A 55,752-nucleotide genomic window follows, 5' to 3' on the forward strand; every position below is an offset into this window, starting at 1 on the left:
TTACGCCAGAGAAACTGGAGAAGGTGCGGGCGCTGAATGCGCTGGCAGAACGACGCGGGCAAAAGCTTTCCCAGATGGCGCTGGCATGGGTGTTACGGGATGACAAAGTTACGTCAGTGCTGATTGGCGCGAGTAAAACGGCGCAGATTGAAGACGCTGTCGGCATGCTGGCAAACCGTCACTTTACGTCTGAAGAGTGCGCGGAGATTGATGCTATCCTGAGTTGATTGAAATAAAGACACATTTATTAACAAAAAGTGCTCTCACTTGCGATTTAAGAGTTAAGGCGATGAAACGGGGCTTTACTGCCCCGTAATATTGTATTAACAGGCCGGCTACGGCTCGATCGTGAAGGAGAGAAAACATGTTCAGGTCACTGATTCTGGCGGCAGTCTTATTGGCTTTTACACCGCTGGCCGCGAACGCCGGCGAAATCACCCTGCTGCCATCAATAAAATTGCAAATTGGCGATCGCGATAACTACGGTAACTACTGGGATGGCGGCCGCTGGCGCGACCGGGATTACTGGCACCATAACTATGAGTGGCGCAAAAATCGCTGGTGGCGTCATGACAATGGCTATCATCGCGGTTGGGATAAACGCAAAGCTTATGAGCGCGGCTACCGTGAAGGCTGGAATGACCGTGACGACCACCGCGGTCGCGGAAAGGGCCGAGGTCATGGCCACCATCATTAATGTAACAAAAGGGCCCGCAGGCCCTTTTGTTTTTACAAACCGAGCGCGGTTCCTACCAACAGCCAGATATTGAGCGTCACCACCAGCACAACAATCACCCAGCCTACCTGTTTTACCCATCGGGTATTCACCAAATCGCCCATCAGCTGACTGTTGCTGGTGAAAATCAACAACGGCACCAGCGCCAGTGCAATACCAAAACTGAGCAACACCTGGCTCATCACCAGAATACGCGTTGGATCTAATCCCATCAGAATCACAATAAAGGATGGCATCATGGTGACCGTACGGCGAACCCAAAGCGGAATGTGAAAACGGATAAACCCTTGCATCACCACCTGCCCCGCCAGCGTACCGACCACAGTAGAAGAAAGTCCCGCAGCCACCAGGCTTAAACCGAACACTGTCGCCGCAGCGTGACTTAACAGCGGTTCAAGGGTCAGATAGGCTTGATCGAGATCGGCAATACCGGTATGCCCGCTAAAATGAAATGCAGCGGCAGCCGTCGCCATCATCGCCAGATTGACAAATCCGGCAATCGTCATGGCGATAGCCACATCCCATTTCGTGGCCGCATAGCGCTGTTGACGTGTTCCGCCGTGCAGATGCTGGGTTAAGGAAGAGTGCAGATAAATGACGTGCGGCATGATAGTCGCGCCGAGCACGCCAGCGGCGAGGAACACCGCTTCGGAATTAGGTAGGCTCGGGATAACCATCCCCTTGCTAAGTTGCGCGAAGTTCGGCTGGGAAAAGATCAATTCCACAATGTAAGCCGCAGCTACAAACAGCAGCAAGCCGCCAATCACTTTTTCCAGCGGTTTTTGCCCGCGGCGCTGCAACATCAGAATCAAAAAAGTCGCGATACCGGTGAGCACGGCCCCCTGCAATAACGACACGCCGAGGATCAACTTAAAGCCAATCGCGGCACCAATGAATTCAGCAAGGTCTGTCGCCATGGCGATAATTTCGGCCTGCACCCAGTAGAACCACACCACCGGACGAGGATAGTGATCGCGAATTTGCTCCGCCAGATTTTTACCCGTGGCAATGCCAAGCTTTGCCGATAGCACCTGGATCAGCATCGCCATCAGGTTTGCCCAGACCACCACCCACAACAGTTTATAGCCAAAGCTGGCCCCTGCCTGGATGTTGGTGGCGAAGTTGCCCGGATCGATATAGCCGATCGCCGCGATGAACGCAGGTCCCATTAATGCGAGCTTCAACTTGCGCGCTGCCCGTCCACTGCTACTCTCAACGCGATCGTTAGTCATTTTAGTGCCTCAGAAACATAGCCTTTGCTATGTTTCAAGCTACGCCTATTGAGAATGATTATCAACTTCATTTTGATGGGTGAAGTTGATTTCTCTGATAGTGTTTGTCTATGGATCGATAAGGATTCTGGGAAAAACGGTAAGATGTTTAATTATTGTTATAGATTAGCACAATGACATAACTTTTCACTTCGATACAAAGCATAACGGAAGTGTATCACCGATCACTAATTTTGAATCTCGTCACAGGTCCTTATTATAGTGTGTGTTTGATCTCGTTTTCTTTATGGTTGTTACATAGAATGTGCACGAAAACTAAACCTGCCTCATATTTGGAGCAAATATGGACCGCGTCCTTCATTTTGTATTGGCATTGGCCGTTGTTGCGATCCTTGCGCTGCTGGTAAGCAGTGACCGTAAAAAGATTCGCATTCGTTATGTTATTCAACTGCTTGTTATTGAAGTGTTACTGGCGTGGTTCTTCCTGAACTCCAACGTCGGCCTGGGCTTCGTAAAAGGCTTCTCCGAAATGTTCGAAAAACTGCTCGGTTTTGCCAACGAGGGGACGAACTTCGTCTTCGGCAGCATGAATGATCAAGGCCTGGCATTTTTCTTCCTGAAAGTGCTGTGCCCTATCGTCTTTATCTCCGCCCTGATCGGTATCCTTCAGCATATCCGTGTGCTGCCGGTTATTATCCGCGCAATTGGTTACCTGCTTTCCAAAGTGAACGGTATGGGCAAGCTGGAATCCTTCAACGCCGTCAGCTCTCTGATCCTGGGTCAGTCCGAGAACTTTATCGCCTATAAAGATATTCTCGGCAAAATGTCTCGCAACCGTATGTACACCATGGCTGCAACGGCGATGTCTACCGTTTCCATGTCTATCGTCGGCGCGTACATGACCATGCTGGAGCCGAAGTACGTTGTTGCGGCGCTGGTACTGAACATGTTCAGCACCTTTATCGTGCTGTCGCTGATCAACCCTTACCGCGTTGATGCCAGCGAAGAAAATATCCAGATGTCTAACCTGCATGAAGGTCAGAGCTTCTTCGAAATGCTGGGTGAATACATCCTGGCAGGTTTCAAAGTGGCAATTATCGTTGCGGCGATGCTGATTGGTTTCATCGCGCTGATTGCTGCCCTGAACGCACTGTTTGCCACCGTGACCGGCTGGTTTGGCTACAGCATCTCCTTCCAGGGCATCCTGGGTTACATCTTCTATCCGGTTGCATGGGTAATGGGTGTTCCGTCCAGCGAAGCGCTGCAGGTGGGCAGTATCATGGCGACAAAACTTGTTTCCAACGAATTCGTTGCGATGATGGACCTGCAGAAAATCGCCTCTACGCTCTCTCCGCGCGCTGAAGGCATCATCTCTGTGTTCCTGGTCTCCTTCGCTAACTTCTCTTCTATCGGTATTATCGCCGGTGCGATTAAAGGCCTGAACGAAGAGCAAGGTAACGTAGTTTCCCGCTTTGGTCTGAAGCTGGTGTATGGCTCTACGCTGGTGAGCGTACTGTCTGCATCTATCGCAGCACTAGTGCTGTAAGCGTAAGACAACGTCGTAGTGATAAGGCCGGGGAATTTCCCCGGCTTTTTTTATGCCTGCTATTCAGCAGAGCAGAGAGATACCGGTAAGAATCGACAGGATGCAGAAACAAAAAACCCCCGCTTTTCAGCGAGGGTTTAAATTTTGGTGGAGCTAAGCGGGATCGAACCGCTGACCTCTTGCATGCCATGCAAGCGCTCTCCCAGCTGAGCTATAGCCCCACGATGCTTTTACGTATATACCAAATTCGTTGGGATAAAATTTGGTGGAGCTAAGCGGGATCGAACCGCTGACCTCTTGCATGCCATGCAAGCGCTCTCCCAGCTGAGCTATAGCCCCATTACGTAAAGCTTGTCGAGTTGACGGGCGGCATCATATGAATTCCCTTCGCGTGTGTCAACGGCAAAATTAACTCATAGAATTCAATCGCTGAAAAAGCAGTCAAATGAAGAACATTGCGTAACAACTCGCATTCAGTAGTTAAACGCGTCACGGTTTCTACTAAAATGGTGCTATAAAATGAGCCACTAATTAACCCCACGACTATTCAGGGAATCGTTATGTTCAAGGAACGGATGACGCCAGAAGAACTTGCTAATCTGACCGGATACAGCCGACAGACCATCAATAAATGGGTGCGCAAGGAGGGTTGGGCTACATCACCAAAACCAGGCGTACAGGGCGGTAAAGCGCGTCTGGTTCACGTCACCGAACAAGTTCGTGAATACATTCGCAGCGCTGAGCGTTCAGCCGAAGGTTTATCAGATAATTTATCGTTATCAGGCGATACCTCTATCGAAGCTCTACTGATTAGGCTCGCCAAAGAGATGACTCCGTCAGAACAGAAAATGTTTACGTCACTGATCCTGCGTGAAGGCATTACGGGTTTATTACAACGCTTAGGGATCCGCGACAACAAATAATATGAAAAAATTACGCAGCAAAATGACGACCGAAGAACTGGCGGACTGTCTCGGGGTTGCCAAACAAACCGTCAATCGTTGGATCAGAGAACAAAACTGGACCACCGAAAAGTTTCCCGGCGTTAAAGGGGGTCGTGCAAGGCTGATTCATATCGACTCCAGCGTCCGCACGTTTCTGCTCAATATTCCGGCTTTTCGCAAAGTACCTGAAATTTATCAGGCAGAGGAACCGTTGGCAGAATACAACCACGTGGTGCGTAGCCACGCCTGTCGCCAGATAATTAGCGCACTGGACAACATGTCCCCAACGGAACAAGAAAAGCTGGCAATGTATATTTCTCGCGAAGGTATTCGCACTTTCCTTACCCGTCTGGGTATTGATGAGTCTGAATAACAGGCAAAAAAAACGGCAGGATGCGCTCCTGCCGTTGTTTCATCGCTCAACCGAGCTTACTGCTGGCTTTCACGCTCAGCAATAAACGCCAGCGCTTTATTAATACGCTCAATGCTGCGGGATTTACCAATCGCATGCACTGTGACGTCTAACGCCGGAGACTGACCCGCACCGGTTACGGCTACGCGCAGCGGCATTCCAACTTTACCCATACCCACTTCCAGCTCATCAGCGGTCGCCTGAATCGCGTGGTGCACGTTTTCTGCCGTCCACTCGCTGATAGCAGCCAGTTTATCGCGAACCACTTCCAGCGGCTGACGTGCTACCGGACGCAGGTGTTTCTTCGCGGCGTCCGCGTCGAACTCAGCAAAATCTTCGTAGAAGTAACGGCAGCTCTGCGCCATCTCTTTCAGCGTTTTGCAGCGCTCACCCAGCAGTTTAACCAGCTCAGACAGCTGCGGGCCGACGCGAGTGTCGATATTTTCCTGCTCAATGTGCCATTGCAGATGCGTTGCCACATATTCCGGTGCCAGCGCATTAATGTAGTGATGGTTCAGCCACTGCAGTTTTTCGGTGTTGAACGCACTGGCAGACTTACTCACCGCACCAAGGGAAAACAGTTTGATCATCTCTTCACGGGTGAAGATTTCCTGATCGCCGCTGGACCAGCCCAGACGCACCAGATAGTTCAGCAGCGCTTCCGGAAGGTAACCGTCGTCGCGATACTGCATAACGCTGACCGCACCGTGACGTTTAGAAAGTTTTTTACCATCGTCGCCGTTGATCATCGACACGTGTGCATAAACCGGCACCGGCGCATTCAGCGCTTTCAGGATGTTTATCTGACGCGGAGTGTTGTTGATATGGTCTTCACCACGAATAACGTGAGTGATTTCCATATCCCAGTCGTCGACCACCACACAGAAGTTGTAGGTCGGGGAACCGTCGGTACGGCGGATGATCAGATCGTCCAGTTCCTGGTTGCTGAATTCGATCGGCCCACGGATCTGATCATCAAAAATAACGGATCCATCCTGCGGGTTGGCAAAACGCACCACGCATGGTTCATCAGCAGCATGATGTTCATGACCGTGGCGGCAGCGACCGTCGTAACGAGGCTTCTCACCGTTTGCCATCTGCTCTTCACGCAGCGCGTCCAGACGCTCTTTGGAGCAGTAGCATTTATACGCGGTACCGGCTTCCAGCATCTCATCGATCACGGCGTTGTAGCGATCAAAACGTTTGGTCTGGAAGTACGGGCCTTCATCCCATTCCAGATTCAGCCAGTTCATGCCATCCATAATGGCTTCAATAGCTTCCGGAGTGGAGCGTTCGAGATCGGTGTCTTCAATACGCAGCACAAACTCACCGTCATGGTTACGTGCAAAAAGCCAGGAATATAGAGCAGTACGCGCACCACCGACGTGCAGGTAACCTGTCGGGCTTGGCGCGAAGCGAGTTTTGATTTTCATGAAATGGCCTTACGTTTATAAAGATGCCGACAACCGGCAAATCCTGGGAAGATTATCAGGCTAGTATTCTATCACTGTGGTCTGATTCCTCAATGTTGTTCAGGTTGGAACATCACGCTTTGCCATTTTCGTATACAAATCATGCTGCATGGATTGATTTGCGATCGTTTTGTTTAAATTTACGACGAACGAACAAATTCTTTAGAAAATGCGTTGACTCATTTTCAACTCTCCCTATAATGCGACTCCACACAGCGGGGGTGATTAGCTCAGCTGGGAGAGCACCTCCCTTACAAGGAGGGGGTCGGCGGTTCGAACCCGTCATCACCCACCAACTACTTTATGTAGTCTCCGCCGTGTAGAGTAAGAAATTGAGAAGTGGGTGATTAGCTCAGCTGGGAGAGCACCTCCCTTACAAGGAGGGGGTCGGCGGTTCGATCCCGTCATCACCCACCACTTTCTCGCCAGCTGGATTTCTTACAATAAAATTGAAGTACCGAAGTGGGTGATTAGCTCAGCTGGGAGAGCACCTCCCTTACAAGGAGGGGGTCGGCGGTTCGATCCCGTCATCACCCACCACTTCGGGTCGTTAGCTCAGTTGGTAGAGCAGTTGACTTTTAATCAATTGGTCGCAGGTTCGAATCCTGCACGACCCACCAATGTAAAAAAGCGCCCTAAAGGCGCTTTTTTGCTATCTGCGATTTATACAACTGCCTGATGCGCTACGCTTATCAGGCCTACCGACAATACTCCCTTCGTAGGCCGGATAAGACGTTAGTCGCCATCCGGCACAGATATCACATCGTCAATGCCGCTACCAGTTTCTCCAGCGCGGGTGTCGCCTGCTGTTGGTCATACACAATATATAAATCCGCCGGAATACGTTCCTCTAACGGTCGGAATACCACGCCTGGCCAACTCATCTGCGCATAACTGTCAGCAATTAACGTAATACCAATCCCCATGCTGATCATCGCCAGCACCGTTTGCGGCTCCCTCACCTCACGGATAATCATCGGGGAAAATCCAGCGCTCAGGCAAACTCGCTGCAAAAATGCCCAGTCGGTATGAATGGAGGGCATCGTGACAAAATATTCATTTCTCAACGCTTCCAGCGGTACGGATTCACAGGCGGTAAGAGCATGTTCTTCCGGTATGGCCACCAAAAATGAGGATTCATGTAAGCGCAGGCTGGTAAATCCGGGAGAGGGTTCAGTAGCCATGCGCCAAATCCCCGCATCCAGTTCACGTCTTTCCAGCATCGTCATCTGCATTGCGGGCATGTTCTCGCGAAACTGCACCTCAACGTTGGGATTTTCCTTCAGAAAACGCCGCATCACCGGACGCATTTTTCCCCACATTGCGGTACCAATGACGCCTAGCTCAATTCGCCCTGCCTCACCGCGACCAATCTGTTCCACTCGTGCCAGCGCCTGATTAGCACTGGATAACAGTCTGCGCGATTCTTCCATCAAAATTTTTCCGGCGTGGGTTAACGCCACGCTGCGGGAATGACGGATAAATAGCAACGTGCCGAGCTGTTGTTCCAGCTCTTTAATATGCGTACTGAGGGGCGGTTGCGACATATTCAGGCGAGCAGCAGCGCGTCCAAAATGCAGTTCTTCTGCGACGGCAAGAAAATAACGCAGTAACTTCAGATCGATGCGGTGCGTGCGTTCCATGGATAATGCGCTCCTGAGTGAATATTAATGCGCAAAGTTACCACATTGCATCGCAGAAAATGAAACGGCGGGTATCAGAACCCGCCGCTAAAGGAGCATTAATGTGCCAGTGATTTCTGCGCCAGTCGTTCAGGCTCATGCTTATATTTAAAGAACAATGCAAAGATAACCGCCAGGACCAGCGCGTAAGCGGCAAACACCAGCCAGATAGTTTGCCAATCCTTGACGCCATCGACAGAAAAATAGTCCACCGCCATCCCGCTCAGGATTGAACCAACCCACGCGCCAATGCCATTTACCATCGTCATAAACAACCCTTGGGCGCTGGCGCGAATGCTTGAGTCAACTTCCTGCTCGACAAATACCGATCCGGAGATGTTGAAGAAATCAAACGCGCAGCCGTAAACGATCATCGACATCAGCAGCAGCACAAAGCCAAACGGAGACGGATCGCCAAAGGCAAAAAAGCCAAAGCGCAGCGTCCACGCCAGCATACTCATCAGCATCACTGTTTTAATGCCAAAGCGTTTAAGGAAGAATGGAATAGTGAGGATAAAACCCACTTCCGCCATCTGCGAAACTGACAGCAAAATGGAGGGATATTTCACCACAAAGCTGTTGGCAAACTCAGGGTTACGGGCAAAATCATGCAGAAACGGATTGCCAAAGACGTTGGTGATTTGCAGCACCGCCCCCAGCATCATGGCAAACAAAAAGAAAATTGCCATGCGCGGATTTTTAAACAAAACAAACGCATCCAGCCCCAGTTTACTGGCCAGCGTGGCGGACTCTTTTTTCTCCGCAACCGGTATTTTTGGTAACGTCAGCGCATACAGAGCCAGCAGCAGCGATGCGCCTGAAGCGATATAAAGCTGTGCGCTGCTCAGTTCCAGTCCCATTAAGCTGACCGTCCACATCGCCACAATAAAACCTATAGTGCCAAATACACGAATTGGCGGGAACGCGGTGGCCGGATCCTGACCCGATTGTGCAAGGCATGAATATGAGACGCTGTTCGATAACGCAATCGTCGGCATATACGCCATCGCGTTAACCAACATTACCCAGAACATGGTCTGTGGATCGGTAACGGTTGTGGCGTACAGCAACACGCCAGCACACACCAGATGGCACAGCATATAAGCGCGCTCGGCACGCAGCCACTTATCGGCGATGATCCCCATAATGCCCGGCATAATAATCGCTGCCAGCCCTTTCGAGCTGTAGACCATCCCCACATTCGCGCCGGTAAAATCCAGGGTGTTAATCATGTAAGAACCCAGGGTTACCAGCCAGCTTCCCCAGATGAAATATTGCAAAAACGACATGAGCTTTAAGCGAGATGCGATACCCATTTTTCCGTTCCTTGCCATAAAGTAAGACCCCGCAAGCGGGGTCATGTTTTAATTATTCAGGCCAGTTTGCGCAAGAAGCCACAGATAAGATTGATGAAGTTCTGCCGGGAGAGTTCCGCTGCAGCCAACGTCTGTGCGTGAGATAACTTCACATCTCCCAAACCTTCAGCCAGGTTGGTGATGGCAGCCACCGCAACCACTTTCAGACCGCAGTGGCGCGCAGAGATAACTTCAGGCACCACCGACATCCCCACCACGTCGCCGCCAATAATTTGCATCATGCGGATTTCTGCCGCCGTTTCAAAGTTCGGTCCCGGATAAGAAACAAACACCCCTTCGCTCAGCGGAAACCCTTCTTCTGCGGCGACGGTTTGCAGGATCGCACGATAGTCAGCATCATAGGCATTCGCCAGCGAAAAGAATCGCTCACCAAAACGCTCATCGTTTAGTCCGACCATTGGTGTACCTGGCATCGTATTAATGTGATCGCTAAGCGCAACGAGACTACCTGGTCCGACTTCGGGGCGCAAAGAACCTGCGGCATTAGTACAAAATAACAGTTCGCAGCCCAGCAGCTTCAGGGTGCGAATGGCGTCGGTCATCACCGTCATGCCGCGACCTTCATAAAAATGCCCACGCCCTTTCATACAAGCCACCGGAATACCCGCCAGATTTCCCAGCACCAGCTCACCGGCATGACCATGTACAGTACTGACAGGGAATCCCGGCAATTTTTCGTAAGAGATGGCCACTGCATCCTCGATTTGATCCGCCAGAGCACCGAGGCCAGAGCCAAGAATAAAGGCTACGCGCGGGGTGAAATCGGGTTTGTAACTACGAATGATGTCGGCGCTATACCAGGGATTTTGCGAGAAAAGAGAGTGACTCATGAGATATCCTTAATACTGAGTAGTCGAAAATAATGTCGCGTACCGCACTGTTATAGCGAGACTACGCAATCGATTACCAATACCGTTTATCCCGACAACCGATAGTAAATCGGTATCGATGAGTCGCCCTAAACCAGCCTGAAATCACATTTTTTTCGGGCCAGAAATGGCACAGGAATAGAGATACATGAAGATTTGGAACTTTTATTATTAAACTCCGCTCCGCCATATTGTAACTGAAGTTCTGTTCACTAATGCCGATACTCATGTTTTATGGCGTGAGGAATCCGTATGACAACGATTAACGTTTCCACCCCAACTGTTCAAAGCAGTAGTGGTGGTGGAAAAGCCCCAGCCGGGAATGACATCTCCGCTCAGATTGCACAAGTCACCCAAAAGATAACCAAGCTAACTCAGCAGCTCAAAGATATTCCCAATAGTAGTGGCAGTGTTGAGCAGAAGCGCGAACAGCAGGAGCTTATTCAGACACAAATCAAGATGTTACAAGCACAGCTGGCTCAACTGTTGCGACGGCAGGCCGAGGAGTCACAGCAAAAGCAAAGCGCCGATCAGAGAAAAGCTGAGGGCATCAACACGGCTTCCGACCAACATCAGGTCGATATTTATATCTGATACAACGGATCGCGGGCACGACCAGCGGTTAATTCACTGGCCTGCATACGCACCACGTCCCACAGCGCCTGAGCCGCGGTTGATAAAGAGCGGTTTTTACGTCGAGCCAGCATCAGTTGCCGTTCAACTACCGGCGTCAGGCGCTTAACCTGCAAGTGACTGCCCTGCGGTAAGGGGAGCGCCAGCGCGGGCAGCACACTGATGCCAATCCCCGCCTCCACCATCGGGAACAGCGTGGCGGGATGACCAATCTCCTGAACGATGTTGGCATCAATGGAAAAATGGGCCAACGCCGCATCGATCAGCGGTCGACTACCGGAAGCGTAATCCTGTAACACCAAACGTTCGTGATACAAATCCTGCCAGTTCACCCACTCACGTTGGGCTAACGGATGATCCTCGCGACACAGCAGCAGGAACGGTTCGGACAGTACGGCTTCACATTGCAGGTCGGTCACCGCTCCGGGATCAATCACAATGCCAAAATCGACTTCTCCCTGGCGAATACTTTCCAGCACCCACTGCTGGGGCCTGTCGTGCAGCACAAAATCGATCGCAGGGTAAAGCTCATTACTCTGGGCAATACACTGTGGAATAAGGTGAGCAGAGATTGTCTGGCTGGCGGCAACACGCACCGTTCCAGTTAACTGTGTCCCCACCTGGCCTGCTTCACGCAGCGTGCTGTGCAGTTCATCCAGAATACGTTCCAGCCGCGTCGCCAACTGGTACCCCGCTTCCGTCAGCACTACTTCCCGCGTTGTTCTATCTAACAACCGCACCCCCGTCTGAGCTTCAAGCTCTTTAACGCTGTGGCTGACCGCAGACTGGCTTAAGCCAATAATATCCCCCGCCCGGCTAAAGCTTTTGGCCTGAGCGACGGTAACAAAGATACGCAACTGACGCAGAGAGTAATTCATCTATTCGATTCATATATGGATGCAATAAATCAATTTTATTTCTCAAATGGAAAAACGCAAAATGTTGCTACTGAATTTCAGGAGCTTTTATGAAACTTTTTCGTATCCTTGATCCGTTCACGATTACGTTGATTACGGTCGTATTACTGGCGTCCTTTTTCCCAGCCGAAGGTGGCTTTGTGCCTTTCTTTGAAGGCTTAACCACCGCCGCCATTGCCCTGCTGTTTTTTATGCACGGGGCCAAGCTCTCTCGTGAGGCAATTATTGCCGGCGGTAGTCACTGGCGTTTGCATCTGTGGGTGATGTGCAGCACGTTTGTTGTTTTCCCGGTGCTGGGCGTTCTGTTCGCCTGGTGGGCGCCGGTTAATGTTGACCCGATGCTGTACACCGGTTTCCTGTACCTGTGTATTTTGCCGGCCACGGTGCAGTCGGCAATCGCCTTTACGTCGCTGGCGGGGGGGAACGTTGCCGCCGCCGTGTGTTCCGCTTCGGCCTCCAGCCTGCTGGGTATTTTTCTCTCGCCGTTGCTGGTTGGCCTGGTCATGAATATGCATGGCGCAGAAGGCAGCCTGGAGCAGGTGGGGAAAATCATGCTGCAGCTGCTGCTGCCGTTCGTACTGGGACATCTTTCGCGTCCGTGGATTGGTAACTGGGTGTCCCGACATAAAAAATGGATTGCAAAAACGGATCAATCATCCATTTTACTGGTGGTTTACTCCGCCTTCAGTGAAGCCGTGGTTAACGGGATCTGGCACAAAGTGGGGATTGGCTCACTGCTGTTTATCGTGGTGGTCAGCATCGTATTGCTGGCAATCGTGATTGGCATCAACGTCTTTGTTGCGCGTAAATGCGGCTTCAACAAGGCCGATGAGATCACCATTGTCTTTTGCGGATCGAAAAAGAGCCTGGCGAATGGGATCCCAATGGCAAATATTCTGTTCCCGACGTCAGTGATAGGAATGATGGTGCTGCCGCTGATGATCTTCCATCAAATTCAGTTGATGGTTTGTGCGGTGCTGGCACGTCGCTACAAGCAACAGACGGACGCATTGCAGGCGCAGCAGAAAAGCCGCGCCGCAAAGGCTTAAAGCGGGCGTTTCAGGGGCTGCACCAGTTGCGTCAGCCCTTCAGTTTTAATCAGCAGCGTGATTTGCATCAGTTCGCCGAGCTTGCCCGGCGGGAATTCATCCTTACGGGCAAACCACAGCAGATACTCTTCCGGTACATCAATCAGCCGACGCCCTTTATATTTGCCAAAGGGCATCACGGTATTGGCGATTTCAACCAGCTGCTCTTTTTCCATCTCAGGCACCCAGTAAGCGAATCATTTCAGCTTCGTCGATCACTTCAATGCCCAGCTCCTGCGCTTTTGCCAGTTTAGAGCCCGCCGCTTCCCCCGCAATCACTAGATCGGTTTTCTTCGACACGCTACCGGCCACTTTTGCCCCCAGCTCGGTCAGTCGTGCTTTGGCATCATCACGCGACATCAGGCTCAGGCTCCCGGTCAGCACCACCGTCTTACCCGCGAAGGGGCTGTCGATTTCTTCAGCGTTGATAACCACCGGCGCTGGCCAGTGAATCCCCTGCTCCAAAAGCTGGACGATCACCTCGCGGTTACTCTCTTCGGCAAAGAAATTAAACACGTGGGTCGCCACCACGATGCCGACATCCGGCACTTTTTGCAGCTCTTCAACAGAGGCGGCTTCCAGCGCGTCGAGCGTGCCGAAATATGCAGCCAGACCTGCAGCCGTCGCTTCGCCGACTTCACGAATACCCAGCGCATAGAGGAAACGGGCAAACGTGGTCTCTTTCGCTTTTTCCAGCGCATTCACTACGTTTTGCGCCGACTTCGGCCCCATGCGATCAAGACCGGTCAGCTTACCTGCGGTCAGCGTGAAGAGATCCGCTGGCGTGTGGACATACTCTTTCTCGACCAGTTGATCGATAATTTTGTCGCCCATGCCGTCGACGTCCAGCGCACGGCGGGAAACGAAGTGTTTCAATGATTCCTTCCGCTGTGCCCCGCAGATTAAACCTCCGGTACAGCGAGCAACCGCTTCGCCTTCCACACGCTCAACGTCAGAGTTGCATACCGGACAGTGGGTGGGAAACTCGATTTCGCGGGTATCGTCCGGACGCTCGGAAATCACGACGTTCACTACCTGCGGGATGACATCGCCCGCACGGCGAATGACGACTTTATCTCCAATACGCAAACCAAGACGCTCAATTTCATCCGCATTGTGCAAGGTGGCGTTACTGACCAACACCCCGGCAACCTGAACTGGCTCAAGGCGGGCGACAGGCGTAATCGCCCCTGTACGTCCTACCTGAAACTCAACATCGCGGACAAAGGTCATCTGCTCCTGTGCCGGGAACTTAAAGGCCACCGCCCAGCGCGGCGCGCGAGCAACAAAGCCCAGTTGCTCCTGCAACGCCATGGAGTTGACTTTAATCACCACGCCGTCGATATCGAAGCCCAGCGTCGGTCGGTCTTCTTCAACCTTATGATAGTAAGCAAGTACTTCCTCCGGAGAGTCGCAAAGCGCCACTCTGTCGCTCACCGGCAATCCCCACTCTTTAAATTGCAGCAGACGGCCCAGATGGGTATCGGGCAACACACCACCTTCCAGCACACCAACGCCATAGCAGAAGAAAGTAAGCGGTCGCTTCGCTGTGATACGCGGATCGAGCTGGCGTAATGACCCAGCCGCCGCATTTCGCGGGTTAGCAAACACTTTGTTGCCAGTACGGCGGGCCTCTTCGTTGATTTTTTCAAACCCAGCCTGCGGCAGGAACACCTCGCCGCGCACTTCCAGACGCGTCGGAATGTTATCGCCGCGCAGTTTTAACGGGATCGCACGAATGGTGCGCACGTTCGAGGTAATGTCTTCCCCGGTGGTGCCATCGCCGCGCGTTGCGGCGCTAACCAGCACGCCGTTTTCATAGAGAATACTCACCGCCAGCCCGTCAAGCTTCAGCTCACAGCACCAGGTTAGTTTGTCCGTACTCTTCAGTCGGTCCTGTACGCGCTTGTTAAAGGCGAGAAAACTCTCTTCATCAAACACGTTATCCAGCGACAGCATCGGCACTTCATGGCGAATCTGACTGAACGCCGTTAACGGGGCGGCGCCAACGCGTTGGGTTGGCGAGTCAGGGGTAATAAGGTCCGGATGCTGCGCTTCCAGCTCGCGGAGTTCGCGCAGCAGACGATCGTATTCCGCATCGGGAATTTCCGGCGCGTCCATCACATGGTAGAGATACTCATGATGGCGAAGCGTGGTTCGCAGTTCTGTCAGTTGTTGTTCGATTGATTCCATATCGCACCATCAATGATAAAAAACCCCCGACAGGCGGGGGTTTAGCAAGGAGATGTCACGCCAAAGGAGAATCAGGCGCGAGATTCTTTAACTTCGCGGATGCGGTCCTGATACTCGCGCAGTTTCTGCGGCGTCATCATGCGACGTTGATCGTCAAGCACCACACCACCCACTTCATCGGCGATGTGCTGTGCGGACTGCAGCATCAGCTTAAAGTTTTGCAGCTCGTCCCCATAGGACGGAACCTGCATAAAAATAGTTACGCCAGGGGTGCTGAAATCACCCGTCATTTCGGGGTCAAACGTTCCTGGGTTAACCATATTGGCAAGGCTGAACAGCGACGGACCGCTGCCATCCGGGCTCAAATGACGATGGAAAATATTCATATCGCCAAATTTAAAACCGGCTTGCTGAATGCTATTGAGCAGCACTTCACCGTTGAGCTCGCTACCGTGATGCGCCGCAACGTTCATAATAATGACCGCTTCTTTACGCTGAGGTTTTTCAGCAACAGGCGCTTCTTCAACTACCGGCTCAGGCTGCGGTTGATGTTCAACGGCAGGCTCTGCGGGCTGGAAAGTCTGCGGCGCAGGTTGCGGTGCTTGCTGCACGGGCTGCTGAACCTGCGGAGCAACGGGCTGATGCTGCATCGGCTGCTGTACAGGTTGTTGCTGAACAGGCTGATGTTGCACCGGCTGCTGCGGTTGTACAGGCTGCGGCTGAGCATGCGGCGGCGGTACCGGCGCTTGTGCAGGCTGCTGCGCGGGTTGACGCGGCTGAGCCGACGCATAAGGCGGCTGGTACTGGTGTTGCGGCGACTGAGGAGGAACACCATGTTCCTGCGCGTTACCGGGAGCATGATTCACACGATGAACGCGAACTTCGCCCACGCCTTCGTCTTCCTCGACGTTGTCGTCGAACGAATCCTCGTCTTCACGTTTAGACTTCATGCGTTTCAGTGGGCGATCGCGGAATATAGAAGACCGCTCTTTACGGCTAGTCCAAAAACCATGTACCAGTAAAGCGATTATGGCGATCGCGCCAACAATGATTAATATCAGACGCAAATCCTGCATCATTATATTCTCTGTTGTTCTAACACCTTGCCACCACGGCAAACATTTACTCACTAAGAGTATTTGTCGATTACGCCAAGTGCAAGTGCACTCTTGGCTTTCACGGCATAAAGATGAACAAAATTGTGCTTTTTGCTGTTTTTTCGAACATTTCTGAACAGCTTAACGCTCAACAACCCGGTAAGATACGCAAAGTTTACCAGAGCTTATATAACAAGGAGTATGTCCTGACCATGGTTTCATCATCTGCAGTCGTACCTCGCAGCGGCCTTTATTACTTTTCACAGGGATGGAAGCTCATCACCCAACCGGGCATTCGTCGCTTTGTCATCCTGCCTTTGCTGGTGAATATCCTGCTGATGGGCGGCGCATTCTGGTGGCTATTCACACAACTCGATAGCTGGATCCCCGCGCTGATGAGTCACGTCCCTGACTGGCTTCAGTGGCTCAGCTACTTGCTGTGGCCGATTGTCACTATCTCCGTACTACTGGTGTTCGGCTACCTCTTTTCCACCATAGCCAACTGGATTGCCGCGCCGTTTAACGGTCTGCTGGCTGAACAACTGGAAGCGCGCTTAACGGGCGCAACACCGCCTGACACCGGTGTTCTCGGCATCATGAAAGATGTTCCCCGTATTATGAAACGTGAATGGCAAAAGCTGGCGTGGTATCTCCCGCGCGCCATCGTATTGCTGATCCTCTATTTCATTCCGGGTATTGGGCAGACCGTCGCCCCGGTGCTGTGGTTCCTGTTCAGCGCATGGATGCTGGCCATTCAGTACTGCGATTATCCGTTTGATAACCATAAGGTGCCTTTTAAGGAGATGCGCGTCGCGCTGCGCACACGCAAGGTGACCAATATGCAGTTCGGCGCGCTAACCAGCCTGTTCACCATGATTCCAGTGCTCAATCTGTTCATCATGCCGGTCGCGGTTTGTGGTGCTACGGCGATGTGGGTAGACTGCTATCGTGCTAAGCACGCGTTATGGAAGTAATGCAAAAATGTGTAAAAGCGGGCTGGCTTATGCCCGCTCTTATTCCATACTGCAAGGCATTATTTCCCATCAGCATATAGATATGCGATTTCCTTACTTCCCCATACTTTCTCAACAGGTATGCTGAAGCGGTATCCCAATTTCATACAGTTAAGGACAGGCCATGAGTAAGATTTTTGAAGACAACTCGCTGACTATCGGTCATACGCCGCTGGTTCGACTGAACCGTATCGGTAACGGACGCATTCTGGCGAAGGTGGAATCTCGTAACCCGAGCTTTAGCGTCAAATGCCGTATCGGTGCCAATATGATTTGGGATGCCGAAAAACGTGGTGTACTGAAACCTGGTGTTGAGCTGGTAGAACCGACCAGCGGCAACACGGGGATTGCGCTAGCCTACGTTGCCGCAGCCCGCGGTTACAAACTGACTCTGACCATGCCGGAAACGATGAGCATTGAGCGCCGCAAGCTGTTGAAAGCTCTGGGTGCGAACCTGGTGCTGACCGAAGGCGCAAAAGGGATGAAGGGTGCAATCCAGAAAGCGGAAGAAATTGTCGCCAGCGATCCGGAGAAGTTCCTGCTGCTGCAGCAGTTCAGCAACCCGGCGAACCCGGAAATTCACGAAAAAACCACCGGCCCGGAAATCTGGGAAGATACCGATGGCCAGGTTGATGTCTTTATTTCCGGCGTAGGTACCGGCGGTACATTGACTGGTGTGACCCGTTATATCAAAGGCACTAAAGGCAAAACCGATCTGATCACCGTCGCGGTTGAACCTACCGACTCCCCGGTTATCGCCCAGGCGCTGGCGGGTGAAGAACTTAAACCGGGCCCACATAAAATTCAGGGGATTGGCGCGGGTTTCATTCCAGGCAACCTTGATCTGAAACTTATCGATAAAGTCGTCGCCATCACCAATGATGAAGCAATCTCTACTGCGCGTCGCCTGATGGAAGAAGAAGGTATTCTGGCGGGCATTTCTTCCGGCGCTGCTGTTGCTGCCGCGCTTAAGCTGCAGGAAGATGAAACCTTTACCAATAAGAATATAGTGGTTATTCTACCGTCATCGGGTGAGCGTTATCTGAGCACTGCACTGTTTGCCGATCTCTTCACAGAGAAAGAACTGCAACAGTAATGCCAGCATGTTAAAAACGCGTAAAAAAGCACCCTTTTGGGTGCTTTTTTGTGGCCTGCTTCAAAGTTTCAACTCGCCTGGCATTGATTCAACCCACCAGAACTGGTATTTAACCAAGCTAATTATTTTGATGCGCGAAATTAATCGTTACAGGAAAAGCGTTAGCTGAATCGATTTTATGATTTGGTTCAACTCTTCCTTTCGCGGCATAATGTTTAATGACGAACGAAACGTCAGCGGCAAGAAGTTGCCAGCAACGGATTGCACCGAACTCCTTTTGTGTCGCGTCCAGTTTACGCCGATGCTAACAATACAGGCTAAAGTTGAACCGCCAGGCTAGACTTTAGTTCCACAACACTAAACCTATAAGTTGGGGAAATATAATGTTCCAGCAAGAAGTTACCATTACCGCTCCGAACGGTCTGCATACTCGCCCTGCTGCTCAGTTTGTTAAAGAAGCAAAAGGCTTTACTTCTGATATTACTGTGACTTCCAACGGCAAAAGCGCTAGCGCCAAAAGCCTGTTTAAACTGCAGACTCTGGGCCTGACTCAGGGTACCGTTGTTACCCTGTCCGCAGAAGGTGAAGACGAGCAGAAAGCAGTTGAGCATCTGGTTAAACTGATGGCTGAACTCGAGTAAGTTCAACGAGTTCTTTTAAATATCAGTCACAAGTAAGGTAGGGTTATGATTTCAGGCATTTTAGCATCCCCGGGTATCGCTTTCGGTAAAGCATTGCTACTGAAAGAAGACGAAATCGTCATTGACCGGAAAAAAATTTCTGCCGACAAGGTTGATCAGGAAGTTGAACGTTTTCTGAGCGGTCGTGCCAAGGCATCTGCGCAACTGGAAGCGATCAAAACCAAAGCTGGTGAAACGTTCGGTGAAGAAAAAGAAGCCATCTTTGAAGGGCATATCATGCTGCTCGAAGATGAGGAGCTGGAGCAGGAAATCATAGCCCTGATTAAAGATAAGCACATGACGGCTGATGCAGCCGCGCATGAAGTTATCGAAGGTCAGGCCACAGCCCTGGAAGAGCTGGATGATGAATACCTGAAAGAACGTGCGGCTGACGTACGTGACATCGGTAAACGCCTGCTGCGTAACATCCTGGGTCTGGCAATTATCGACCTGAGCGCTATTCAGGAAGAAGTTATCCTGGTAGCCGCAGACCTGACCCCGTCAGAAACCGCACAGCTGAACCTGAACAAGGTGCTGGGTTTCATTACTGACGCGGGCGGACGTACTTCCCATACCTCTATCATGGCGCGTTCTCTGGAACTGCCTGCCATCGTCGGTACGGGTAGCGTCACCTCTCAGGTTAAAAACGACGACTATCTGATTCTGGATGCCGTAAACAATCAGGTTTACGTCAATCCGACCAACGACGTTATCGAGCAACTGCGTGCCGTTCAGGAGCAGGTTGCAACCGAGAAAGCGGAACTCGCTAAGCTGAAAGATCTGCCGGCTATCACGCTGGACGGACATCAGGTTGAAGTTTGCGCTAATATCGGTACCGTTCGTGACGTTGAAGGCGCTGAACGTAACGGCGCTGAAGGTGTGGGTCTGTACCGCACCGAATTCCTGTTCATGGACCGTGAATCGCTGCCAACTGAAGAAGAACAGTTTGCTGCGTATAAAGCCGTTGCTGAAGCCTGTGGCTCTCAGGCGGTCATCGTTCGCACCATGGACATCGGCGGCGATAAAGAACTGCCGTACATGAATTTCCCGAAAGAAGAGAACCCGTTCCTGGGCTGGCGTGCCGTGCGTATCGCCATGGATCGTAAAGAGATCCTGCGTGACCAGGTTCGCGCGATTCTGCGCGCCTCTGCTTTCGGTAAACTGCGCATTATGTTCCCAATGATCATCTCTGTTGAAGAAGTGCGTGCACTGCGCAAAGAGATTGAAATCTACAAACAGGAACTGCGCGACGAAGGTAAAGCATTTGACGAGAGCATTGAGATTGGCGTGATGGTGGAAACACCGGCTGCGGCAACAATTGCGCGTCATTTAGCCAAAGAAGTTGATTTCTTTAGTATCGGCACCAATGATTTAACGCAGTACACCCTGGCAGTTGACCGTGGTAATGATATGATTTCACACCTTTACCAACCGATGTCGCCATCTGTGCTGACGCTGATCAAGCAAGTTATTGATGCTTCTCATGCTGAAGGCAAATGGACTGGCATGTGTGGTGAGCTTGCAGGCGACGAACGTGCTACACTTCTGTTGCTGGGGATGGGTCTGGACGAATTCTCTATGAGCGCCATTTCTATCCCGCGCATTAAGAAGATTATCCGTAACACGAACTTCGAAGATGCGAAGGTGTTAGCAGAGCAGGCTCTTGCTCAACCGACAACGGACGAGTTAATGACGCTGGTTAACAAGTTCATTGAAGAAAAAACAATCTGCTAATCCACGAGATGCGGCCCAATTTACTGCTTAGGAGAAGATCATGGGTTTGTTCGATAAACTGAAATCTCTGGTTTCTGATGATAAGAAAGACACCGGAACTATTGAGATTGTTGCTCCGCTCTCTGGCGAGATCGTCAACATCGAAGACGTGCCGGATGTAGTTTTTGCTGAAAAAATCGTTGGTGATGGCATCGCTATCAAACCAACCGGTAACAAAATGGTTGCTCCTGTTGACGGCACCATCGGCAAAATCTTTGAAACCAACCACGCTTTCTCTATCGAATCCGACAGCGGCATTGAGCTGTTTGTTCACTTCGGTATTGATACCGTTGAACTGAAAGGCGAAGGCTTCAAACGCATCGCTGAAGAAGGTCAGCGCGTGAAAGTGGGCGACCCGGTTATTGAATTCGATCTGCCGCTGCTGGAAGAAAAAGCCAAGTCTACCCTGACTCCGGTTGTTATCTCCAACATGGACGAAATCAAAGAACTGATCAAACTGTCCGGTAGCGTGACCGTGGGTGAAACCCCGGTTATCCGCATCAAGAAGTAATTCTTGCGTAGGCCGGATAAGGCGTTTACGCCGCCATCCGGCAATCAGGCAGTACCTTGCCGGATGGCGCTACGCTTATCCGGCCTACAAAGAATCTCGTATCGTAGGCCGGATAAGCGTAGCGCCATCCGCAATTAAATGTGTGCAGTCACCGGGCGATAACACGCCTCGCGCATCAGGATCTTCATCCCTTCCGGCCCGCTCTCCAGCATCCGTCGTTCCGAATCCGCCACTAACAACTCACAGTCGTAACCACCCGCAATGCCGAACATAGCCCGCGCCACGCAGATATCTTCCAGTGCCGCTGTCCCGCAGGTATCAAAGTGTCCAACCATACGCCCATTCTGGCGAACTACCAGCCGGTAACTCTTCATCGCGCCTCCCCTGCCGGTGGCAGAATTAATTCATCACAACCGCACTGGTGCGTCCACGTCATCACGTCCAGCACCCGCTGTGCAGCATCGTGCGTCGCGGTCGTCAGCGCTTTCCCCATCACAAGGCCGCTCACCAGCTCGGCACAGAACAGATCGCCAGTCCCCTTCAGATCCGTTTTCACTCGCGGATGAGCTAACACCTCAACCGTTTCAGCCGTCACCACCGCAACATGAATAATCTCTTCCGTATCCCCCGGCGCACTGGTGATCACCACCCATTTCAGGGTGTCGGTGAGCAGTGATTGTGCCGCCGTAATGGCTTCATCAAGCGTACGACACGGCTTTCCGCTCAGCATTTGCAGCTCGAACACATTTGGAGTCAGCCCCTGAGCCAGCGGTAGCAGGTGCTGACGATAAGCCTCCGGAATTTCGGCTTTAACATACATACCGCTATCCGTATCGCCAATCACGGGGTCGACCAAAATGCACAGGTCCGGATGCGTGGTCAGAACAGTTTTCAGCCACTGTGCCAGCAAGGCGATTTGTTCCGCGCTGCCCATGTACCCTGTCGTCACCGCCTTTAGCTCGCGCAAGGCATCACGCTCGTTTAAGGCGCGGAGATAACCGCTAAACCAGTCTGCTGGAATAACGCCGCCGTAGAAGGTTTCATAATGCGGGGTATTACTGAACAGCACCGTAGGTACTGCCGTCACGCGTAACCCCTGCGCTTTAATGGCCGGGACGGCGATGCTGTTACCTACGCTGCCATAAACCACCTGTGACTGAACGGCGACGATATCGGTCTGTAACGCCCGATGCGTGTCGTCGAAGAGCACTGACTGGATATCACTCTCCTGCTCCATAAATTTCTCCTCTCGCTGGACAGCGGGTCTACGCCTCACTATTATCGTCATATGCTAAAATTCATTTTGTCATAGGTCAATAATGATCGACGGAAAAACCGCTAACGAAATTTTTGACAGTATCCGTCAACATGTCACTACAGGCACGCTGGCAGTGGGAGAAACGTTACCGCCAGTGCGGGAACTGGCAACGGAATTAAACGTCAACCGCAATACTGTCGCGGCGGCTTACAAACGCCTGGTCACCTCCGGGTTGGCACAGAGCCTGGGACGCAACGGTACGGTGATTAAGGGGATTACTGCCCCCGTAGCACTGGAAGGTGGTAATCCGGATACTCCGCTTATCGATCTTTCCGGCGGTAATCCAGCGCCCTCGCGACTTCCTGACCTGAGTAATTATTTTGCGAAGATAAATAAGAGTCCGCGCTTGTACGGCGATGTCGCTGTGTCACCTGGACTTAAGGTGTGGGCATCACAATGGATGCAAAATGCAATCCCCGGCAAAGGGGAAATTGATATCACCAGCGGTGCCATTGATGCTATCGAACGGCTACTGTGCGCCCATTTGCTGCCTGGTGATAGCGTTGTCGTAGAAGATCCATGCTTTTTAAGCAGCATCAACATGCTGCGCTATGCCGGATTCTCAGCAAACCCGGCCAGCGTTGACCGCGAAGGCATGCTGCCGGACCAGCTGGAACTCGCGCTACAGAAAGGCGCGCGGGCAGTAATTCTGACACCGCGCGCGCATAACCCGACAGGATGCAGCCTGAGCGCCTCACGCGCGGCGCAATTGCAGGAAATTCTGGCCCGCTATCCGCAGACGCTGGTGATTGTCGACGACCACTTTGCGCTGCTATCTGCTTGCCACTGGTATCCGGTGATTGCGAAGGAAACCACGCACTGGGCGGTTGTCCGCTCGATGTCAAAAACGTTAGGACCAGATTTACGCCTGGCCATTGTGGCCAGCGATCCGCTCACTTCAGGGAAGCTACGTTTAAGGCTTAACTCCGGCAGTCAGTGGGTCAGCCATCTGCTGCAGGATTTGGCCTGCGCCTGCCTGAATGACGAGACTTACCAACACACGCTGGCGCAAACTCAGCAATTTTACGCCGCCCAGCAGCAAAAGTTGACGGCAGCTCTGCGGCGACATGGCATTGAGTTGCCCGTTGGTGACGGTCTGAATATGTGGCTACCGCTGGAAGATAACAGCCAGGCGATCGCTTTTGCGCTGGCAAAGTCCGGCTGGCTGGTACGCGAAGGCGAAGTGTTTGGCGTCAATACGCCTGCGCACGGCCTGCGCATTACGCTGTCAACATTATCAGACAGCGGCATTGATAAGCTGGCGACTGATATCCATCAGGCGCTAAAGCGCTAACAGGAGAGAAAAAGTGCGAGTTCATTTTGTTATTCATGAGTCTTTTGAATCTGCTGGCGCGTATCTGCCGTGGGCTGAATCACGCGGCTATACCATCACCTGGTCGCACGTTTACGCCGGGGAAGCGGTCCCTGCGAACGCGGATGGCTTCGATATGTTGGTGGTGTTTGGCGGTCCGCAGTCCCCCCGGACCACGCTGGCAGAGTGCCCGTACTTTGATTCTCAGGCTGAGCAGCATCTGATCAATCAGGCGATTGCGGCACGTAAAATTGTGGTGGGGATCTGCCTGGGTTCACAGTTAATCGGCGAAGCGCTGGGTGCGAAGGTGTGCCAGAGTCCGGAAAAAGAGATTGGTCACTACCCGATCACCCTGACCGAAGCAGGTCAACAGCATCCGTTGTTCAGCCATTTTGGTTCACCGCTTACCGTCGGTCACTGGCACAACGATATGCCTGGATTAACCGACCAGGCGACAATTCTCGCCACAAGCGAGGGCTGCCCGCGACAAATCGTACAATACGGTAATTTCGTCTATGGTTTTCAGTGCCATATGGAATTTACGGCTGATGCTATAGAAGGGCTTATTCAACACTCCGAACAAGAACTGGCGGAAGCTAAAGGCAAGCGCTTCATCCGCTCCGTTGAAGAGATGCGCGCATGGGATTATCAGCAGATGAATGAGAAGCTGTGGCAATTCCTTGATAAGCTTGTGGAAAAACGTAACGATTGATTATGGCAGGCCGGATAAGACGCTTTACGTCGTCATCCGGCGATCGTGCCGTACGTTTGCCTGATGGCGCTATGCTTATCAGGCCTACAAACTAAATCCCTGATCCCTGGTTAAAGTGCTCTTCGCCAAACACGCCGGTTGAAAGGTAGCGATCGCCGCGATCGCAGATGATCGCCACCACCACAGCTCCCGGATTTTGTTCGGCCACGCGAATCGCTCCGGCTACCGCGCCGCCGGAACTAACGCCGCAGAATACACCCTCTTTCACCGCCAGCGCGCGCATGGTGTTTTCCGCATCGTTCTGATGAATATCCAATACCTCATCCACCAGCGAGGCGTTAAAAATGCCCGGCATATATTCCGCAGGCCAGCGGCGAATTCCCGGAATACTACTGCCCTCTTCCGGCTGCAGGCCAACGATGGTAACCGCTTTTTCTTGCTCACGCAGAAAACGCGACACACCGGTAATGGTGCCTGTTGTTCCCATACTGGAGACAAAGTGGGTAATACGACCTGACGTCTGCTGCCAGATTTCCGGTCCGGTGGTGGTGTAATGCGCGTACGGGTTATCCGGATTATTAAATTGGTCGAGAAGTTTACCTTCTCCGCGCTGCGCCATTTCAAGAGCTAAGTCACGCGCGCCTTCCATCCCCTGCTCTTTGGTCACCAGAACCAGTTCAGCCCCGTAAGCACGCATCGCCGCTCGGCGCTCCTGGCTCATGTTGTCTGGCATCAGCAGCTTCATGCGGTAGCCCTTCAGCGCGGCTATCATCGCCAGAGCAATTCCGGTATTACCGCTGGTAGCCTCGATCAGCACATCACCAGGCTTAATTTCTCCACGTTTTTCCGCTTCGACAATCATCGACAGCGCAGCCCGGTCTTTCACCGAACCCGCGGGATTATTGCCTTCCAGCTTGACCCAAATTTCACTGCCGTTATCCGGCGCCAGACGTTGTAGTTTCACCAGAGGCGTATTGCCAATTGTTTGTTCTAATGTGTTCACGTTTTGAGCTCGTAAAAAAGCCCGGGGGCGCAGCGCTTACCGGGCGATAAACATACTTTTTAACCTATCAGGCACTTTGCGCCAGAGCAAGTTCCTCTTCACGCGTTTCAATGCGCTGGTCGCCGTTATACAGACGCGCATTTTGCAGCCCGACAAACAGCCGCTCGCCGCGGCTTGGGGAATCATCGCCCTGCATGATGACCGTCAGCGGTTCGTTATACCACCCCAGCGGTTGCACAACTAATTGGGTGTAGTGTCCTTTCGGGCTGGCTTCCAGTACCTGTACCGGCAACGGCGAATCCAGGCTGGTACGACGGCTGACGTCCACTTCCCACGGACGCAGGAACAGATCAACCGGTCCCTGATAACCAGGCGTATAACCCAGCGGCCAGCGGTGTGCGCCCACGTGGAATTGGCCGCCGCGAATCGTCCCCTGCAGGCGGTTAACCTCCCCCATAAATTCCAGCACAAAACGGGTAGCCGGTTCGCGCCAAACTTGATCCGGCGCATCAGCCTGCTCGATATGACCCTGACTCATCACCACCACGCGATCGGCAACTTCCGTCGCTTCTTCCTGGTCGTGGGTAACAAACACGCTGGTGAACTTCAGCTCTTCATGCAGCTGACGCAGCCAACGACGCAGCTCTTTACGCACCTGCGCATCGAGCGCGCCAAACGGCTCATCGAGCAGCAGGATCTGCGGCTCTACCGCCAGCGCACGCGCCAACGCCACACGCTGCTTTTGCCCACCAGAAAGCTGCGCCGGGAAGCGGTCCGCCAGATGAGCCAATTGAACCATCTCCAGCAGTTTGGTGACTTTTGCTTTGATGGCCGCCGCATTTGGACGCTCACGCCGTGGCAGAACCGTCAGACCAAACGCGATATTGTCGAAAACGGTCATATGACGAAACAGCGCATAGTGCTGGAATACGAATCCCACTTTACGGTCGCGAGCATGCAAACGACTGACGTCGGTGCCGTGAAAACGGATATGCCCGCTGGACTGATGCTCCAACCCGGCAATAATGCGCAGCAGCGTGGTTTTGCCCGAGCCGGATGGCCCCAGCAGCGCGACCATCTGACCTGAAGGAATATCCAGCGAGATATCGTTCAGCACCTGGGTGCGACCAAAAGACTTCTTAATATTGGCAATCTCAATGCTCATGATTTTCCTCCTGCTGCGCGCGTTTCTCCTGGTTCTCCAGACGCCATTGCAACATGCTCTTCAAAAACAGGGTAATAATCGCCATCAGCGTTAATAGCGCCGCGGCGGTAAAAGAGCCGACCGTGTTGTAGTCCTGCTCCAGTAATTCAATTTGTAGCGGTAGCGATAGGGTTTCGCCGCGAATCGAGCCGGATACCACCGACACCGCGCCAAACTCGCCAATCGCACGGGCGTTGGTCAACACCACGCCGTACAGCAGCGCCCAACGAATATTCGGCAGCGTAACGCGGCGGAACATCTGCCAGCCGGACGCGCCCAGCAACACAGCCGCTTCATCTTCATTACTACCCTGGCTTAACATCACCGGCACCAACTCGCGCACCACAAACGGACAGGTCACGAATACCGTCACCAGCACCATCCCCGGCCAGGCAAACATAATTTGCAGATTATGCTCATCCAGCCATCCACCCAGCGGACCGTTAGAGCCGTAAAACAGCAGATACACCAGGCCGGCAACCACCGGCGAGACGGCAAACGGAATATCCAGTAACGTCAGCAGAAGTTGGCGTCCTGGGAAGTTAAAACGGGTCACCAGCCAGGCCAGCAACACACCAAACACCAGGTTCACCGGCACCACAATCAGCGCAATCAGCACCGTCAGCCAGATGGCATGCAGCATGTCCGGGTCTGCCAGGTTCTGTAATACCGGCATTAATCCCTTGCTGAACGCCTGCACGAAGATGTAAATCATCGGCACCAGCAAAATAAACGCGGAGACCAGCATGCCCGTGCCGATCAGAAACCATTTACCCCAGTTGATGCGGGGTGCGCCATAGCGTTTCAATTGGGTAATGTCTGCCATCAGTGACCTACCACACGTCGACCAAAGCGACTTTGCAGGGTGTTAATTGAAAACAGCAGCAACAACGAAGCCCCGAGGATCACAGAAGCAATCGCGCTGGCGGCCGGGTAGTCAAACTCCTGCAAGCGAACAAAAATCATCAGCGAGGTTACTTCCGTTTTCCATGCGATGTTCCCAGCGATAAAGATAACCGCGCCAAACTCACCGAGGCTTCGGGTAAACGAAAGCGCAACGCCCGCCACCAGCGCGGGGGACAGCTCCGGCAGCACCACTTTACGGAAACTCTGCCAGCGCGTAGCACCGAGCGTTTCTGCGGCTTCTTCATATTCGGGACCTAATTCTTCCAGCACCGGCTGGACGGTACGCACTACAAACGGAATGCTGGTAAACGCCATCGCCACCGCGATACCAAGCCAGGTGTAGGTCACCTTGATATCCAGCTTCGCCAGCCACTCGCCGTAGAAGCCATTAACCGAAAACAGCGACGCCAGCGTCAGACCCGCCACCGCTGTAGGCAGCGCAAACGGCAGATCCATCAGTGCATCCAACAGCGTACGGCCCGGAAAGCGATAGCGGGTTAAGATCCACGCCATCAGCAAACCGAACACGCCGTTAAAAATCGACGCGACAAACGCCGACAGCAGCGTCACTTTATAAGCCGCCACCACCTGCGGATTGGTAATCACATCCCAGTATTGCGCCCAGCTCATTTGCGCCAGTTGCATCACCAGCGCGCTCAGCGGCAGCAGCAATATCAGGCAGACAAACAGTAAGCTTGTGCCCAGGCTTAAGGTGAAGCCGGGCAGCACGCGTCGGGAAGAAACAGCAAACATTTACTTACGCCCCGCCGCCAGCAGTTTGTCCAGCTCTCCACCGCTGACAAAGTGTGTTTTCATCACTTCAGGCCACGAACCAAACTTATCTTCCACACGGAACAATTCGGTCTGCGGGAATTTATCTTGCTGTTTGTCCATCACCTGCGGGTTATTCACGCGGTAGTAGAAATCGGTAATAATGGTTTGCGCCTGTGGGCTGTACAGCCAGGTCAGGTACGCTTTAGCTGCTTTTTCAGTACCGTTGGCTTGCACATTTTTATCTACCCAGGCTACCGGGAATTCAGCGAGAATATTGGTTTTCGGGATAACCACTTCAAAACCCTGCGCTTCATACTGTTTACGAATGTTGTTCACTTCTGATTCGAAGCTGATCAGCACATCGCCCAGACCGCGCTCTGCAAAGGTGGTGGTAGCACCGCGACCGCCGGTATCAAACACTTCGACGTTTTTCAGAAACTGGGTCATGAACTGTTCGGTTTTGGTTTTATCACCACCGTCAGCTTTATCCGCAGCACCCCACGCCGCCAGATAGGTATAGCGCGCGTTACCGGAGGTTTTTGGGTTCGGGAAAATCAGTTTCACATCAGAACGCACAAGGTCATTCCAGTCATGAATGTTTTTCGGATTCCCCTTACGCACCAGGAAACCCATGGTGGAATAGAACGGCGAGCTGTTATTCGGCAGGCGGCTTTGCCAGTCGGCGGGGATCAGTTTGCCTTTGTCATGCAGGATCTGCACGTCGGTGACCTGGTTATAGGTCACCACATCGGCTTTCAGCCCCTGCAGAATCGCCAGAGCCTGTTTTGATGACCCGGCATGAGATTGTTTAATCGTCAGTTTGTCACCGCCGTTATCCTTCGCCCATTGCTGTTCAAACGGCGGATTAAGGGCGGCAAAAAGCTCACGGGAAACATCGTATGAACTGTTCAGCAGTTCCGTTGCCTGCGCCTGCCCCACCAGCAACAGCATGGCTGCCAGCGTCAGTGTTCTTTTTTTCAGTAAGTTAACGGCCATTGCGCACCCTTATAAATTTAATGACTTTCTTATGGTCATCATATTTATAACCAGTGCTAAAGGAGTAACGGTTTTATATACCGTTTGATGATTTGAAAGTTGAAAAGAGAATAAGAGAATCCCTCCCCACATCGAGTGAGGAGGAGACCGGCATCAATCAGACGCCGACGCTAACGCTTTCTGGCAGGGTGCTACCGCCATCAATCACGTTTTGCGTGCCAGTTAAGTAACTGGACTCATCCGAGGCCAGGAACGCCGCCAGTTCACCGACCTCAAGCGGACAGGCCAGACGACGCATCGGGATCGCTTTCGCCATTTCGACTAATACGGATTCAGGATCTTCCGGGTTAGATTGACGCGCAATGCTTTCCGCCATCGGCGTACGAACGTAGCCTGGGCAAATGGCATTAACGCGAATGCCTGACTGCGCATATTCTACCGCCAGGGATTTGGTCAAACCGATGATTGCGGCTTTCGACAGTGCGTAGGCCGTTTCGCCCGGGTCGGCAACCATATCGCCGGTCACTGATGACATCATCACGATGCGCCCATCTTTGCGCGCAATCATCTCCGGCAGAACGGCTTTCGTCACATTCCAGACGCCTTTAATGTTGATATCAATGTGGAAATCGCGATCTTCATCGCTCATATCAAGGAAGTTGCCGAGGCGGCATACGCCGGCATTGTTCACCAGAATATCGATTTTGCCTTCAATCTGCTTCGCGCGCATCACCGCTTCCTTGACCGACGCAAAATCTCTGACGTCAGCGTGAACGGCTGTGCAACGGTGCCCTCGCCCAGCCAACTCATCCGCCAGTTTTTCAATCTCATCGGAGATATCCAGCAGAATTAAGTTCGCACCATGGCGGGCAAACGTTCTGGCGATACCCTCGCCAATACCCTGAGATGCGCCCGTAATCAATGCTGTTTTGCCCGTGAGTTTTCCCATTTCAATATTCTCCTTTTGAATATGAAGCCTTCGCTTCATTCACGCAGAAGATACAGCAATAACAAATTAGTGCTGAGGAATAGCTCACTAAATCAGGTTAATCTCAGGTAAAAAAATCCCCGACGATGCGGGGATGTCTATTTCGTGGCCGATAACAGGATCAGATCGCCATTACAGCGCCATTAAACGGTCCAGCGACGGTGCAAAGTAATAGCCGCCGGTTACCGGTTTGGTGAAGCGCAGCATTGCATCACGCTTACCGTCGGTGTCACCAAACATGCTCAGCAACTGTTGTTCAATGTTGTGCAGACGGGCGCAGTAGGCGCAGAAATAGAGACCATGCGTGCCGCTGGCAGTGCCGTATGGCAGGCTCTGGCGCACAATTTTCAGCCCTTTACCGTCTTCTTTGAGGTCAACACGGCTCAGGTGAGAGGTGACCGGACGGTCATCACCGTCGATCTCTTCGTTGGCTTCCTTGGTGCGGCCAATCATCATTTCCTGGTCATGGATGCTCATGCGATTAAGCTGCTTCAGGTTATGTTCCCAACGCTGCACAAACACATAGCTGCCACCGGCATCCACACCATCTTTGATAACGGCGACTTCACGGCGCGTTTCTTCGCCTGCCGGGTTTTCCGTACCGTCAACAAAGCCGCTGAGATCGCGCTCTTCGACCCAACGGAAACCGTGGATTTCTTCTTTGACTTCAATACAGTCGCCAAATGCTTCCATTGCCGCCTGCGCAACGGAGAAATTCACGTCATGACGCAAAGAGAGAATATGGATCAACACGTCATATTGGGTTGCTGGTGCCAGACCTTTACCGTAAGGGATAAAGTCTTTTAACTCTTCAGCACCGACGCCGCCGCTCAATGCACGCCAGGTGTTGTTGCCAAAAGCGACAACCGCGCCCAGATGCGCATCCGGGAACTTAGCTTCAAAGGTCGCCAGCTTATCGGCGAAGGTTTTGCTGGCCGCACGCAGGGCCTCAACGTCGCCTTTAACATTGGCTTCAATCCAAATCGCCGCACGGCAATGTTCTGGCAAAATGCCACTCTGAACCTGAGACATTGTTCCTCCTGAAAAAAAGATGCCACGACATCGTGGCATTGATGGGCGCTATTCTACCTGTTTTTTTAACAAGCCGATTTGTTCAGACGCAAATTAACGCCGCCAGATAATTTTGCTTACTTTCCACGCTTTCAGCGTGTCGTCAGACGGCATTATATCTTCAGGCCCGCTCCATTCACCGGAAAAAATATAGCTAATATGTTGACTTCCTTCAGCTTTACACTCAACGTCCGCGCTGTCATCGCCGGTTGCCTTTTGGCAATTACCGAAAGCTTTAGTGTAAAGGTCGCTAAACGGTGTACCGATTTCGACACCCGCGACTGACGAAATATCGTGGTCTAACACATCAATACGACTAATGGTTCCCTGGCTGCCATTGATGACTATCGCCAGCTTGTCGTCTTTCATCGCTTCATAGAAGCGCACCACATTTCCGTTATCAGTCTTCATCCCGCTACGCAGGCGGTAATCACCGTCCAGCGCATCAGCAATGGCTTTTTCATCCAGCGGTGTCGCGCCCGTTAACGCTCCGACGCCCTGCTCTGTGACCTGCGTTGAAGAACCAAACCAGTTCCACGGATTGGCGGCAGACCAGTTCACCGAGGACAACGTTGAACACCCGGCCAGTAGCAGCGGCATCGCGCATAAAGTCAAACGCAGTGATTTCATTTCACTTCCTTCCTTATTTATCAACGTTGCTTGGAGTCCGGTTTCCCCAAAAAGTGCCGTTATTCTTTCTCAAGGGAAAAACAGGCGCGCAGACGTTGATTGGTTAACAGCCAGATCAATGCGACGATATCCGCCACCAGCAGCGCCAGCCCGACACCGTTGAGCGGATCGCCTGCCAGCCACATCACCGGCTGCCAGCACAGCAGCACCAGTTGAGCGAGAATCAATAATCCGCGCAGCCAGCGCCAGATTCCCGGAAACGCAAAGCGTCTCCCGCTGAGTAAAAACGTCAACACAGCGGGAACGCCGGGGAGCAAACCCAGCCAGAATGCGTCATGATCGGGATAAAACAGATTCAGCAATGTGTTGCCCTGCTCACGGGAAGAACCGGCAATCACAAACAAAACCCAGGTGCGTGCCTGCAACAACAGTACGCACCAGAAGAGAAAAGGCAGGCGCAGACGCCCATGACCGTCATAGTCGGCCGGATGAAACTCAGTACTCTTCATCTTCAATCAAACGCTTGCCCAGATTGAGTACATCCGCATGTTCATAGCCCAGACGTTCATACATGCCCTGGACGACATCGTTATCGTCACGCACCATGATTTGAATCTTCGGGCAACCGCGGGCAATGAGCTTTTTCTCCAACCGGTTGAGTAGCGCATTAGCGATACCGCGACCGCGAAACTCAGGATGCACGCCCAGGTAATAGGCGGAACCGCGGTGCCCGTCGTATCCGCCCATCACCGTACCGACCACCTCACCGTTCACTTCAGCGACGAGGAATAAGCTGACGTCATGATTGACTTTACGTTCGATGTCCATTTCAGGGTCGTTCCATGGACGCAGCAAATCACAACGCTCCCAGAGGGTGATCACCTCTTCGAAATCTTCCTGGCGAAAAACGCGTATTTCCATGGTATTGGTTACCTTTTCAGGACGTTAAAAAGCGATTATGGCGCGAACGGCTGATTTAGCCAATATCTGACGCGAAGCGGCGGAAAAAATGGCATAATACGGAATTGTCACGTATTGAAATGAAAAGTAAAACAATTCTTATCTCGATCCGTCGCAACGGACTACGCGATACGATATAACGTTTAGAACCTTTTTTTACAACTCAGGCCGTATGAGCACTTTTAAACCACTAAAAACACTCACATCGCGCCGCCAGGTGCTGAAAGCCGGGCTGGCCGCCCTGACGCTGTCAGGCATGTCGCAAGCCATCGCTAAAGAAGAAGCGCTAAAGACCAGTAATGGACACAGCAAACCGAAAGCGAAAAAATCAGGCGCTAAGCGCGTTGTTGTTCTTGATCCGGGGCACGGCGGGATTGATACCGGTGCAATTGGTCGCAACGGATCGAAAGAAAAGCACGTGGTGCTGGCGATTGCCAAAAACGTGCGCTCAATCCTACGCAACCAGGGGATTGATGCACGCCTGACCCGCTCCGGCGATACGTTTATTCCGCTCTACGATCGCGTCGAGATCGCCCACAAACATGGCGCCGATCTTTTCATGTCGATCCACGCCGACGGTTTTACCAATCCGAGCGCTGCGGGTGCTTCGGTCTTTGCCTTATCCAATCGCGGTGCCAGTAGCGCCATGGCGAAATATTTGTCCGATCGTGAAAACCGGGCCGATGAAGTCGCCGGGAAGAAGGCCACCGACAAAGATCATTTGTTGCAGCAGGTGCTGTTCGATCTGGTGCAAACTGACACTATAAAAAACAGCCTGACGTTAGGCTCGCATATTCTTAAGAAGATCAAGCCGGTACACCGTCTGCACAGTCGCAGCACGGAACAAGCCGCCTTCGTGGTGCTAAAATCACCTTCGATTCCGTCGGTCCTGGTCGAAACCTCGTTCATCACCAACCCGGAAGAAGAACGATTACTGGGGACGGCTGCGTTTCGTCAGAAAATCGCCACCGCTATCGCCAATGGCATCATCAGCTATTTCCACTGGTTTGATAACCAGAAAGCACACTCGAAGAAACGTTAACCATGAAGCCCGATGTACAATGCGTAAAACAGTTCCTGCTCAGCCTGCAGGATGATATTTGTCAGCAGTTATCCACCGTAGACGGCACCGAATTTGTTGAGGATAACTGGCAACGCGAAGCGGGCGGCGGCGGGCGCAGTCGAGTGTTGCGTAACGGCGGTATTTTCGAGCAAGCAGGCGTCAACTTCTCTCATGTCCATGGCAATGCAATGCCAGCCTCGGCTACTGCACATCGCCCGGAGCTTGCCGGGCGTAGCTTTGAAGCGATGGGCGTCTCGTTGGTGGTGCATCCGCAGAATCCTTACATTCCGACCAGCCATGCCAACGTACGTTTTTTTATCGCGGAGAAACCGGGCGCCGACCCGGTGTGGTGGTTTGGCGGCGGCTTTGACTTAACGCCCTACTACGGCTTTGATGAGGATGCAGTTCACTGGCACCGCACGGCGCGGGATCTATGCCAGCCGTTCGGCGATGACGTTTATCCCCGTTACAAAAAGTGGTGCGATGACTACTTCTTCCTCAAGCACCGTAACGAGCAGCGCGGCATTGGCGGGCTGTTCTTCGATGATTTGAATACGCCAGATTTCGACCACTGCTTCGCCTTTATGCAGGCTGTTGGAAAGGGTTATACCGAGGCGTATTTGCCCATCGTCGAGCGCCGCAAAGCAATGAGCTGGGGCGAGCGTGAACGCAATTTTCAGCTTTATCGTCGCGGACGCTATGTGGAATTTAACCTGGTGTGGGATCGCGGCACATTATTCGGTTTGCAAACCGGCGGGCGCACGGAATCGATTCTGATGTCGATGCCGCCGCTGGTACGCTGGGAGTATGACTGGCAGCCAGAAGCGAACAGCCCGGAAGCCGCCCTTAGCGAGTTTATTCAGGTCCGCGACTGGGTGTAATGGCCTGATAGCGACACAATTCGTAGGCCGGATAAGACGCAAGGCGTCGCCATCCGGCAGCGCAGCAAGCACAATTGCCTGATGGCGGCTAACGCCTTATCAGGCCTACTCAAGCTATACCATCACGCCCACTGGCGCATACGCTGATGCAGCGTCAACGAAGGTTTCTCCGCAAACAGTTGCTGGTAGTCGGTAGCGAACTGCCCTAAATGCCAGAATCCCCACTGCATGGCGGCGTCTTTCACCGTCGCACTCTGCGACCACGGGCTTATCAACTCACGGCGCACGGCGTTCAGGCGAATACGTTTCAACCAGGCATTCGGGCCAATACCGAGGATCGCGTGAAAGGCGTTTTGCAACGTCCGGCGGCTAACGTGCAGTTGATTGCATAAGTCGAGCACGGTCAGCGGCTCTGACATATTTTCCAGCACATATTCGCGCGCACGCGACAGCAAGCGACGATAGCTCTGATGGCTGATGCTCTCCGCAGTCATAATCGGCTGCGCTTCTTCCAGCATAGTCCCCATCGCCAGCAGCAGGTTATCGCCCAACACTTTGCGTACCGCAGGTTGGCGAAGGTTTTCCGGGTTTTCGCTAAACGTCGCCAGCGCCTGCTGCACAAAGCCCCATAGCGCGGCTTTGTGTTGTTCTTTCACTTCCAGCGCCGACTGGTTGCGCAGCATATGCAACACCCTTTCCGGGTTATGCAGGAAGTTGGCCTGACGGGCAATGGCCTCTTCAGAAATGACGACACCCAAAATGGTGTAGTCATCCGGCGTACTTAGTTCAAACTCCGTCCCGCCTGGGCGGGTGGCAATTTCAGCGTTACCCAAACACTGGGTACCAATAAATCCCTGCTCGCCGCGCGTGGCCGGAATGCCAAACCAAAATGAGTTTGGCCAGACAAGGCATGACTGACGCAGCGCCAGTCCGGTGTATTCACGGAACACCTGAATATCATCGAGCAGGATTTCCGTGAACTCGCCATGAAATTTTCCCGGATGCAGCTGGTCGTAGATCTGCTGCCAGGCTGTAATCGTCAGCGCGTGCTCATACACATCCGTTGTTCGCCGTTGGTGAACGTTGTCCACTTCCACTTTCGGCGTCAATTTAACGTCTTCGGGTAATACTTCATGATAAAGATGGTGCAAGTTTGCAGTACGGTTCTTTTTCATGATCTTTTAAGCCGGAAGCTTCAACGAAGCCCCCGGCCCTCCGACAGGTTAATTTTTTAAGCGATAGCGACTACTGCGTTTACGCAACGCTCCGTCAGAAAAGAGCTGTTCCAGCGCATTTCTGGCTTCATCAAGTGACCAGCCAAAGTGGGCAGCCACTTCCCCTGCCGTCATTCCTTGACGGACCGATGTTAACAGCGCCAGCAATTCATCAGAGGATTCAGATGACACAGGTGCTTCCTGCGTCTTCTCTGGGGCCACATCTGACTTCACTTCAGGCTTCTGCTCTGGTTTCTTCGGTTCTGGTTTCTTCGGCTGGCGTTTAAAACCGCCGATCAGCCACTGGGTGTCATCGTCCGGCCGGCCTATTTCCTTACGGCTGATAACACGGCCTGTACGCGCTGCAGCTGCACTGCCAGCATCCAGCGCTGCTCGGCATGCCGCCAGATCGCCTTCCACCACCAGCGTCAGCCGACCAGGATCGAGCACTTCGTGGCTAAGCAGGCGCACATTCGCGGCTTTCAGCATGGCATCGGCCGCGTCCACGGCAGCCACCATGCCATCCACTTCCAGTAATCCCAGTGCATTGATCATCACTACCTCTCTTACGCGCGCTGGATTGGATTACGGGCAATATCCAGAACGGCATCGGCAAAGGCGTTACATGCGGCTTTACAAGCGGCCTGGCTACCGGTCAAAAACGCTGCTGAATAGTTGGTTTCTGACGGCGGTGGTACATAGGTTACCAGTTGTACATCGGCAGATTTCAGCGCGGCATCAATACCAAATGTCGCTTCCAGCGGCGGTGCTACCAGATACGCCATCGGATCGCCCAGTCGGCATCCCGCGGTCGCGGAAAGATACGAACCGGTACGCGAAACCACATGCGCCAGGAAGGCGGTATCTTCTGCGTCATTCGCCCACTGGAATGCCGCACCGCTTTCAATATTGGCCACCATCGCGTCCAGACCCGCGCGAACTTCGGCCGGGTTTGGTCCACCGAGCATAATCAGCACTTCGCCCGAGGTTGGAGAGGGACTGTGCGCCGCACCGGCATACAGCGAGCGGCCATAAACCACTTCCACCATCGCCTGTTTTGTCGCTTCATCTGCGGCAATATACGCCACGTCATCAGAGTCTGCTGTGATGAGTCCGAGGCTACGTATATGTGGCGGTAATTTAAGTTCGCGGGCAAAACCGTCATTTACCGAGGCAATCACACGCATCGCGGTGACTGAAGGTCTAATCAAATCTAATGCTGGCATGATGCCTCCTTAACGGGTCATATTGATGCCGGATGCTTTTTGCTCCAGCATGCGCTTGGCCAAATCCACAATCACCGCCGCCGCTTCAACCGGTGGCGTACCGCCCTGGTGAATGTTCGAGATGCAGGTACGGTCAGCCTCAACGGTGGTTGCCACACGCGGCGAATAGACGGCGTAGCAAGAAAGACTTTCCGACTGGCCGAGGCCCGGACGTTCACCAACCAGCAGGATCACCGCTTTTGCACCCAGCAGTTCGCCGATCTGATCTTCAATTTTCACGCGCCCATAGCGAACAAAGAACGGCGTCCCGACCTTCAATCCGGCCTGTTTTAAACCCGACAACAGCGGCGGCAGGATCTCTTCGTAGTTGGCGGTGATGGCGTCAGTAGACAGGCCATCAGAAATAATCACCTGCACATCCGGATTCATTACACACTGTGATTTCAGTGCTTCAATGGCTTCCGCACTCAGACGACGTCCCATGTCCGGGCGCGTCAGATACAGGTTTTTGTCGCTGATTTCCGAGCGCACTTCCAGTAGTCCCTGGGCTTTTACCCACTCTTCCGGCACTTCTTTCAATACCGTATCTTTCGAACGCGAGTGGTCAGCAAGGAAGCGCAGCAGCGCCTGGGTACGCGGACGTGGACCGGCACGACCGGTACATACACGCGCAGCGGTGCTACGGCGCAGTTCGGTCAATACCTCTGCACGATGCGGATTCTCAACGCCAATCCACGCTTTCGCTTCAGCTGAACCTAAGTCCATCGCACAGCTTTCACCGGTCGGCGCGGCGCACTGCGTAGTGCTACATTTCACTTCCGCTGATGGCGCTTGAACCTGCGGCTCTCCCATTGACGCCATTACGCTGCGTACAATTTCTTCAATCTGTTTTTGATCCATCGTGTGTCATCCCCGCGTCATCAGAAGAACAGTGACGGATCGCCCGCCCGTTTGGTCAGGCGACCGTTTGCCATAATGCCCATGGTTTCCAGCCAGCGTTCAAACTCCGGCGACGGGCGCAGGTTCAGCAACTGGCGCACGGTCGCGGTGTCGTGGAAGGCGGTGGTCTGGTAGTTGAGCATGATGTCGTCACCGAGCGGCATGCCCATGATGTAGTTGCAGCCAGCGGTGGCGAGCAGAATCATCAGGTTTTCGTTGAGGTTCTGGTCAGCATCAGCATGGTTGGTGTAGCAGCAGTCGCAGCCCATTGAGATGCCGCTCAGCTTGCCCATGAAGTGATCTTCTAAGCCCGCGCGAATAATCTGACGATCGTTGTAGAGATATTCCGGCCCGATAAAGCCCACCACGGTGTTCACCAGGAACGGATCGTAGTGACGCGCCAGCCCGTAGTTACGCGCTTCCATCGTCACCTGATCGGCACCAAAGTTAGCGCCAGCGGAGAGCGCAGACCCTTGCCCGGTTTCAAAGTACAGGCAGTTTTCCCCGGCGATACGGTTGAACTCAGCACCCACTGCACGCGCTTCATCCAGCATGGCCAGCTCAACGCCAAACTCTTTTAAGCCTTTTTCGCTACCGCAGATACTCTGGAAAATCAGCCCGCCCGGCGCACCGCGACGAATCGCTTCAATCTGGGTGGTAACGTGCGCCAGTACGCAGCCCTGGGTCGGAATATTGAACTTGTCGATAACGCCATACACGGTATCGAGCACGCGGCTTAAGTTTTCCACGTCATCCGTGACCGGGTTGACACCGATCACCGCATCGCCCGCTCCGAAGGACAGTCCTTCATAGATTTGCGCCGCAATACTCTGTACATCGTCACGGGTATCGTTCGGCTGCAAACGGCAGCTAAAGGTGCCCGGTAAACCGATGGTGGTGTTCGCCTTTTTGATCACCGGCATTTTCTTACCGCCGTAGATCAGGTCCGCGTTAGAGCAGATTTTTGCTACCGCAGCGACCACTTCCGACGTTAACCCTTTACGCGTAAACGCAATGTCATCAACAGAGGTTTCATCGCTCAGCACATACTCGCGCAGCTCGCTGATACTCCAGTTTTTGATGCGGTTATAGGCCGTTTCGTTGACGTCATCCTGAATCAGACGCGTCACGCAGTCCTCTTCATAGGAAATCACCGGGTTATTACGGATATCCGCTACCGTCATTTCCGACAGCACCTGCTTGGCCGCCACGCGTTCCTGCGAACTGGTTGCAGCGACACCTGCCAGCACATCCCCCGAACGCAGTTCGTTGGCTTTTGCCAGCACCTCTTTAACATCCTTAAACTGATAAACATTGCCGAACAATGTGGTCTTTAGTTTCATAAGTCGTTCCCTCAGGAAGGAAATGCGAGTGATTTCACCGTCACCGGCACAACCGATCCGCCAAAAAGAGGCGTACCAATGTCGATATAGTCCCCCGCCCGGACAACCACCTCATCGATGACCGCCAGCGGGTGTTGCTGTAACTGTGGGCGTAACAGCATGCCCAGGGCTTTACCAAAATCCTGCTCGGCTACCACCAGCAGGGGATGCGGATTCGGATAGCGCGCGACAAAGGCCAGCAACGCATCAATCACCGTTAACAGCGCGGCGTAGCGCACCGGCAGAGAAGCGGGCAGCGCCAACACGTAGGCGTCCGTTTGCGGGTCCAGATCGAGCTGCATTAGTGCCTGTTGCCAGGCGGCCACCAGATCAGCCTCATCAACCGGAATCGCCACCGGCAGATTGCGCAGCGGAAGCGCCACACCCTCCAGCCAGATAGTGCTGCCCGAAAGCGACAGCGTATGCGCACCGGCGCCAATCACCGTGGCGCGCACGGTTTGCGCCGGGAACTGCACGTTCATCTCACGCAGGCGCGGATGTTCATGCAGCGCCGTCGCTAACAGCGGCCCAATGTCGGAAAAACAGAACGGATCGGCAGGTTGGTTGCGGTAGCACTCGCCCACCCCGCCGGACAACGTAATCACTTCCGGCTTCACGCCCTCCGGTAACAGAGCGGTTTGCATCAGCGCCTGTGCCAGCGGTGAAAGCGTGCCGTCAATCACCTCCACAATCAGCGCCGCCATCCGTCGGGCCACCTGAACAAGCTGCGCCGCATTGAGGGTTCGGGCATCAGTGCCTGGACCAAATACGTCATCCACAATCATTTGTCCCGGCTGATGCGCATGCACCACGCGCCCCTGACCGTCCGTTTCCAGTAGCCGTCCGCCGACATTCAGACAGGCCGATCCGCTGACTTTTCCGGCATCGAACAGAACGTAGTTCGACGTACCGCCGCCGATGTCGATATTCAGTACGCGGCACAACTTCTGCTCGGACAGGGTTTGCGCCCCCGCACCGTGACCGGCAATCACTGATTCCAGATGCGGACCGGCGCTGGCAACCACGAAATCCCCCAGCGACTGGGAGAGCGCCATCACCGCCGGGCGCGCGTTGCGCGTTTTGGCACTTTCCCCGGTAATGATGATCGCGCCGGAATCGACGGTCTCTGGCGCAATCCCCGCCGCCTGATACTGGGCGAGGATCAGTGCTTTCAGTTCGGCCTCTTTCAACCCGCCCTGCTTATCAACGGGGGTAAAGAACACCGGGCTTTGCCAGCTAATTTCGCGTTTGATGAATTCGTAGCGCGGCACCTGCGACACTGCCGCACGGTTAACCAGCTCAAGGCGCGAGAAGATCACCTGAGTGGTGGTGGTGCCGATATCGATACCGACGCTGAGTAGCTGGCGAGTATTCACGATTGCGCCTCCGGATTGGTTTCTGCTGGTGCCGGAACATCTTCGTCTTTCGGTACTAACAGCATAGCCACGCCAATCGCCGTCACGCCGCCGATCAGCTTGCCGACAATCATCGGGAAGATCATGGCGTTCATGTTGGCAGCGGCGAAACCTAAGTGGTCACCCAGAGCGAAGGCCGCGGAAACCGCAAAGGCGCAGTTGATCACTTTGCCGCGGGTATCCATGTTTTTCATCATGCCGAACATTGGGATGTTGTTGGCAAGCGTTGCCACCATACCCGCAGCAGCAATGTTATTGACTTTTAACAGGTTGCCGACGCTCATCAGCGGTTTTTCAAACCAGCGGGTCAGCAGCAGCACCATCGGGTAGGCACCCAGCAGCACACAGGAGATAGAACCGATAACTTCGATGGCGCGCATCACTTCACCCGGCTTGTCGCCTGGCGCCATGAAAATAGGATCAAGACCTGGGATCAGCTCCCAGCCGAGCAGGAACTTGATGACTGCCGCAGCCAGACCGAGGGTGATCAGCGCTACCAGGAACTTGGCGAAGATCTGGAAGCCGTTGATCATTTTTTCCGGGATGAATTTCAGTCCCAGCGCCACCAGCACGGCTACGATCAGCACCGGGATCATGTTCATCAGGATCAGCGCGAAGGTGAACTCCACAGGCTGACCGTTGATTTCCACGCCGGAGTACATCGCGACCAGACCACCCGCAATACAGCCAATCGGAATGGTGACAATACCGGCCAGCACGCCCAGCGCCAGATAACGACGGTCAGACGGTTCAATAATTCCCAGCGCAACCGGAATGGAGAACACCAGCGTCGGCCCCATCATCGCGCCGAGAATCAGGCCAGAGTACAACCACGCCGCCACATCGCCGCCCGCCAGCTCTTTCGCCAGGAAGAAGCCGCCCATATCGCACGCCAGCAGCGTTCCGGCAAACATCGACGGGTTCGCGCCCAGCATTTCGTACAGCGGAATAATTACCGGCCCGAGCACATGCGCCAGTACCGGCGCCAGCGCGGTCATACCGACCATCGCCAGACCCAGCGCGCCCATTGCCATAAAGCCTTCTTCAAACTGACCGCCCGATCCCTCAATGCTCTTACCGAACTTACCGAGGAAGCGCGCCGAACCGCCGAACTGCGACAGGATCCTGTCCACGGCGGCAATCAGCATAAAGAACATCATGATGTACATGATGATTTCGTTAATTCCCATAGCCCCTACTCCCTGTCATTTGTGATTTGTAGGCCGGATAAGACGTTTACGTCGCCTCCGGCATTAACGCCGTGTTATTACCGGATGGCGGTGCGAGCACCTTATCCGGCCTACAGGCATTACCCGGCAGCCGCGTACAGGTCGATAATCTGTTCCTGCGTGGCGGTGCGTGGGTTACTGCGAATACAAATATCCTCCAGCGCGGCGTGTGCCCATGCGCTGTAATGCTCGGGTTTTGCTCCAACGTCTGAGAGCCGTTTGGTCTGGCCCACTTCGCTAATCAACTCGCTGACCGCGTTGATAGCATCACGATCGTCCGATTTCTTGTTGGTTAACGCGCGTCCGATATGGCTGAAGCGCTCACGACACACCATGCGGTTGAACCCCATTACCGTAGGAAGCAGCATGGCGTTAGCCTGTCCGTGTGGGATATGCAACGTCGCTCCCGGCTGGTGCGCCATCGCATGGCACAGGCCCAGCCCTGCGCTGGAAAACGCCATCCCGGCCATACAGGAAGCCAGCAGCATGCTTTCGCGCGCCGCCAGATCCTGACCGTAGCCGACGGCCTTCGGCAGCGATTTACCTATCATCGCAATCGCGCCAATCGCCAGACTGTCGGTAAATGGCGTCGCGTTCAGCGCGCTATACGCTTCAACGGCGTGCGTCAGTGCATCAATCCCGGTCATTGCCGTTACATGTGCAGGCACGCCTTCCGTCAATGCAGCGTCCAGGATCGCCACATCCGGCATCAGGGTTGCGTGGGCCAGCACTTTTTTGAGTCCAGTCGCGGCGTCGATTATTACCGTGACGTTGGTGGTTTCTGAGCCCGTTCCGGCGGTAGTCGGTACGGCAATCAGCGGCAGACGTGGGCGTAACGCGCTGCGCTCGTCCATGTCTGCCAGCGTCTGAGTGGGGTTGGTCACCAGCAACGCCACTGCCTTGGCGGCATCGAGTACGGAGCCACCACCAAAGGCCACAACGCCATCGCACTTCGATTCACGCAATTGCGCGACCGCCGCGCAGACGTCCGTAATGCACGGTTCGCCCACCGGACATGGCCACAGCGTCATCGCCACGCCTTTCATCGCCAGACTGCGTTCCAGCGCGGCGGTCATCCCCGCCTGATGCAGGAAGCTGTCCACCATGACGAACATATGCGTCAATCCGCGCGTTTGTGCTTCCTGTCCGCAGGTACTGAGCGCTCCCAGCCCACAAAGGGTGACCGGTGGAACGCTAAACGTTTTTACGCGTTGCAGATTCAGGGTATCGAATGCCTGAAAGAGCGCGGTCTGCAATTCAGCTTGCATAGATTCCTTCCGCTTTTTCTTTTCCGCTGTTGGCAATCGCCAGCGGGGTCATAAACAGGCTGTGCTGGGGTAAATGCACCTGCAGTTCCGGGAAACGCTTACGGAACAGCTCATCAACGCCCGGCTGCATGCAGGAACCACCGGCCAGCCATAAATCGGTAACGCCCTGACCCGCAATATGATGAGCCACGATTTCCGCCATTTTTTCGTAGACAGGCTTCACCACCGGCCAGATTTCTTTGCCGTTGCTACGCTTGTACTGCTCGGCTTCTTCTAACTGGATACGACGGTTCCCGGCCAGCGTCAGAGAGATATGATGTCCACCGGTTGCTTCATCAGCGGAGTAGGTCACCTTGCCTTGTTTAACGATCGCAATCCCGGTAGTGCCACCACCAATATCCACCACGCCGGCGTTATCGAGCTGCAACAGATCCGCCACCGCTGTCGGTTCGTCGAGCACATGGCTCACTTCAAGCCCGGCAGACTCCAGCACGTTAATAGAGATGCGAGGGTCAGTTCCCGGTGGAAATGAGGTTGCCGCATGGGTAAAGCGGCAACCCAGCTGTTGTTCGAGCGTATCGAGATGGCGACGAACGATGGTCACCGCACCAAAGAAATCCCAGACGATGCCATCGCGCACGACATCGGCCCAGTCCAGGCAAACCGCGACCGGCTGTCCGTCACTGTCCACAACCATCGACACCACATCACACGTTCCCAAATCAATGCCCAACCACAGCGGTGAATCGCTCTTTGTGGGCGTCTGGTTACATAGCGTTGCCGCTTTTAGCAGTCTGGGTGTCAACCAACGTTGTTCGTCGTGCGCCATCTCATTTACTCCTTATACAATTCTGAAGGCGTCTACCAACACACAGCGACGCAGACGCACAAACGTACGCGCACTGGTCACCCCTTCCCCGGTTGGTGTGGTAATGGTCATCGTGGTCCAGCCTTCACCGCCCAGTCCAAGACCGGCAATGCACGGTCCGTTCTTAACGAAGATGCTGGTATCAATGGCGTTTGCCATACGGTTCATGTTGTCGATATTGCGCGAGTGCATCGCCGCCGTATGGTGGCAACCGCCTTCAAGCTTGACCGCCAGTTCAATGGCTTCATCGACGTTAGCGACCCGCACGACTGGTAGAACCGGCATCATCAGTTCGGTGACGGCAAACGGATGCGTCGCGGAGGTTTCGACGAATAACAGACGGGTTTGCTCCGGTACGTTCAGACCAATCGCCGCAGCGATTTTGCCTGCGTCACGACCTACCCAGTCACGACTGACCGTGCCTTTACCGCGCTCATCGATATTTTTCAGCAGCACCGGCTGCAGCTGTTCGGCCTGGGCCGTGGTGAGTTTCACCGCATGCTGGCTTTCCATCAGACGCATCAGTTCATCAGCGACGCTATCGACCACGATCAGCACTTTTTCGTCAGCGCAGATGATGTTGTTGTCAAACGATGCGCCTTTGACTACCGACTGCGCCGCGCGTGCCAGGTCAGCCGTTTCATCAACCACCACCGGCGGATTACCTGCGCCAGCGGCAATCAAACGTTTGTTGGTGTGCTTACGCGCGGCATCTACTACGGCTTCACCACCGGTCACCACCAGCAGGCCGATACCAGGGTACTTGAACAGACGTTGGGCAGTCTCGATATCTGGGTTGGCAACCGTCACCAACAGGTTTGCCGGACCGCCTGCGGCAACTACCGCCTGGTTAAGCAGAGTGATAGCGCGCTGAGAGACTTTTTTCGCCGCCGGATGCGGTGCGAAAACCACGCTGTTACCAGCGGCAATCAGGCTGATGGCGTTGTTAATAACGGTCGCGGCCGGGTTGGTGGATGGGGTTACCGAGGCCACCACGCCCCACGGCGCGTTTTCAATCAGCGTCAGACCGTTATCGCCGGTCAGAACCTGTGGAGACAGGCATTCCACACCCGGCGTGCCGCGCGCCTGCGCCACGTTTTTGGCAAATTTATCTTCGACGCGTCCCATGCCGGTTTCAGTGACGGCAAGTTCCGCTAATTCTCTGGCGTGCTTTTCGCCCGCCTCACGTAGCGCCGTGATAGCCAGTTGGCGCATGGCGACGCTTTTCAGCCCCTGCTGGGCCAGTTTTGCTGCCGCCACTGCGTCATCCAGGGAGGCAAAAACGCCCATTTCTTGAACGGCACTGACGGGTTGGCTGCTGTCTTTCATTTTCAGCAGTACCGCTTTCACGACCTGTTCAATATCCTGTTGATTCATGATTTTCTGCCTTATTTATGGAAGATCACCTGACCACCTGCCACCACTTCATCGACAATGCCAATCACGCACAGATCGACAGGCGATGATTCATTCCGGTGCGCCTGACGGGCGGAGCTTCCGCTGACCAGCAGCACCCACTCTCCGGTTCCCGCCCCGATGCTGTCGATAGCAACAGCACATTGCCCGTCGGGATTTCCCTGGGCGTCAATCATTTCCACCATCAGCAACTTGTCGTGCGCGAGCCCCTGATGGCGTACGGTACAAACAATTTGTCCTGTAACGATTGCCAGTTTCATACGCGCCTCCGTGGCATATTTCAGGTAAAACCTCCCCCTACCCTCCGCAGAAGGTAATGTGAAAAGGAGAGAGGGTGACGCCAGCAATGAAGTCTGTGGCGTCACATGGACGACTTACATGTCGTTGCTGTCGCCTTTAAAGCTGATCGGGAACACTTCTTCCAGATCGCCGTGCGGACGCGGGATCACGTGAACTGAAACCAGCTCGCCAATACGCTGTGCTGCCGCAGCACCTGCGTCCGTTGCAGCTTTACATGCCGCTACGTCGCCACGGACCATGGCAGTGACCAGACCGCCACCGATCTGCTTCACGCCAACCAGTTTCACGCGTGCCGCTTTAACCATTGCGTCAGAAGCCTCAATCAGTGCAACCAGGCCCCGGGTTTCAATCATTCCTAATGCTTCCATTGTGTTTTCCTCTCATTAAGGGGTCCTGAACGGGACCTTATACAACCAGTGTGTGCGAGGCGTTTTCACGACTCATGTCAGTCTGGCGCGGCACTGCTGCCACCAACGCCAGTTCGATAATTTCCTGTACGCTACAGCCACGAGAGAGATCATGAAGCGGTGCGGCAAGCCCCTGAATCAATGGCCCTACTGCGCGATACCCTCCCAGACGCTGAGCGATTTTGTAGCCAATATTGCCCGCCTCCAGCGATGGGAAGACCATCACATTGGCATTGCCCTTTAACGGACTTGCTGGCGCTTTTTGCGCAGCGACATCCGGAACAAAGGCGGCATCAAATTGCAGTTCACCGTCCACGGTAAGCTGCGGGGCACGCTCACGAACGATCTCGGTCGCCTGCTGCACGTTAGCGACGTTAGGATGGCGAGCACTGCCATTACTTGAAAACGACAGCATGGCCACGCGCGGCTCTTCACCTGTGATCGCTTTCCAGGTTTCTGCGCTGGCGATGGCGATATCCGCCAGCTGTGCAGCGGTGGGCTGCGGCACAACGCTACAGTCTGCAAATCCTAATGACGGCCCGAGATACTGCGGCAGCATCAGGAAAATTGACGACAGCGTTTTGCAACCAGGCTGTAATCCAATAATGCGCAATCCTGCACGCAGCACGTTTGCCGTTGATGACAGGTTGCCCGCAATACACACATCGGCTTTACCGGCACTGACCATCGCGGCGGCAAACATCAGCGGATCGTTGAGCTTCTCCCGCGCATCCGGCGGCGTTTTTTCACCCGCCGTTGCCTGCCAGCGCAGGGCAAACTCTTCACGCATCTGTACATTGCTTTGTGGATCAATAACCTGAATACCATCCATGGCTACGCGATGACTGAGCGCAAACTGGCGTAGCGCAAACGGGCTGGCGACGAGAATGGGGCGTGCCAGACCGTGCTGATGCAGGTAATTCGCCGCCTTCAGCACCCGGACATCCAGCGCATCCGGGAACACTACTCGTGCAGGTGAGCGTTGGGCGAGTTGACGAGCACGTTCAATGATCATTGCTTCTCCCCCAGTCTCTGTTGAATTTGACTAACCGTCAGCGGATGCTTTGCAACACTCAGAATCATCATCACGTAGACCGTACTGGAAAGGCGGTTGAGCGCCTGCATAATGTCCGGTCGTATAACCTCAAAACTGCGAGTGATGAATACCTGGGCCGCCACCGTCTCCGTTTCACGGACTTTGGTACGCAGCAGATTAAGCAGCGCGCAATCACGTCCATGGCTGGCTTCAGGCACCAGATGGTCGTGGTCCAGATAGCGCAGCGGTTGATGCGAAAGACGGTGTAAATCTTCGTCACTTAAACCCACGACAGCTTGTGCTGCCAGCGGCTCATCCATGGCGTCTGCGCGCATAATATTGCCCAGGCGCGAGCGGATATCCGCCAGCCACGGCTGCCACGGTTCTGCCATCTCAATCTGCAACCACACGGCCAGGGCGATGGTGCTGTCCAGCGCGGCGCGAAATCCCAGCCGAGGGTCACTTTTGGCGACCATCTTGTCCGCCGTCAGATGCGTCAGGGTGTCCGGTTTCTTCGCCACCGGTTGATGGCACAGTTCGCAGCTGGCCTGTGGATGCGTATCACTGCTGGTTAACCCATGCACCGGCTGCGGCTGCTGTTCTTCGTCATCAATAAACAGGCTGCCCTGCTCGTCAATAAACTTAATGCGCAGATGTCGGCTTTCCAGTAATTCCCGGGCAGACGGCGTCAGGCGAGCGTCAGCGGGGAGATGAATTTCAGCCCCTTCGCTGAGCGTATGATTCGCTCTGAGCCATGCTTCGGTAATGAAATCCTTCATACATCCGCCTTAGCAGGACTGCCAGTTCGCAGGCCAGGCCACATACAGAAACTTCACCGTCGATGGCGTACCAAATTCGATGCTGGAGCCTTTCGGGATAAACATCACGTCCCCGGCTTTTGCAATCATGGTTTCGCCTTCGTGGCGAACATGCAGCTCTCCTTCCAGAATCATGTCGATTTCGTCGTAGTTCAGCGTCCATGGGAAAAAGGCGTTATCCCACTGCATAAACCCGGCGGCCATGCTGCTACCGTCCTGGTCGGTCACCAGATCGGTTAAGCCCACGCAGTGCGGCTGCGCGCCGTCAAAACGACCAAACTTCACGCTGCTGCCGTCGATGACTTTCACACCGCCTTTGCCGGTCACCGAGTTAAAGCTCGGCTGCATTCCGCCCTGCTCCAGCGACTGCTTTTCCTTCATGACTTTGTCCATCAGCTGCGCGACCAGGCTTTCGGTAAACTGCCCTTCCGGTAACTGCGCAATGATGGTTTCGCGAATACGCTGGCTTTCCGTTTTGCCATCAATCACCGCAGCCGGAGCAGCAGCGACGGCGCCTGGCGCGGATTCATCGCATTCACTGATGGTAACGCCCAGCAGCTCCGCCACTTCGCGCGCCTCCGGGGTGATGATGCTGGCGCGCAGAACAACCGACATTTCCTGTTCGCCGCGTGCGTGGGCCGCACGAATATCGTTAGCTGTGATAAGTTTTTTCACCTGCCCTTTCCTCCTTTTGGCTGAGCTCAGTCAGATAATCCACCAGGTGCTGCACACTGCGCGGGTCATGGCTATTGAGCTCAAAAATCGGCTCCTGAAACCCCATCCCGCGAAGTAGTTGTCGCGTTGCGGCGACGTCGGCATCCGGCATGTCCGTTTTACTGATAACGGCGATTTGTCGTTTACTGGCACCGATATCCAACAGCCCGGCAGGTAAGCGACTTTCTTTATCATTTGCCGCGTGTATATAAATCAACGTATCGACATCCTGCAGCGTGGTAATTAAGGCGTGATACCAGCGCGGATGGCTAAAATATTCCCCTGGCGTATCGATATCGCCATTTTCATTAAACTCCACGGCCTGTGTTTTTCTGGCGAGGGAATAATTCCCCTGTAGCGCATTAAAGAGCGTTGTTTTCCCCGCCCCCACCGTACCGACAAACGCAATACGTTTCATCGCCGCCTCTGATTAACTTTTTGTCAGGTTGCACAAAGTGAAATTTAATAATCGACCCAGACCGCTTACCGTCTGTAATAACGCTTCTTCTACTGCGCCTACCGAGCCGTAGATCACCAGTGCGCCGCTGAATCTATCGAGAAAACCGATATGTACATCCGCCGCCTTCATGGCTAAGTCACCGGCAATCATCGCGGTTTCGCCTGGAGTCAGCGTCATGATGCCGATAGCGCCCGCTTCGGGAACGCCGATCTTTTTCGCTAATTCCTCGCCGGGGTGCGCAATGAGATGCGCCAGCGTGACCTGTTTCCCCGGCACAAATTCCTGAATAATGCGTTCTTTTTCCATTGCTCACCACCTCCGCTAAAACTGCCCTTATCGTGGCAATTTTTTGTCAGAGTAAATAACAAAATTCGGCAACCAGGTTTAAAAGGTGAAGTAGATCACTAAGAAAGGGAAAATAAAAAGGCGCGAGAGAAACCCGCGCCGGAAATTAATTAAAGTGAAATTACAGCGGCTGCGTTTGGGCTTCTACAACCGCCAGCGCCACCATATTAACGATACGACGAACAGAGGCGATCGGCGTTAATACATGAACAGGTTTCGCAACCCCCATCAGCACCGGGCCAACCGTTACGCCTTCAGAACTGGAAACGCGTAGTAAGTTGTAACTAATACGGGCCGCTTCCATATTCGGCATCACCAGAATATTCGCTGAGCCTTTCAGCGGACTGTCCGGCATGCGGTCATTACGGATACTTTCCACCAGCGCGGCATCGCCGTGCATTTCGCCGTCAATCATCAACTCTGGCGCGCGCGCCTTAATCAGCTCCAGCGCTTCGCGCATTTTGCTGGCCGACGGGCAGTCAGAGGAACCAAAGTTGGAGTGCGACAGCAACGCCACCTTCGGTTCAATACCAAAGCGACGCACAGTCTCTGCCGCCATCACAGCGATTTCCGCCAGTTGCTCAGGCGTAGGATCGTCGTTGACGTAAGTATCGGCGATAAAAGTGTTACCACTTGGCAGCAGCAAGGCGTTCATCGCCCCGGCAGTATGCACGCCGTCACGATGACCAAACACCTCTTTCACCACGCTGAAGTGCTCATGGTAGTCACCAATCGTACCGCAGATCATCGCATCCGCTTCGCCACGCTGCACCATGATTGCACCGATCACCGTAGTGTTGGCAATCACCGCACGCTGCGCCTGCTCCTGGGTGATCCCACGGCGCTTCATAATCTGGTAGTACTCGCTCCAGTACTCTTTAAAGCGTGGATCGGATTCGTTGTTGACGATCTCAAAATCGACGCCCGCTTTGATCTGCAGCCCCAGTTTCTGGATACGCATTTCAATAACGCTCGGACGACCGATCAGGATTGGTTTTGCCAGTCCTAAAGTAATCAGCTCCTGAGTAGCATGCAGTACACGCGCTTCTTCCCCTTCCGTCAGCACCACACGCTTCGGCGCTTTGCGTGCCAGGGAGAAAATTGGCTTCATGAACAGGTTGGTTTTGTAGACGAATTCAGTCAGCTTATCGATGTAAGCGTCAAAGTCGGCAATCGGACGCGTGGCCACACCAGAGTCCATCGCTGCTTTCGCCACAGCAGGGGCGATTTTGACGATCAGACGCGGGTCGAACGGTTTCGGAATGATGTATTCCGGGCCGAAGCTCAGGTCCTGATCGCCATAAGCAGAGGCCACCACTTCACTCTGCTCGGCATGCGCCAGCTCAGCAATGGCGTGCACCGCCGCCAGTTTCATCTCTTCGTTGATGGCCGTTGCACCGACATCCAGCGCACCGCGGAAGATGAACGGGAAGCACAGGACGTTATTAACCTGGTTCGGGTAGTCTGAACGGCCAGTACAAATGATTGCGTCGGAACGCACCTCTTTTGCCAACGGCGGCAGGATTTCCGGTTCCGGGTTAGCGAGTGCCAGAATCATTGGCGCACGCGCCATCTTCTTAACCATTTCCTGCGTCAGCACTTTCGGACCGGAGCAACCGAGGAAAATATCTGCGCCGTCAATGACATCATCCAGCGTACGCTTACCGTCATCCACCACCGCATAAGCCGCTTTGGTTTCCGCCATGTTCGGTTCGCGGTCTTTGTAAATCACGCCTTTGGAGTCACAGACCACAATATTGTGTTTCTGCATACCCAGCGCTACCAGCAGGTTCATACAGGCAATCGCCGCCGCGCCTGCGCCAGACACCACCATGCGCACGTCGGAGATATTTTTCTCAACCACCCGCAGACCGTTCAGAATTGCGGCAGTACTGATGATTGCTGTACCGTGCTGGTCATCGTGGAAGACCGGAATATTCATGCGTTCGCGCAGCTTTTGCTCAATGTAGAAGCACTCCGGCGCTTTGATATCTTCGAGGTTGATACCGCCAAACGTGGGTTCCAGGGCCGCAACCACATTGATAAATTTATCCGGATCGAGTTCATCGACTTCAATGTCGAACACGTCGATCCCGGCGAATTTCTTAAACAGAACGCCTTTACCTTCCATCACCGGTTTGCCGGCCAGTGCGCCAATATTGCCCAGGCCCAGCACCGCCGTACCGTTGGAAATAACCGCAACCAGGTTGCCGCGCGCGGTGTATTTGTAGGCTGCCAGCGGGTCCTTTTCAATTTCAAGACACGGTGCAGCCACGCCCGGCGAGTAGGCCAGCGCCAGGTCGCGCTGCGTTGCCAGAGGCTTGGTCGGAGAAACCTGGATTTTACCGGGTACCGGAAATTCGTGGAAATCGAGGGCGCTTTGTTTTAACTGGTCATCCATCTTGTTGTTCCTTTCACGTATCTATCAAAAAAGTGGCGCGGGTAACCATTCTACTGAGCCGCACATTATCACCTCAGTCAACGGCACAAACTTTGAAGGTCCCCAAACTCTCACCATTCAAAGAAAGAATTTGTTATCAATTTATAACAGCCATGTTACCTGCTTAATCCAGCAATACCATGCCTGTCTGCTATGCTTTTTGCTGACAACGCCCGCAATTTTCCCAAAAGTGTGAATCACAACACGCATCTAACACTTTACTTTTCAAGGAGTATTTCCTATGACCCGTAAAGAGCTTGCCAATGCCATTCGTGCGCTGAGTATGGATGCCGTCCAAAAAGCTAACTCCGGCCACCCAGGAGCACCAATGGGGATGGCCGATATCGCCGAAGTGCTGTGGAACGATTTTCTACGCCATAACCCGACCGATCCCACCTGGTACGATCGTGACCGGTTTATTCTGTCCAACGGCCACGCCTCAATGCTGCTTTACAGCCTATTGCATCTTTCCGGTTACGACCTGCCGATCGAAGAATTAAAGAACTTCCGTCAGCTCCATTCGAAGACGCCAGGTCACCCGGAAATTGGCTACACGCCGGGCGTGGAAACCACCACCGGACCGCTGGGCCAGGGTTTGGCCAACGCCGTCGGCATGGCCATTGCCGAGCGCACGCTGGCAGCGCAGTTTAACCAGCCGGACCATGAGATTGTTAACCACTTTACCTGGGTCTTTATGGGCGACGGCTGTCTGATGGAGGGTATTTCACACGAGGCTTGTTCGCTGGCGGGCACACTGGGGCTTGGCAAACTCATCGGCTTCTACGATCACAACGGCATCTCAATTGATGGCGAAACCGAAGGATGGTTTACCGACGATACTGCAAAACGCTTTGAGGCTTACCACTGGCATGTAGTGCACGATATTGACGGTCATGACCCTGAGGCGGTGAAAAAAGCCATTCAGGAAGCGCAAAGCGTTACCGATAAACCGTCGCTGATTATCTGCCGCACGGTGATTGGTTTTGGCTCACCGAATAAAGCCGGGAAAGAGGAAGCGCACGGCGCTGCGCTGGGCGAAGAAGAGGTGGCGCTGACCCGGCAGAAACTGGGGTGGCATCATCCTGCTTTTGAAATCCCCAAAGAGATTTACCGGGCGTGGGACGCACGCGAGAAAGGCGAAAAAGCGCAACAGGGCTGGAAGGAGAAATTCGCAGCTTACGAACAAGCCTACCCGGAACTGGCGGCAGAGTTTACTCGCCGGATGAGCGGCGGACTGCCTAAGGAGTGGGAAGCAACAACCCAGAAATATATTACCGACCTGCAAGCCAACCCAGCCAAAATAGCCACCCGTAAAGCTTCGCAAAATACCCTGAACGCCTATGGGCCGATACTGCCAGAACTGCTCGGCGGCTCGGCGGATCTGGCACCCAGCAACCTGAGCATCTGGAAAGGCTCCTCCTCTCTTAAAGAGGATCATGCAGGAAACTACATCCACTACGGCGTGCGGGAATTTGGCATGACCGCCATTGCCAATGGTATCGCGCACCACGGGGGCTTCGTACCTTACACTGCCACGTTCCTGATGTTTGTTGAATATGCCCGTAATGCCGCGCGCATGGCGGCGCTGATGAAAGCCCGACAAATCATGGTTTATACCCACGACTCGATTGGCCTGGGGGAAGATGGTCCCACGCACCAGGCCGTCGAACAACTCGCCAGCCTACGCCTGACACCTAATTTCAGTACCTGGCGACCGTGCGATCAGGTTGAGGCGGCAGTAGGCTGGAAGCTGGCGGTCGAACGCCATGACGGGCCAACGGCGCTGATCCTCTCGCGGCAGAATCTGGCGCAGGTTGAGCGCACGCCTGAGCAAGTGCAGCAAATTGCCCGCGGCGGCTATGTGCTGAAGGACGGCGGCGGTAAGCCGGATGTTATCCTGATTGCTACCGGTTCAGAAATGGAAATCACGCTGCTGGCTGCGGAAAAACTGACCGGCGAAGGCCGTAACGTGCGGGTAGTTTCTCTGCCTTCAACCGATATCTTCGACGCCCAGGATGAGACGTACCGGGAGTCGGTCCTGCCGGCAAACGTCAGCGCGCGCGTGGCGGTAGAAGCCGGTATTGCCGACTACTGGTACAAGTATGTTGGGCTGAAAGGGGCGATTGTTGGGATGACGGGCTATGGGGAGTCGGCGCCGGCAGACAAGCTGTTCCCGTTCTTCGGCTTTACGGTAGATAACATCGTCGACAAAGCACACAAGGTGCTTAACGTGTGATCCACAGTGTGGGCCAGGCATCTGGCCCATGCCAGTTATCACAACTTGGCTCCTGGGCATAGCGCACCAGGCGAAAACGCTGACCATCGTAGCGCCAGCGGGTCTGGATACCGCAATCTGCCAACCCTCGTCCTTTAGCGAGGGTAACCAGCTCCCGCGACTTTTCGTCAAACGTAGCGTTGGTCAGCTCCATATCGCGACTTTCCGCATCCGTTTTAAAAGGCAGGCTTAACCGTACCGCGCGTGAAGTCAGCGGGGTTGTACGTGAAACCACCCACGCCAGATCGATAGTGTTATACGCTCCGGCCTCACAGCCAATCATCAGCAGCGCTTTATCATCCGTTAGGGCCGTGACGCGCATCTCGCGACGCAGCGGATCGATAGAGCAACGAATACCGTTGATTCGCCAGTTACCATAGTCCAGCAGTTCACTGCGCTCTTGCTGTGTGAGAGGCGTTGGTGTTGGGTTAATGACCGCTACGCCTTTCAGCGCGGGGGCAGGAGGTACACTGAGCGGAGGCTCGTCACCTTTTTCGATCCATGCGGTTTCGCTGCCAACCCGTTTTTGCTGGGCATCGATAAACAACAATGCGGCTTTTAGCCCGACCAGCGAAAGATTTTGCGCACCTTTTTGCAGGGTAATCGCCTTCGCGTCCTGTACGGTTTGTAAAAATGCGCTAATGGTGGCGGGATCATCGGTCATCAGTTGCCATGGGGTAACACGCCAGTGCTCGCCGCTCAGCGAGAGCGGCACACCATCCAACAACAGACGCGGCGCAATATCGCTCTCTTTGACGTTGGACGATTCCAGCCCGCCCAGCTCAATACGCAACACGGCGTCAGTATGTGCCCCGGCGCTGCGGCTCAAGGTCATGACCAGGCCGTGGTGCTCTCCGGTATTGCGCGCCACGCAAAAATTTTGGTTATTACACGTCACCTGCCAGTCAGAAA

The 55,752-nt window shown here is 53.8% G+C and carries 58 protein-coding genes and 6 tRNA genes (2 of these 64 cut by a window edge); 21 read left to right on the forward strand and 43 right to left on the reverse strand.

The annotated features are described in order from the left end of the window. Together mgrA and ypeC are read left to right on the forward strand one after the other, a co-directional pair. Positions 1 to 227: the 3' portion of an L-glyceraldehyde 3-phosphate reductase gene (gene mgrA / locus G4551_RS16680; RefSeq protein ID WP_003839244.1), read on the forward strand. 763 nt of this gene lie to the left of the window's left edge; only the last 227 of its 990 coding nucleotides appear in the window; its start codon lies off the left edge, out of view; it ends in the stop codon at positions 225 to 227. A gap of 137 nt (positions 228 to 364) precedes the next feature. Further along, a complete protein-coding gene (gene ypeC / locus G4551_RS16685; RefSeq protein ID WP_003839243.1) occupies positions 365 to 697 on the forward strand; it encodes a DUF2502 domain-containing protein YpeC in 333 nt (110 codons plus the stop codon). 32 nt (positions 698 to 729) lie between these two features. On the opposite strand, the gene G4551_RS16690 is transcribed toward ypeC, so the two are convergent. Together G4551_RS16690 and G4551_RS24145 are read right to left on the reverse strand one after the other, a co-directional pair. Then, on the reverse strand, positions 730 to 1,968 hold the full coding sequence (locus tag G4551_RS16690; RefSeq protein WP_003028272.1) for an Nramp family divalent metal transporter: 1,239 nt from the start codon (positions 1,966 to 1,968) through the stop codon (positions 730 to 732). Beyond that, positions 1,965 to 2,039 carry a hypothetical protein gene (locus tag G4551_RS24145; protein ID WP_418222155.1) on the reverse strand — a complete coding sequence of 25 codons (75 nt, stop codon included), beginning with the start codon at positions 2,037 to 2,039 and terminating at the stop codon, positions 1,965 to 1,967. Before G4551_RS24145 ends, G4551_RS16690 begins: the two co-directional genes overlap by 4 nt. A gap of 272 nt (positions 2,040 to 2,311) precedes the next feature. Between G4551_RS24145 and nupC the strand changes: the two genes are divergently transcribed. Beyond that, positions 2,312 to 3,514, forward strand: a complete 1,203-nt coding sequence (nupC, locus tag G4551_RS16695; protein ID WP_003028275.1) for a nucleoside permease NupC — start codon at positions 2,312 to 2,314, stop codon at positions 3,512 to 3,514. 145 nt (positions 3,515 to 3,659) lie between these two features. Here the strand turns inward: nupC and G4551_RS16700 are convergent. Together G4551_RS16700 and G4551_RS16705 are read right to left on the reverse strand one after the other, a co-directional pair. Continuing rightward, positions 3,660 to 3,735 (reverse strand) — tRNA-Ala (locus tag G4551_RS16700). Positions 3,736 to 3,777: 42 nt separating this feature from the next. After that, positions 3,778 to 3,853, reverse strand: a tRNA-Ala gene (locus G4551_RS16705). 221 nt (positions 3,854 to 4,074) lie between these two features. Here G4551_RS16705 and G4551_RS16710 point away from each other — a divergent pair. Further along, positions 4,075 to 4,437: a YfeC-like transcriptional regulator gene (locus G4551_RS16710; protein WP_003028277.1), complete on the forward strand. Its 363-nt coding sequence runs from the start codon at positions 4,075 to 4,077 to the stop codon at positions 4,435 to 4,437. A 1-nt stretch (position 4,438) separates the two neighbouring features. Continuing rightward, a complete protein-coding gene (locus tag G4551_RS16715; protein WP_003028279.1) occupies positions 4,439 to 4,831 on the forward strand; it encodes a MerR family transcriptional regulator in 393 nt (130 codons plus the stop codon). Between the two features lie 56 nt (positions 4,832 to 4,887). On the opposite strand, the gene gltX is transcribed toward G4551_RS16715, so the two are convergent. Beyond that, on the reverse strand, positions 4,888 to 6,303 hold the full coding sequence (gene gltX / locus G4551_RS16720; RefSeq protein ID WP_003028281.1) for a glutamate--tRNA ligase: 1,416 nt from the start codon (positions 6,301 to 6,303) through the stop codon (positions 4,888 to 4,890). A gap of 258 nt (positions 6,304 to 6,561) precedes the next feature. Between gltX and G4551_RS16725 the strand changes: the two genes are divergently transcribed. The 4 genes from G4551_RS16725 (at position 6,562) to G4551_RS16740 (ending at position 6,962) form a co-directional block, all read left to right on the forward strand. Further along, positions 6,562 to 6,637, forward strand: a tRNA-Val gene (locus tag G4551_RS16725). A gap of 46 nt (positions 6,638 to 6,683) precedes the next feature. Continuing rightward, positions 6,684 to 6,759, forward strand: a tRNA-Val gene (locus G4551_RS16730). A gap of 47 nt (positions 6,760 to 6,806) precedes the next feature. Further along, positions 6,807 to 6,882, forward strand: a tRNA-Val gene (locus G4551_RS16735). 4 nt (positions 6,883 to 6,886) lie between these two features. Beyond that, positions 6,887 to 6,962 (forward strand) — tRNA-Lys (locus G4551_RS16740). Between the two features lie 138 nt (positions 6,963 to 7,100). On the opposite strand, the gene G4551_RS16745 is transcribed toward G4551_RS16740, so the two are convergent. The 3 genes from G4551_RS16745 to xapA all read right to left on the reverse strand — a co-directional run bounded on the left by G4551_RS16745 (position 7,101) and on the right by xapA (position 10,230). Further along, positions 7,101 to 7,985, reverse strand: a complete 885-nt coding sequence (locus tag G4551_RS16745; protein WP_003838579.1) for a LysR family transcriptional regulator — start codon at positions 7,983 to 7,985, stop codon at positions 7,101 to 7,103. A gap of 98 nt (positions 7,986 to 8,083) precedes the next feature. Beyond that, positions 8,084 to 9,340: a nucleoside permease gene (locus G4551_RS16750; protein WP_003838577.1), complete on the reverse strand. Its 1,257-nt coding sequence runs from the start codon at positions 9,338 to 9,340 to the stop codon at positions 8,084 to 8,086. Positions 9,341 to 9,396: 56 nt separating this feature from the next. Then, positions 9,397 to 10,230: a xanthosine phosphorylase gene (gene xapA / locus G4551_RS16755; RefSeq protein WP_003838576.1), complete on the reverse strand. Its 834-nt coding sequence runs from the start codon at positions 10,228 to 10,230 to the stop codon at positions 9,397 to 9,399. A gap of 291 nt (positions 10,231 to 10,521) precedes the next feature. On the opposite strand from xapA, the gene G4551_RS16760 reads away from it, so the two are divergent. Beyond that, the gene (locus G4551_RS16760) at positions 10,522 to 10,863 is read left to right on the forward strand and encodes a FlxA-like family protein (RefSeq protein WP_003038109.1); all 342 of its coding nucleotides are present in this window, start codon (positions 10,522 to 10,524) and stop codon (positions 10,861 to 10,863) included. Here G4551_RS16760 and G4551_RS16765 read toward each other — a convergent pair. Further along, positions 10,854 to 11,780 carry a LysR family transcriptional regulator gene (locus G4551_RS16765; protein WP_003838572.1) on the reverse strand — a complete coding sequence of 309 codons (927 nt, stop codon included), beginning with the start codon at positions 11,778 to 11,780 and terminating at the stop codon, positions 10,854 to 10,856. The genes G4551_RS16760 and G4551_RS16765 overlap by 10 nt on opposite strands. A gap of 89 nt (positions 11,781 to 11,869) precedes the next feature. Here G4551_RS16765 and G4551_RS16770 point away from each other — a divergent pair, with 89 nt between their 5' ends. Continuing rightward, complete coding sequence (locus G4551_RS16770; protein ID WP_003038103.1) at positions 11,870 to 12,868, forward strand: bile acid:sodium symporter family protein; 999 nt, start codon at positions 11,870 to 11,872, stop codon at positions 12,866 to 12,868. Here G4551_RS16770 and G4551_RS16775 read toward each other — a convergent pair. From G4551_RS16775 to zipA, 3 genes are all read right to left on the reverse strand, one after another. Further along, entirely contained in the window at positions 12,865 to 13,083 is a 219-nt protein-coding gene (locus tag G4551_RS16775) for a DUF3820 family protein (RefSeq protein WP_003038102.1), read from the reverse strand. The two genes, G4551_RS16770 and G4551_RS16775, sit on opposite strands and share 4 nt — an antisense overlap. 1 nt (position 13,084) lies before the next feature. Next, the gene (gene ligA / locus G4551_RS16780; protein ID WP_003838570.1) at positions 13,085 to 15,100 is read right to left on the reverse strand and encodes an NAD-dependent DNA ligase LigA; all 2,016 of its coding nucleotides are present in this window, start codon (positions 15,098 to 15,100) and stop codon (positions 13,085 to 13,087) included. 71 nt (positions 15,101 to 15,171) lie between these two features. Next, complete coding sequence (gene zipA, locus G4551_RS16785) at positions 15,172 to 16,179, reverse strand: cell division protein ZipA (protein WP_003838568.1); 1,008 nt, start codon at positions 16,177 to 16,179, stop codon at positions 15,172 to 15,174. A gap of 230 nt (positions 16,180 to 16,409) precedes the next feature. Between zipA and cysZ the strand changes: the two genes are divergently transcribed. The 5 genes from cysZ to crr all read left to right on the forward strand — a co-directional run bounded on the left by cysZ (position 16,410) and on the right by crr (position 21,270). Further along, entirely contained in the window at positions 16,410 to 17,171 is a 762-nt protein-coding gene (gene cysZ, locus G4551_RS16790; RefSeq protein ID WP_003838567.1) for a sulfate transporter CysZ, read from the forward strand. Positions 17,172 to 17,334: 163 nt separating this feature from the next. Beyond that, entirely contained in the window at positions 17,335 to 18,306 is a 972-nt protein-coding gene (cysK, locus tag G4551_RS16795; protein WP_003038091.1) for a cysteine synthase A, read from the forward strand. 383 nt (positions 18,307 to 18,689) lie between these two features. Further along, positions 18,690 to 18,947, forward strand: coding sequence for a phosphocarrier protein Hpr (gene ptsH / locus G4551_RS16800; protein ID WP_003038086.1), 258 nt, complete (start codon positions 18,690 to 18,692; stop codon positions 18,945 to 18,947). A 45-nt stretch (positions 18,948 to 18,992) separates the two neighbouring features. Next, entirely contained in the window at positions 18,993 to 20,720 is a 1,728-nt protein-coding gene (gene ptsI, locus G4551_RS16805) for a phosphoenolpyruvate-protein phosphotransferase PtsI (RefSeq protein WP_003038080.1), read from the forward strand. Between the two features lie 40 nt (positions 20,721 to 20,760). Beyond that, positions 20,761 to 21,270 carry a PTS glucose transporter subunit IIA gene (gene crr, locus G4551_RS16810; protein WP_000522253.1) on the forward strand — a complete coding sequence of 170 codons (510 nt, stop codon included), beginning with the start codon at positions 20,761 to 20,763 and terminating at the stop codon, positions 21,268 to 21,270. Positions 21,271 to 21,404: 134 nt separating this feature from the next. Here crr and G4551_RS16815 read toward each other — a convergent pair whose 3' ends face one another. Continuing rightward, on the reverse strand, positions 21,405 to 21,644 hold the full coding sequence (locus tag G4551_RS16815) for a hypothetical protein (protein ID WP_003038077.1): 240 nt from the start codon (positions 21,642 to 21,644) through the stop codon (positions 21,405 to 21,407). After that, positions 21,641 to 22,507 carry a pyridoxine/pyridoxal/pyridoxamine kinase gene (gene pdxK, locus G4551_RS16820; protein WP_003838557.1) on the reverse strand — a complete coding sequence of 289 codons (867 nt, stop codon included), beginning with the start codon at positions 22,505 to 22,507 and terminating at the stop codon, positions 21,641 to 21,643. Before pdxK ends, G4551_RS16815 begins: the two co-directional genes overlap by 4 nt. Before the next feature lie 82 nt (positions 22,508 to 22,589). Between pdxK and ptsJ the strand changes: the two genes are divergently transcribed. Together ptsJ and G4551_RS16830 are read left to right on the forward strand one after the other, a co-directional pair. After that, positions 22,590 to 23,882 (forward strand): MocR-like B6 salvage transcription factor PtsJ, encoded by a 1,293-nt coding sequence (gene ptsJ / locus G4551_RS16825; RefSeq protein ID WP_003838555.1) that lies wholly within the window; start codon positions 22,590 to 22,592, stop codon positions 23,880 to 23,882. Between the two features lie 13 nt (positions 23,883 to 23,895). Continuing rightward, on the forward strand, positions 23,896 to 24,612 hold the full coding sequence (locus tag G4551_RS16830; protein WP_003838553.1) for a type 1 glutamine amidotransferase: 717 nt from the start codon (positions 23,896 to 23,898) through the stop codon (positions 24,610 to 24,612). A gap of 91 nt (positions 24,613 to 24,703) precedes the next feature. Here the strand turns inward: G4551_RS16830 and cysM are convergent, their stop codons facing one another. The 10 genes from cysM to G4551_RS16880 form a co-directional block, all read right to left on the reverse strand. Then, positions 24,704 to 25,615 carry a cysteine synthase CysM gene (gene cysM, locus G4551_RS16835; RefSeq protein ID WP_003838552.1) on the reverse strand — a complete coding sequence of 304 codons (912 nt, stop codon included), beginning with the start codon at positions 25,613 to 25,615 and terminating at the stop codon, positions 24,704 to 24,706. Positions 25,616 to 25,682: 67 nt separating this feature from the next. Further along, positions 25,683 to 26,780: a sulfate/thiosulfate ABC transporter ATP-binding protein CysA gene (gene cysA, locus G4551_RS16840; RefSeq protein WP_003038066.1), complete on the reverse strand. Its 1,098-nt coding sequence runs from the start codon at positions 26,778 to 26,780 to the stop codon at positions 25,683 to 25,685. Then, on the reverse strand, positions 26,770 to 27,645 hold the full coding sequence (cysW, locus tag G4551_RS16845; RefSeq protein ID WP_003838550.1) for a sulfate/thiosulfate ABC transporter permease CysW: 876 nt from the start codon (positions 27,643 to 27,645) through the stop codon (positions 26,770 to 26,772). The genes cysA and cysW overlap by 11 nt, the downstream gene beginning before the upstream one ends. Further along, on the reverse strand, positions 27,645 to 28,478 hold the full coding sequence (gene cysT, locus G4551_RS16850; protein WP_003038061.1) for a sulfate/thiosulfate ABC transporter permease CysT: 834 nt from the start codon (positions 28,476 to 28,478) through the stop codon (positions 27,645 to 27,647). The genes cysW and cysT overlap by 1 nt, the downstream gene beginning before the upstream one ends. Next, positions 28,479 to 29,495, reverse strand: coding sequence for a thiosulfate/sulfate ABC transporter substrate-binding protein CysP (cysP, locus tag G4551_RS16855; RefSeq protein ID WP_003038059.1), 1,017 nt, complete (start codon positions 29,493 to 29,495; stop codon positions 28,479 to 28,481). It lies immediately after the preceding gene. A 157-nt stretch (positions 29,496 to 29,652) separates the two neighbouring features. Next, positions 29,653 to 30,444 (reverse strand): SDR family oxidoreductase UcpA, encoded by a 792-nt coding sequence (gene ucpA, locus G4551_RS16860; RefSeq protein WP_003038057.1) that lies wholly within the window; start codon positions 30,442 to 30,444, stop codon positions 29,653 to 29,655. A gap of 171 nt (positions 30,445 to 30,615) precedes the next feature. Continuing rightward, the gene (yfeX, locus tag G4551_RS16865) at positions 30,616 to 31,515 is read right to left on the reverse strand and encodes a porphyrinogen peroxidase (protein WP_003838547.1); all 900 of its coding nucleotides are present in this window, start codon (positions 31,513 to 31,515) and stop codon (positions 30,616 to 30,618) included. Positions 31,516 to 31,608: 93 nt separating this feature from the next. Continuing rightward, on the reverse strand, positions 31,609 to 32,184 hold the full coding sequence (locus tag G4551_RS16870; RefSeq protein ID WP_003838545.1) for an RpoE-regulated lipoprotein: 576 nt from the start codon (positions 32,182 to 32,184) through the stop codon (positions 31,609 to 31,611). 59 nt (positions 32,185 to 32,243) lie between these two features. Continuing rightward, a complete protein-coding gene (locus tag G4551_RS16875) occupies positions 32,244 to 32,693 on the reverse strand; it encodes a DUF2919 domain-containing protein (RefSeq protein ID WP_003838542.1) in 450 nt (149 codons plus the stop codon). Then, a complete protein-coding gene (locus tag G4551_RS16880; RefSeq protein WP_003038048.1) occupies positions 32,680 to 33,105 on the reverse strand; it encodes a GNAT family acetyltransferase in 426 nt (141 codons plus the stop codon). The genes G4551_RS16875 and G4551_RS16880 overlap by 14 nt, the downstream gene beginning before the upstream one ends. Before the next feature lie 211 nt (positions 33,106 to 33,316). On the opposite strand from G4551_RS16880, the gene amiA reads away from it, so the two are divergent. Both amiA and hemF read left to right on the forward strand, forming a co-directional pair. After that, a complete protein-coding gene (gene amiA, locus G4551_RS16885; RefSeq protein WP_003038046.1) occupies positions 33,317 to 34,186 on the forward strand; it encodes an N-acetylmuramoyl-L-alanine amidase AmiA in 870 nt (289 codons plus the stop codon). Between the two features lie 2 nt (positions 34,187 to 34,188). Beyond that, positions 34,189 to 35,088 (forward strand): oxygen-dependent coproporphyrinogen oxidase, encoded by a 900-nt coding sequence (hemF, locus tag G4551_RS16890; RefSeq protein WP_003838540.1) that lies wholly within the window; start codon positions 34,189 to 34,191, stop codon positions 35,086 to 35,088. Positions 35,089 to 35,210: 122 nt separating this feature from the next. Here hemF and eutR read toward each other — a convergent pair whose 3' ends face one another. The 18 genes from eutR to maeB form a co-directional block, all read right to left on the reverse strand. Continuing rightward, complete coding sequence (gene eutR / locus G4551_RS16895) at positions 35,211 to 36,263, reverse strand: HTH-type transcriptional regulator EutR (RefSeq protein WP_003038041.1); 1,053 nt, start codon at positions 36,261 to 36,263, stop codon at positions 35,211 to 35,213. 48 nt (positions 36,264 to 36,311) lie between these two features. Then, on the reverse strand, positions 36,312 to 36,857 hold the full coding sequence (locus G4551_RS16900) for an ethanolamine utilization microcompartment protein EutK (RefSeq protein ID WP_003838538.1): 546 nt from the start codon (positions 36,855 to 36,857) through the stop codon (positions 36,312 to 36,314). 11 nt (positions 36,858 to 36,868) lie between these two features. After that, positions 36,869 to 37,528 (reverse strand): ethanolamine utilization microcompartment protein EutL, encoded by a 660-nt coding sequence (gene eutL / locus G4551_RS16905; RefSeq protein ID WP_003838537.1) that lies wholly within the window; start codon positions 37,526 to 37,528, stop codon positions 36,869 to 36,871. A 9-nt stretch (positions 37,529 to 37,537) separates the two neighbouring features. After that, a complete protein-coding gene (gene eutC, locus G4551_RS16910) occupies positions 37,538 to 38,428 on the reverse strand; it encodes an ethanolamine ammonia-lyase subunit EutC (protein ID WP_003038033.1) in 891 nt (296 codons plus the stop codon). Positions 38,429 to 38,448: 20 nt separating this feature from the next. Further along, positions 38,449 to 39,810 carry an ethanolamine ammonia-lyase subunit alpha gene (gene eutB / locus G4551_RS16915; RefSeq protein ID WP_003038029.1) on the reverse strand — a complete coding sequence of 454 codons (1,362 nt, stop codon included), beginning with the start codon at positions 39,808 to 39,810 and terminating at the stop codon, positions 38,449 to 38,451. Positions 39,811 to 39,821: 11 nt separating this feature from the next. Beyond that, positions 39,822 to 41,225 carry an ethanolamine ammonia-lyase reactivating factor EutA gene (gene eutA, locus G4551_RS16920; protein WP_003838534.1) on the reverse strand — a complete coding sequence of 468 codons (1,404 nt, stop codon included), beginning with the start codon at positions 41,223 to 41,225 and terminating at the stop codon, positions 39,822 to 39,824. Then, positions 41,222 to 42,454 (reverse strand): ethanolamine utilization protein EutH, encoded by a 1,233-nt coding sequence (gene eutH / locus G4551_RS16925; RefSeq protein ID WP_003038023.1) that lies wholly within the window; start codon positions 42,452 to 42,454, stop codon positions 41,222 to 41,224. The genes eutA and eutH overlap by 4 nt, the downstream gene beginning before the upstream one ends. A gap of 119 nt (positions 42,455 to 42,573) precedes the next feature. Next, complete coding sequence (gene eutG / locus G4551_RS16930; protein ID WP_003038020.1) at positions 42,574 to 43,761, reverse strand: ethanolamine utilization ethanol dehydrogenase EutG; 1,188 nt, start codon at positions 43,759 to 43,761, stop codon at positions 42,574 to 42,576. Next, positions 43,751 to 44,590 (reverse strand): ethanolamine utilization protein EutJ, encoded by an 840-nt coding sequence (gene eutJ / locus G4551_RS16935; RefSeq protein WP_003838530.1) that lies wholly within the window; start codon positions 44,588 to 44,590, stop codon positions 43,751 to 43,753. Before eutJ ends, eutG begins: the two co-directional genes overlap by 11 nt. 12 nt (positions 44,591 to 44,602) lie before the next feature. Continuing rightward, positions 44,603 to 46,006 carry an aldehyde dehydrogenase family protein gene (locus tag G4551_RS16940; RefSeq protein WP_003038014.1) on the reverse strand — a complete coding sequence of 468 codons (1,404 nt, stop codon included), beginning with the start codon at positions 46,004 to 46,006 and terminating at the stop codon, positions 44,603 to 44,605. A gap of 11 nt (positions 46,007 to 46,017) precedes the next feature. Then, positions 46,018 to 46,305, reverse strand: a complete 288-nt coding sequence (eutN, locus tag G4551_RS16945) for an ethanolamine utilization microcompartment protein EutN (RefSeq protein ID WP_003038011.1) — start codon at positions 46,303 to 46,305, stop codon at positions 46,018 to 46,020. A gap of 114 nt (positions 46,306 to 46,419) precedes the next feature. Next, complete coding sequence (gene eutM / locus G4551_RS16950; protein ID WP_003835054.1) at positions 46,420 to 46,713, reverse strand: ethanolamine utilization microcompartment protein EutM; 294 nt, start codon at positions 46,711 to 46,713, stop codon at positions 46,420 to 46,422. A 37-nt stretch (positions 46,714 to 46,750) separates the two neighbouring features. Continuing rightward, entirely contained in the window at positions 46,751 to 47,767 is a 1,017-nt protein-coding gene (pta, locus tag G4551_RS16955) for a phosphate acetyltransferase (protein ID WP_003838526.1), read from the reverse strand. Continuing rightward, positions 47,764 to 48,567, reverse strand: a complete 804-nt coding sequence (gene eutT / locus G4551_RS16960; protein WP_003838524.1) for an ethanolamine utilization cob(I)yrinic acid a,c-diamide adenosyltransferase EutT — start codon at positions 48,565 to 48,567, stop codon at positions 47,764 to 47,766. The genes pta and eutT overlap by 4 nt, the downstream gene beginning before the upstream one ends. A 9-nt stretch (positions 48,568 to 48,576) precedes the next feature. Further along, a complete protein-coding gene (eutQ, locus tag G4551_RS16965; protein ID WP_003038001.1) occupies positions 48,577 to 49,281 on the reverse strand; it encodes an ethanolamine utilization acetate kinase EutQ in 705 nt (234 codons plus the stop codon). Beyond that, positions 49,259 to 49,738 (reverse strand): ethanolamine utilization acetate kinase EutP, encoded by a 480-nt coding sequence (eutP, locus tag G4551_RS16970; RefSeq protein WP_003838521.1) that lies wholly within the window; start codon positions 49,736 to 49,738, stop codon positions 49,259 to 49,261. Before eutP ends, eutQ begins: the two co-directional genes overlap by 23 nt. Before the next feature lie 12 nt (positions 49,739 to 49,750). Further along, complete coding sequence (gene eutS, locus G4551_RS16975; RefSeq protein ID WP_003037995.1) at positions 49,751 to 50,086, reverse strand: ethanolamine utilization microcompartment protein EutS; 336 nt, start codon at positions 50,084 to 50,086, stop codon at positions 49,751 to 49,753. Positions 50,087 to 50,246: 160 nt separating this feature from the next. Beyond that, the gene (gene maeB, locus G4551_RS16980; protein ID WP_003838520.1) at positions 50,247 to 52,526 is read right to left on the reverse strand and encodes an NADP-dependent oxaloacetate-decarboxylating malate dehydrogenase; all 2,280 of its coding nucleotides are present in this window, start codon (positions 52,524 to 52,526) and stop codon (positions 50,247 to 50,249) included. A 280-nt stretch (positions 52,527 to 52,806) separates the two neighbouring features. On the opposite strand from maeB, the gene tkt reads away from it, so the two are divergent. Continuing rightward, complete coding sequence (gene tkt / locus G4551_RS16985; RefSeq protein WP_003838518.1) at positions 52,807 to 54,801, forward strand: transketolase; 1,995 nt, start codon at positions 52,807 to 52,809, stop codon at positions 54,799 to 54,801. On the opposite strand, the gene G4551_RS16990 is transcribed toward tkt, so the two are convergent. After that, a protein-coding gene (locus G4551_RS16990) for a DUF1176 domain-containing protein (protein WP_003838515.1) crosses the window boundary here: on the reverse strand, positions 54,791 to 55,752 show its 3' portion. The gene runs 82 nt beyond the window's last position; only the last 962 of its 1,044 coding nucleotides appear in the window; the start codon falls outside the window, past its right edge — the gene reads right to left on this strand; its stop codon occupies positions 54,791 to 54,793. The two genes, tkt and G4551_RS16990, sit on opposite strands and share 11 nt — an antisense overlap.

The sequence above is a fragment of the Citrobacter freundii ATCC 8090 = MTCC 1658 = NBRC 12681 genome (genome assembly GCF_011064845.1).
In the GTDB taxonomy this organism is placed as follows: Bacteria; Pseudomonadota; Gammaproteobacteria; order Enterobacterales; family Enterobacteriaceae; genus Citrobacter; species Citrobacter freundii.

What these genes read in the sequence shown, in the direction of transcription:
- ypeC (WP_003839243.1), top strand. Translation starts at nt 365, where the DNA reads ATGTTCAGGTCACTGATTCTGGCGGCAGTCTTATTGGCTTTTACACCG.
- G4551_RS16690 (WP_003028272.1), bottom strand. Translation starts at nt 1,968, where the DNA reads ATGACTAACGATCGCGTTGAGAGTAGCAGTGGACGGGCAGCGCGCAAG.
- nupC (WP_003028275.1), top strand. Translation starts at nt 2,312, where the DNA reads ATGGACCGCGTCCTTCATTTTGTATTGGCATTGGCCGTTGTTGCGATC.
- G4551_RS16710 (WP_003028277.1), top strand. Translation starts at nt 4,075, where the DNA reads ATGTTCAAGGAACGGATGACGCCAGAAGAACTTGCTAATCTGACCGGA.
- G4551_RS16715 (WP_003028279.1), top strand. Translation starts at nt 4,439, where the DNA reads ATGAAAAAATTACGCAGCAAAATGACGACCGAAGAACTGGCGGACTGT.
- gltX (WP_003028281.1), bottom strand. Translation starts at nt 6,303, where the DNA reads ATGAAAATCAAAACTCGCTTCGCGCCAAGCCCGACAGGTTACCTGCAC.
- G4551_RS16745 (WP_003838579.1), bottom strand. Translation starts at nt 7,985, where the DNA reads ATGGAACGCACGCACCGCATCGATCTGAAGTTACTGCGTTATTTTCTT.
- G4551_RS16750 (WP_003838577.1), bottom strand. Translation starts at nt 9,340, where the DNA reads ATGGGTATCGCATCTCGCTTAAAGCTCATGTCGTTTTTGCAATATTTC.
- xapA (WP_003838576.1), bottom strand. Translation starts at nt 10,230, where the DNA reads ATGAGTCACTCTCTTTTCTCGCAAAATCCCTGGTATAGCGCCGACATC.
- G4551_RS16760 (WP_003038109.1), top strand. Translation starts at nt 10,522, where the DNA reads ATGACAACGATTAACGTTTCCACCCCAACTGTTCAAAGCAGTAGTGGT.
- G4551_RS16765 (WP_003838572.1), bottom strand. Translation starts at nt 11,780, where the DNA reads ATGAATTACTCTCTGCGTCAGTTGCGTATCTTTGTTACCGTCGCTCAG.
- G4551_RS16770 (WP_003038103.1), top strand. Translation starts at nt 11,870, where the DNA reads ATGAAACTTTTTCGTATCCTTGATCCGTTCACGATTACGTTGATTACG.
- G4551_RS16775 (WP_003038102.1), bottom strand. Translation starts at nt 13,083, where the DNA reads ATGGAAAAAGAGCAGCTGGTTGAAATCGCCAATACCGTGATGCCCTTT.
- ligA (WP_003838570.1), bottom strand. Translation starts at nt 15,100, where the DNA reads ATGGAATCAATCGAACAACAACTGACAGAACTGCGAACCACGCTTCGC.
- zipA (WP_003838568.1), bottom strand. Translation starts at nt 16,179, where the DNA reads ATGATGCAGGATTTGCGTCTGATATTAATCATTGTTGGCGCGATCGCC.
- cysZ (WP_003838567.1), top strand. Translation starts at nt 16,410, where the DNA reads ATGGTTTCATCATCTGCAGTCGTACCTCGCAGCGGCCTTTATTACTTT.
- cysK (WP_003038091.1), top strand. Translation starts at nt 17,335, where the DNA reads ATGAGTAAGATTTTTGAAGACAACTCGCTGACTATCGGTCATACGCCG.
- ptsH (WP_003038086.1), top strand. Translation starts at nt 18,690, where the DNA reads ATGTTCCAGCAAGAAGTTACCATTACCGCTCCGAACGGTCTGCATACT.
- ptsI (WP_003038080.1), top strand. Translation starts at nt 18,993, where the DNA reads ATGATTTCAGGCATTTTAGCATCCCCGGGTATCGCTTTCGGTAAAGCA.
- crr (WP_000522253.1), top strand. Translation starts at nt 20,761, where the DNA reads ATGGGTTTGTTCGATAAACTGAAATCTCTGGTTTCTGATGATAAGAAA.
- G4551_RS16815 (WP_003038077.1), bottom strand. Translation starts at nt 21,644, where the DNA reads ATGAAGAGTTACCGGCTGGTAGTTCGCCAGAATGGGCGTATGGTTGGA.
- pdxK (WP_003838557.1), bottom strand. Translation starts at nt 22,507, where the DNA reads ATGGAGCAGGAGAGTGATATCCAGTCAGTGCTCTTCGACGACACGCAT.
- ptsJ (WP_003838555.1), top strand. Translation starts at nt 22,590, where the DNA reads ATGATCGACGGAAAAACCGCTAACGAAATTTTTGACAGTATCCGTCAA.
- cysA (WP_003038066.1), bottom strand. Translation starts at nt 26,780, where the DNA reads ATGAGCATTGAGATTGCCAATATTAAGAAGTCTTTTGGTCGCACCCAG.
- cysW (WP_003838550.1), bottom strand. Translation starts at nt 27,645, where the DNA reads ATGGCAGACATTACCCAATTGAAACGCTATGGCGCACCCCGCATCAAC.
- cysT (WP_003038061.1), bottom strand. Translation starts at nt 28,478, where the DNA reads ATGTTTGCTGTTTCTTCCCGACGCGTGCTGCCCGGCTTCACCTTAAGC.
- cysP (WP_003038059.1), bottom strand. Translation starts at nt 29,495, where the DNA reads ATGGCCGTTAACTTACTGAAAAAAAGAACACTGACGCTGGCAGCCATG.
- ucpA (WP_003038057.1), bottom strand. Translation starts at nt 30,444, where the DNA reads ATGGGAAAACTCACGGGCAAAACAGCATTGATTACGGGCGCATCTCAG.
- yfeX (WP_003838547.1), bottom strand. Translation starts at nt 31,515, where the DNA reads ATGTCTCAGGTTCAGAGTGGCATTTTGCCAGAACATTGCCGTGCGGCG.
- G4551_RS16870 (WP_003838545.1), bottom strand. Translation starts at nt 32,184, where the DNA reads ATGAAATCACTGCGTTTGACTTTATGCGCGATGCCGCTGCTACTGGCC.
- G4551_RS16875 (WP_003838542.1), bottom strand. Translation starts at nt 32,693, where the DNA reads ATGAAGAGTACTGAGTTTCATCCGGCCGACTATGACGGTCATGGGCGT.
- G4551_RS16880 (WP_003038048.1), bottom strand. Translation starts at nt 33,105, where the DNA reads ATGGAAATACGCGTTTTTCGCCAGGAAGATTTCGAAGAGGTGATCACC.
- amiA (WP_003038046.1), top strand. Translation starts at nt 33,317, where the DNA reads ATGAGCACTTTTAAACCACTAAAAACACTCACATCGCGCCGCCAGGTG.
- hemF (WP_003838540.1), top strand. Translation starts at nt 34,189, where the DNA reads ATGAAGCCCGATGTACAATGCGTAAAACAGTTCCTGCTCAGCCTGCAG.
- eutR (WP_003038041.1), bottom strand. Translation starts at nt 36,263, where the DNA reads ATGAAAAAGAACCGTACTGCAAACTTGCACCATCTTTATCATGAAGTA.
- G4551_RS16900 (WP_003838538.1), bottom strand. Translation starts at nt 36,857, where the DNA reads ATGATCAATGCACTGGGATTACTGGAAGTGGATGGCATGGTGGCTGCC.
- eutL (WP_003838537.1), bottom strand. Translation starts at nt 37,528, where the DNA reads ATGCCAGCATTAGATTTGATTAGACCTTCAGTCACCGCGATGCGTGTG.
- eutC (WP_003038033.1), bottom strand. Translation starts at nt 38,428, where the DNA reads ATGGATCAAAAACAGATTGAAGAAATTGTACGCAGCGTAATGGCGTCA.
- eutB (WP_003038029.1), bottom strand. Translation starts at nt 39,810, where the DNA reads ATGAAACTAAAGACCACATTGTTCGGCAATGTTTATCAGTTTAAGGAT.
- eutH (WP_003038023.1), bottom strand. Translation starts at nt 42,454, where the DNA reads ATGGGAATTAACGAAATCATCATGTACATCATGATGTTCTTTATGCTG.
- eutG (WP_003038020.1), bottom strand. Translation starts at nt 43,761, where the DNA reads ATGCAAGCTGAATTGCAGACCGCGCTCTTTCAGGCATTCGATACCCTG.
- eutJ (WP_003838530.1), bottom strand. Translation starts at nt 44,590, where the DNA reads ATGGCGCACGACGAACAACGTTGGTTGACACCCAGACTGCTAAAAGCG.
- G4551_RS16940 (WP_003038014.1), bottom strand. Translation starts at nt 46,006, where the DNA reads ATGAATCAACAGGATATTGAACAGGTCGTGAAAGCGGTACTGCTGAAA.
- eutN (WP_003038011.1), bottom strand. Translation starts at nt 46,305, where the DNA reads ATGAAACTGGCAATCGTTACAGGACAAATTGTTTGTACCGTACGCCAT.
- eutM (WP_003835054.1), bottom strand. Translation starts at nt 46,713, where the DNA reads ATGGAAGCATTAGGAATGATTGAAACCCGGGGCCTGGTTGCACTGATT.
- pta (WP_003838526.1), bottom strand. Translation starts at nt 47,767, where the DNA reads ATGATCATTGAACGTGCTCGTCAACTCGCCCAACGCTCACCTGCACGA.
- eutT (WP_003838524.1), bottom strand. Translation starts at nt 48,567, where the DNA reads ATGAAGGATTTCATTACCGAAGCATGGCTCAGAGCGAATCATACGCTC.
- eutP (WP_003838521.1), bottom strand. Translation starts at nt 49,738, where the DNA reads ATGAAACGTATTGCGTTTGTCGGTACGGTGGGGGCGGGGAAAACAACG.
- eutS (WP_003037995.1), bottom strand. Translation starts at nt 50,086, where the DNA reads ATGGAAAAAGAACGCATTATTCAGGAATTTGTGCCGGGGAAACAGGTC.
- maeB (WP_003838520.1), bottom strand. Translation starts at nt 52,526, where the DNA reads ATGGATGACCAGTTAAAACAAAGCGCCCTCGATTTCCACGAATTTCCG.
- tkt (WP_003838518.1), top strand. Translation starts at nt 52,807, where the DNA reads ATGACCCGTAAAGAGCTTGCCAATGCCATTCGTGCGCTGAGTATGGAT.